The sequence below is a fragment of the Vibrio sp. 2-2(8) genome, assembly GCF_963888495.1.
GTDB classification, from domain to species: Bacteria; Pseudomonadota; Gammaproteobacteria; order Enterobacterales; family Vibrionaceae; genus Vibrio; species Vibrio anguillarum.
Genome location: NZ_CAWPJM010000033.1, coordinates 57,672 through 115,342, shown reverse-complemented (window position 1 = coordinate 115,342; position 57,671 = coordinate 57,672). Strand labels below are relative to the sequence as shown.

Below are 57,671 nucleotides of genomic sequence, written 5' to 3'. Positions count from 1 at the left end.
TATGTTTGGCTTGCGTTTCAGCTTCAGTTGGCGTGGAGCCGTGTTGGCGTGTGTCATCATCGCACTGCCCTTGATGGTTCGTGCGATTCGTTTAAGCCTTGAAAGCGTCGATCCTAAGTTAGAGCAAGCAGCTCGAACCTTAGGCGCTTCACCACTCAAAGTTTTTTTGACCATTACATTACCCTTAACGATACCCGGGCTGATCACTGGCGCGATGCTCTCTTTTGCTCGCAGCCTAGGTGAGTTTGGAGCCACCATTAGCTTTGTGTCCAATATTCCCGGTGAAACACAAACGCTTCCTCTTGCGATGTATAACTTTTTAGAAACACCAGGAGCCGAAATGGAAGCGATGCGTTTGTGTATTATCTCCATCGCGATTGCATTGGCTTCGTTATTCATTTCTGAAGTGATTAGCCGCCGAATGACTCGGCGCTTAGGGACTCAATGATGAGTGGGTTAAAGATTCAATTTGAAAAACAGTTAGGTGATATCAAGCTTAATGCGGATTTGGTTTTACCAAGCCGTGGTATTTGTGCGGTTTTCGGGCGTTCAGGGTCGGGGAAAACCTCCTTCATCAATATTATCAGTGGATTGGTGAAGCCTGAACTTGGTGAAATCGAGATCAATGGCCGCATCCTATTTAGTCAACAAAAAAAGATTAACTTGCCTGTTGAAAAGCGCAATGTTGGTTACGTTTTTCAAGATGCTCGACTGTTTCCACATTACACCGTTCATGGCAATTTAAACTACGGTGTCAAAAAAAAGGATGCCGACCACTTCGCCGCTATCGTAAAATTATTGGCTTTAGCGCCATTACTTACACGTTATCCGCATGATTTATCGGGTGGGGAGAAACAGCGAGTAGCGATTGGCCGAGCCTTACTATCCAAGCCAGATATTTTATTGATGGATGAGCCGTTGGCATCGCTCGATATGCCGCGCAAACGTGAAGTGATGCCTTTTTTGGAAGAGCTGGCTCATAGCGTACATATTCCAATTCTCTATGTGACGCACAGCATGAATGAAATTTTGCGTCTGGCTAATCATTTAGTTGTGTTAGAACAGGGCGCTGTGCTGATAAGCGGTGAGCTAGAGCAAGTGTGGTCTTCAAATTATATGCGTCCTTGGCAATCATTTGCCGACCAAAGTAGTCTGTTTTCTGCCCACATCTGCCAGCACAACAAAGATTATGCGCTCACACAGGTCTCGCTTGCAGATGATGTCAAACTTTGGGTGCAATATGTGGAAGGCGAGGTAGGCTCTGCACTGCGATTACAGATCCGTGCAAATGATGTTTCGGTGGCGCTTGATAAGCCAAACCGGACGTCAATTCGTAATATTCTGCCTGCGCAGATTTGTCAGATTGAAAAGCAGCCTCAAGGTACTGATAAACAGAGTGTGGGGATAAAACTTAAGTTAGGCGAAGGGTGTTACCTGTGGGCTACGGTAACCAAATGGGCGGCCGATGAGCTACAACTGGATGTTGGTGATTCGCTGTATGTGCAAATTAAAGGCGTGAGCGTGTCGCAGCGTGATATCGTCTTAACGCATTAATATTTTTCATTATTAATGTATTGATTCAATAACCTAAGCCTCTCTTATCCCGAGTTCAGGTTCAATAGAAAAAGCCGTCATATAAAATTGACGGCTTTATGCTCAATGATGTGCGTTTTATTTTGCAAACACGTCTTTAAAATCGCGTTTTAGAATTGGGTCGCGGCGTGCTTTTTTGATCTGTTTAACCATATCTTTCACACAGTTATGCAGCACTTGATCAAGAAGCTCTGCTCGGTACTCTTCTTTATCTTGGTCTGTCATCTCTTTCGGTAAATTCAATGTTGGAAACTCCTCCATGACATTGACACCAGCAAAAGCTTGGCTGACAGAGATCAACGCATGAAACTGTTCAAAATTATCCAACACATTTTGCGCACTGGCTGGTAGAGAGTTCCAAGACTCGCGTACCGCTTCTTCAGAGACTTCATGTATAGACACGACCATGTAGTACATCTCTTGTGGCACTTGATCAAATTCAATTACTTGGCGCAATTCTGGCGAGATGGCGTCTAAGTCCACTACAGGTTGTTCGGTTTGCTTTACTTCAGACATGAAGATATCTCTTTAGGGGAAAAGCTACATGCTAAAAATTTATAGCGAAAAGTCAATATTGTGCGCAAAATTAAACAAAGAAAGTGAATAAATCTATGTTATACGTAAGCATATGATTGAAATTTAAAGGGGTTACAGATGGTAAGTTCGGGCTCTTCTATGAGGATCTTACTGGTCGATGACGTACAACTGGATCGAATGCAACTCACCATTCGTCTTAAACAGCTCGGTCATCACGTGGAGGCGGTTGCCAGTGGACAAGCGGCATTGGATAGCTATTGCCAATTTGATCCAGAACTGATTCTGATGGATATTTCGATGCCCGGCATGAATGGTTTTGAATTGTCGAAAAAAATACGTCAGCAATACCATGAATGGGTGCCTATTATCTTTTTAAGTGGGCATGATGAACCGTCGATGATCGCGCAAGCGATAGAGGCAGGCGGTGATGATTACTTAACCAAGCCAGTCGATAAACTGGTACTCAACTCCAAATTATTAGCCATGCAGCGTATTGCAAGTATGCGTCGAGAGCTTAAACGCGCAACGGTTAAACTTGAAGAGCTAAATGGTGTTTTGCAGCAGCAAGCAAATGAAGATGGCTTAACGCAAGTCTTTAATCGTCGATTTATAGATGACAAGCTTAAAGAGATGATCAGTTGGCATGGGCGGCACAAATTTCCAATGAGCCTCATTTTAATCGATGTGGACTATTTCAAACGATTTAACGATAACTACGGCCATATAGAAGGAGATAACTGCTTGATTACCATTGCGCAAACGGTGAATCAGTTATTTGTGCGTACTGGTGAGTATGTAGGGCGATATGGCGGTGAAGAGTTTTTAGTGCTGCTGGGCAATGCCAATTATGAACAAGCACTGATTGCCGCTGAGCGAATCCAACAATCAATGATTAAAGCACATTATCCTCATCAATACAGCGAAATTGCCGATCATGTCACCTTATCTCAAGGTGTCATCTCGTTAACGCCGAATGGCACTGAGTCTATCGCTAATATTTACAATCTGGCCGACGAAGCCTTGTACCAAGCAAAGCATCAAGGTAGAAATTGCTTTATTTCTTACGATGTTACCAATGCAGCATTAAGCTAATACACACACTGCACTCGCTCTTTTTTGTTAGCACATAAGCAATATGGTCTACACTAGTACTAACGCTTTGGATTAGAAGTCAGGATGCATATATCAACTTTTTTGGCTTATGGGTGCACTTTATGGACGGATTGCAGTATTTTTCACCAGATAGGGTGGCGGACATGGTGGGTGAAGAGAATGTGAATGAGATGCTGTGCGGCTATCGAACAAGCCTATTGGAAGCTTTGAATAAACTTAGCAATGCGTTTTGTGGCAACCAAGTTGAGGTGATTCATCACATTTCACACACCATGAAATCTTCATCTCGGTTTGTTGGAGCGGATGTATTAGCATTTGAATTCCAGAAACTTGAAGCCGCAACTGATAATCTAACCAATGTTACTCAAGACACCGAGTTTTCAATCAGTTCGATCAATGATCAAAGTAAGTTGTTGTTGGACGAAATCAACCAATATATGAATAAATAAAACAATGAAGCTAAGTGAGAATCAAATGGAAAAAGTACATTTGAAGGTCATGTGCATAGATGATGATGTTTTTATGCTTAAAGCCATTGCTCGTTTGATCAGGCGTATTCGTCCAGAATGGGAAATTATACTCGTTTCAGAGCCACTAAATTGGTTGTCAGAATGGAATAAGTATAATTGCCAACCACCAGCCATTATCATTTCAGATTTACTCATGCCGCATAAATGTGGCGATGAGCTGTTAGAAGAGGTAAAGCAGACTTACCCGCAAGTAGTGAGAGCTCTTTTAACTGGTAATACGCAGGAGAATTTGCCTCAAAAAGCGCATGCGTATTCCCACTTCGTTCTGCCTAAGCCATTCACACAAGAGGATTTTGAACGCTTATTTGAATGTACCGAACGTCTTTATCAAATGCCGTTTAACAATGAGTGCCGAACTAAACTCGGAAGTTTGAAAGATCTTCCGGTATTACCCAATTCGATACACCGTTTACAACAAACTATTGCCTCTCCTACTTGTGATCTTCAATCAATCGCAGACACCATTAGCCATGAGCCTGTATTAGTCGCACGAGTGTTTCAAATTGCCAATTCTTCTTACTTGGGTTTTCGTCGAACCACAGATTCATTATCGGAAGCTGTTGGACGTTTAGGCGCGACTTTAGTGGAGAGTATCGCCATATCGTTATTGAGCCATCACGCTAACAGCTTAGTTTCAAAAAAGGCCCACCAAGATATTTCAGAACAGGCGCTGAGGGTGAGCTATATATCCCGTTTACTGGCTAAAAACTTGGGGTACTCCTTACAAGATAAAGATCGGGTGTTTGTCTCAAGCTTGCTTACCGCAATCGGAAAATTGATTTTGATGGAGGAAGGCGCTGATATCCATAATGTTGATTCTTTCTTAGAGCTTCAACAAGAATATGCTGATTACTACATAGTAACGGCATACATGCTGATGATATGGGGATACGGTTCAGAGATTGGAGAGATCGTTCTTAATCAAAGTAAGAGTGATTTTTTTTCAGATGACAAATCTGTTGTACTTGGCAGTATTGTGGGGCTTGCAAATCGTATAGAAGCATGTAAGGAAAATGAGAGCTACCAAACACTGATTGACGGTGTACCGAGTTCCATTGCAAGCGTATTAGTTGAGCTAAAACCCATATTTATTGAGTAATTATATAATTACTTTTTTTGGTTAGAGGGAGCGAGCATGGCAATTAAAATTACAATAGCAGACGATTCAAAGATGTCGAGAAAAGCGGTAATGAGGGCGATTCCTGAAGAGTGGGATGTAGAAATCAGCGAAGCCCAAAATGGCAAAGAAGCCCTAGTCAATTACCAAAATGGGTGCGCTGAAGTGATGTTTTTAGATTTGACCATGCCAGAAATGGATGGCTTCCAAGTCCTAGAATATCTGCACAGCGTTGATGCTAAAAGCATTGTCATTGTCATTAGTGCCGATATTCAACCTTTTGCTCAGCAGCGCGTAAGAGAACTCGGTGCAGTCACCTTTTTGCAAAAACCACTTGACCCAGCACAGCTAAAACAAACATTGCACGAGGTAGGACTATTATGACAATGGCACTTTCAGAAGACCATAAAGACGCCCTGCAAGAATTTATGAATATCTCAATGGGCAGAGCAGCAAATAAACTGGCTACCTTGCTTAATTTGCACGTCACTATATCTGTACCCAGTATTGGAGTGGCAACGGATGAGGATTTAGCGCAACTGCAATCTTATGAAACCGATTATTACTACACTCGGCAGTCTTTTTTTGGTGGCATGGATGGTGAGTTAGTGACCTTAATGAGCAGAAAAGGCTGTGAACAGATAGTGAGCGATCTAAAGCAATCAACAGGTGATGCTCAAGATGTCGTGAGCCTAGAGGAGAGTATTTTAGATATCTCGAATATTTTATCTGGTGCAAGTCTAAAGGGTCTATGTCAGCAAATAGACATAAAAACTAAAATTCAGTCTCCAGTGCTGTTTTATCCGTCAACACAGCCGCTTCCCATTTCTCAGTGGAAGCTATCTTTAATTATGGAAATCTCTTTTTTAGTCGAAAAAGCGTCATTCTCTGCTAAAACCATCATCTGTTTTGCAGACAACGAATTGGACAAGGTACTCATTCACCTCGATGAGTTGATGTAGGAGTTTGGAATGGGAAAAAGCCGCTTACTGCTTTCTGATCTGCTGGATCAACTCTCTTTTGCGTTGTGCATAGTACGGCAGGATTACATTATCGTGAAAGCTAATGACTATTTCCAATCCCGAGTCATTTTTGATGGTGATGTGATGCAAGGAAAGAACATACTTGAACTATTTCCTCATTCCGCAGACTACCTTAAACGAAAAATTGATACGGCATTGGTGATTGAAACTTCAAGCTTTAGTAGTTGGGAGCAGAAGCCTCACCTATTGCCCTTTAAAAGTTCCCGCCCTGTATCGGGTGAAGAAGAACAGATGTATCAAGATTTGGAGATCATCCCTATTCATAGTGAAGATGGGACTATCGAGCATGTCTGTATATGTGTCTATGACGTAACAATTCAAGCTAGTCAGCAGCAGGAACTTAAGCGCATTTCGCATCAATTAGAGCAAGAACATCAAGCGCAAAAAGTATTGATTAAAAAACTCGAAGATGCACAAGGACAACTACTGCAATCAGAGAAAATGGCCTCTATTGGGCAGCTTTCAGCAGGCATCGCCCATGAGATCAATAATCCAGTGGGGTTTATCACATCCAATATTCAAACACTGAGTGACTATTTTCAAACGCTAGCCGCCGTTTTAGAAGGGATAAAACAGCAGGTTTCACAAGCAAATGATACCGCTCTAGCGGCAAAGTGTGAGTCATTACTACAAGAGAAACAGATTGATTTTATTTTAGAAGATACGGCAGATTTGATTTCAGAATCACTAGAAGGTTCATCTCGAGTAATGGCCATTGTGAAAAATTTGAAAGAGTTTTCACACGTTGATGGTTCTGAATGGAGCTATGCAAATTTGGAAAACTGTATCGAATCAACGCTGAAAATCATCAATAACGAAATCAAATACAACATTACTTTAGAGAAGATATATCAAGAAAACGTGCCTGACGTGTATTGCCAGCCAATGCAGATTAACCAAGTTCTTCTTAATATTCTTGTCAATGCAAGTCAGGCGATTGTCGGAGAAGGCACCATCACCATCTCATTAGCTAAGTTAAATGAGAAACAGGTTGAAATTCGCATTAAAGATACGGGAAGCGGTATTCCTGATGCGATTAAAGATCGCATCTTTGAACCCTTCTTTACCACCAAAGCGGTTGGGTCCGGCACAGGATTAGGTTTATCAGTTTCGTACGGGATCATCAATGGTCATAAAGGCACCATTGCAGTTCATAGCGAAGTGAATAAAGGTACTGAATTCATCATTACGTTGCCGATAGACGCAATCGAATTGGCTACACTAGCAATAGAGTGAAAATTATCGTTATTTGATTAGGGAGTATGCATGTGAGTAAAACCCAGCAACAGGAAGAGAATAGACGCTTTCAAGAAGAACACAGCTTGGACTCAACATTTCACTACGTCGTACTTTCTTTGCTAGGAGTTATGTTTTCAAATCAATCACAAGAAGACAAGTTAGATCAGTTTATTACTCATGTTCAGCCTTTATTCCCTAATACACATATCGTGCTATTTTCTTACAATTCTGAGCAGAGGCTCAAGATACTGCGTTCTAGTTTTCCAATCACCGATACAATTAAGTTAAGCACATACCCGGTCTTAGCCGATACGGAGTTTAGTTACTTCCCTGATTTAGCCAATGAGGCGGGGAAATTCTCAGATTATCACAATGACTTTCCTACTTGGAAAAGTGGCGTTACCTTTTCCGTCTCCTCACTGACGCGGCGCTATAGCCTGTTTCTTGCGCGAACAACGCTGAATGCTTTTGACTTAAGTGAATTAGAAAAAATCCAAGAAGGCATGTTACTGGTCGAGATGGCCTTAAAATTACTGTCGTCTATGCGGGAGAGTAGTAGTGATCTTCAACGAAATGAGCAAGATGTAAAAAGGGTTTCTTTAGGTAAATTGGCCGCCGGTGTTGCGCATGAAATCAATAATCCACTCGGTTTTGTGATGAGTAATTTCAACACGTTAAGTTCCTATCTTGCCCAAGTGAAGGCACACCCAGAGATCCAGCAGATCAACGACCGTCAGTTGGCAGAAATACTTGATGATAGCGAGTCTATCATTGTGGAAAGTTTAGAGGGGCTTTCGCGTATTAAGAACATTGTAGCGAGCTTGAATGTGTATTATCACGAGTCCAAATTATCAGTTGGAATGGTCGATTTAAGAGACGTGGTTAGCTCTGCAACTAATATGGTGTTGGGTGAAATGAAGCTGAATGCACGCTTAAATTATGAACCTCCTCAAATACCATTTTATGTTCTAGGGCAAACCCATAAGCTCCAACAAGTACTGATTAATTTGTTAGTCAATGCGTTACAGTCATTCTCTCATACTGATGGTGAAGTCACTGTCGCCTTGTATATGGAAAACAGCTTATTAATCGAGAATAAATCTAGTGTCTGTCTATCGGTATGCGATAACGGTAAAGGCATTTGTCCGGAAGATTTAGTGTACGTTTTTGATCCTTTTTTTACCACCAAGCGTATCGGTGATGGCGCAGGACTTGGATTATCTGTTGCGAAAGAAATCATAGAAGAGCACCTCGGAAAAATTGAAATTCAGTCGACGATAGGTCAAGGAACCTGCGTCTATATTCGTTTACCGCTTTATGTTGCACCTCATCATTCGATGAAAGGATTGGGGTAATTGTATGTTTCGATATAAAGAAATTCTGCTTGTAGATGATGAGCCAGCGGTACTTAAAGCTTTAACTCGTGAATTCAAACCGCATTTTTCTGTGGTTCATTGTGCGAGTAGCGGCCTTGAGGCTCTGACTATTTTAGAGCGGCACCCTATCGAAATTGTGATTTCTGATTATCGAATGCCTAATATGGATGGGACAGAGCTGGTCGTCAATATTCGCAATAAGTATCCTCATGTTGTAACCATTATTCTATCTGGTCAAGCTGACATCAAAGGTTTGTCTCGTGCTTTGAACGAAGGGAAATTGCATCGTTTTCTCCAAAAACCATGGGATAGAGAGGAGCTGATTGAAACCATACGTTTGAGTTTATTGGAGCGTGAAGCATTGCTAGGTAGTGATGTGCTGACGAACTTAAAAAACCGGCGTACGTTAGATGAACAGATTATCGAATTGAAAAAACATGGTGACTCCTCATACGCTTTGGTCATGGTGAATATTGCTAATCTAGACGAAATTAACCATCAATACGGCGGAGCGCTTGGTAATCAATTTATTAAAACGCTGGCGTGGCATCTGAGTGATGGTAATACAGAGCCGGAAACCATATATCGCTACAAAGATAAGCTGTTTATGTGCATTCCATACAGCCCCAAAGGTTATCAAGTTGTGATGCGCCTATGTTCGCGACTCTCTCAGCCTGTTGAAGTCGACACACATCTTATTAAAACCAGATACACGGTTTTGCTCTGTGATGTCAAATCGTTGCATCAAGTCGATGATATATCTATTGCTGACCTTAATGAACGCTCGCGAGTGCGTTTGCATCATCAACTGCCGATTTACTGGCTCGATAATGATCCTCAATCCCGAGAGTTATTGGCGCTATTTTCTGTATTAAACGATATCGATAGACGCTATTTCTGCGCGTTTTATCAGCCGCAACTGTCGACGGTAACTGGTGATGTTTGTGGATTTGAAGCATTAGCTAGGCGCAAAACAGTTGAGAATGAGTGGCAATATCCAGCCAGCTTCTTACCCATAATTGAACAGTATGGTTTAACTACAGTGTTGACCGAAAAAATATTAGAAGACGTACTGATGTTCATCAAACAACATCAGAAACTAATTAAAGATCGAAATATCAGTGTTAATGTGCCTGGGAACATGTTGATAAATGGGCAATTTTACGAATTATTGACTAAGCTAACTACAAAGCTCAGTTGCGGTTTGAATAACTTGTCAATAGAGATAACGGAGCATGACTTTATTGAGGATTTTATTCAGGCGAAACAAGAACTCAGTAAACTGAAAGGGTTAGGATTGAGCTGTGCACTGGATGATTTTGGAACTGGATATGCGGGCTATGAATATCTGTGCGAAATGCCTTTCGATGTACTTAAAATTGATGGACGATTTGTTCAAGCAATTGGCAAATCAGCGTCCAATGAAGTTATTCTGAGGGCAATGATAGACAGTGCTGAATCACTTGAAATGGGAGTGATCGCCGAATGGGTTGATACTCAGGAGCAAGCGGATAAATTGAAAACCTTGGGCTGTTCCATTATCCAGGGGCATTTGGTGAGTCAGGCATTATCATCAGACGACGTGGTCAGTTATTTGTCTAGAATGGAGGAGGAACGATGGAAAATGTCGCACAAAAAATAGCGATTGGTGGTGATAGACTTAGCCTTCTGCTGCTAGATGATGAGAGCGAAATTCTAAAATCATTAACGAGGGTTTTGCGTACAGATTATGACATAGTTTCTTTTAATAGCGGAAAGGAAGCCTTGGAATATTTAGAGCAACATGAGGTCTCTATTATTATCTCTGATATGCGGATGCCAGAGATGGATGGTGCCGATTTTCTCGCAAAATCAAAAGAATTATATCCTGAGACGATTCGTATCCTGCTTACTGGATATAGTGATATTCAGTCAACCGTCAGGGCAGTAAATTCCGGCGGAATTCATACCTATATTGGCAAACCATGGGATAACGAAAACCTAAAATTGATCGTTTCAAAAGCAGCGGAGTTTTATCGTCTGACAAAAGAGCGAGAACATTTGGCTATCGAGTTAGAAAAACGCAATAGCGAGCTCGAAGTGGTGAATCTAGCCTTGGAAGACAATAATCGTAAGCTGGCTGAATTTAATCAAGATTTAGAGCAGAAGGTAAAAGAGAGAACGTTAGAGCTGCAATCATCTAATAAAAAGTTAGAACATTTATTGATAAGTCGTAACAAGACGTTTAAAGACATATTGGGTATGGTTACTGCAATCATTCAATATCGAACGGGACACCCAGCCGATCACGCAGAGCGTATTGCCAACCAAGCGAAGGTAGTAGCGCAGCGGTTAAAACTACCTGAAAGCCAAGTAAGTCATGTCTATTTGTGTGGTTTGATGCACCAAATAGGATTAATCGGTGCGAAAGATAAAGAACTTGAAAAGTTGATTGTTGATCCAGAAACCTCCATTCCTCAGAGTCCTAATGCCAACTCTGTATTAGGTGCCGAGATTTTAGGCCGAATTAAGCGCTTTGAACCACTAGTTGAGATCATTCGCCACCAAGATGAGTTGTATGACGGTACTGGTAAGCCAGGCCATTTACATGGTGAAGAAATACCTTTGTGTTCACGTATTATTAAAGTGGTTAAAGATTATGACTACTATATTGCATCACCAAATAATCCACGTCGTATGCATACCAAAAGTGCGCAGAGTTATATAAAAGAGCAGGCTGGAACCTTATATGACCCCACAGTCGTGGATGCTTTTTTAATGGTAGTAACTTCGTTAAAACACTTGGAGGATGGCCTAGAATTGTGCATTGGTTTGAGTGAAGTGAAACCGGGGATGAAAATTAAGCGTGATTTGTACTTACCCAATGGAAACTTAATGTTGACCGCTGGCAATCAAATTAACTCAGCTTTGTTGGCGAAATTAAAAGAGCTTGAAGAACAGACTAATATGCCAATCGCGGTTTACATTGGTTAATTTAAAAAGAGTGCCGCATCAGCAGCACTCAATTGAATCTTTTATTGTTTTGCAAACAGATAAGTACGGAACCCACCAATCAAGTTACGTGCTTTAAAGCCATTATTGGCCAGTTGGCGGTAGGCTACATTACCGCGCAACCCGACTTGGCAATAAATGATGATCTCTTTGTCTTTGGGCAGTTCATCCATACGTTGACGAAGTTGGTCAACCGGAATATTGATGTCGCCTTTGAGATGATTACCATTTTCACGTTCACTTGGATTACGTACATCCAAAATAATATGCGTGTCATTTAGCGAATCGATTTGATCAAAATGAATGGCTTTTGCATCGCCTTTCATTATATTTGTCGCGACAAAAGCTGCTTGGTTAATCACATCTTTCGCGCTGCCGTATGGTGGCGCGTAAGTCAGCTCTAAGTGTTGTAGTTGTTCTACTGTCATACCTGCACGTTGAGCGACAGCCATCACGTCGATACGCTTGTCGATGCCATCTTTACCAACCGCTTGTGCCCCGAAGATTTTGCCTGATTTTGGATCGAACAGCATTTTGAACGACACCACTTCAGCGCCCGGATAGTAGCTCGCATGGCTGGCTGTGTGAACGTACACTTTTTCGTAATCAACGCCGTCACGTTTTAGTTGCTTCTCATTTTTGCCTGTGGATGCCACGGCTAAGTCGAATATTTTACAGATTGCGGTTCCTTGTGTTCCTTGATAAGTTTCGTTACGACCAAGCATATTATCAGCTGCCATGCGACCTTGGCGATTAGCAGGGCCTGCGAGTGGAACCAGCGTTTGTTTGCCTGTAACAAAATCCTTTTCTTCGATCGCATCGCCGACGGCGTAAATCGTTGGATCGCTGGTCTGCATCTGTTCGTTCACCCAAATGCCACCAAGTTCACCGAGTTGTAAGCCCGCTTCAGCAGCCAGTTTGGTTTCTGGACGCACACCAATCGCCATAATCAGGATGTCAGTGGTGAGTATTTCACCATTGCTGAGCACAAGATTCAGTTCACCTTCGATGTGTTTGTGCTCCAGAGTTTCACCCGATTCTGTGCTAGGTAACGTCGCCGCTGGTTTATATTCGACCGATTTTAAAGCAACACCTAAACGTAAATCGATGCCTTTAGCGCGAATCTCCGCATGAGCAAAGCCCGCCATTTCACTATCGACAGGTGTCATTACCTGATCAGCCATTTCGATCAGCGTGGTTTTGATACCGAGGTGATGGAACGCTTCCATCATTTCCAAACCGATAAAACCACCGCCGACGACAGTTGCATGCTCAGGTTTATTCATTTGCAGCGTCTGGATGATTTTATCCATATCTGGAATGTTGCGCAGCGAATGGGTCAGTGGGTTTTGAATCCCAGGAATCGACGGGACAATAGGACCCGCTCCAGGGGAAAGCAGCAAAAAATCATAGCTTTCTTGGTACTCTGACTGATCGAGCAGATTGCGTACAGTGATGGTTTTCGCTGCACGATTAATGCGCAGCACTTCATTCATAGTGCGCACATCTACATTAAAACGCGCTAAAAAGCTTTCCGGTGTTTGTAGCAGCAAATTGCTGCGCTCTTTGATGTCACCGCCGATGTGATATGGCAAGCCACAGTTAGCAAATGAAACGAAGGGGCCCCGCTCAAACATAATGATTTCAGCTTCTTCGCTGAGTCGACGAGCACGAGCCGCTGCGGATGCACCACCCGCGACACCACCAATAATCACAATCTTAGTCATAAATTACTCCAGTAAAATTAAACAAAAGCGGCATGGTAAGGTAAGTAAATCCTCAGTGCAGGCCAAGCTTTTTCAAGAAAAAGGCCGCTGGACAAATCCCGGTGAAAGCGCTTTGAATTAAGTTCACTCCAACAAATGCCGTTAGCCAAATAAAGTTTGAATGGACAAACACAGTTAAAACGATCGACAGCAGTACCATGCTACCCGCCAATATTCTTACCCCATTTTCAATCGTCATGTTGTTACCCTCCGTTGTAAATTAAAGTCACTATAAATTTATTAATTAGCAATGTCTAATGTTAATTTGTCTAATTTTGAATAAGCTAAATAAGCGTTGACTAAATCTCATTCATTAGTATTATCTAATTAAATGCAATGCGAAGGGGGAATGATGGAGATCACATCAGTCAATGTGGAGCAAATGAAAACAAATGCGATAGAGGTTTCAGAGTTGCTTAAAACGATGGCCCACCCTGAGCGTTTGATGGTGCTTTGCCAGTTAATTAATGGTGAGGTGGGCGTTGGAGAATTGCAGCAAAGCTCGATGTTAAGTCAATCAGCCTTTTCGCAACATTTAACCGTGCTTCGTAAGCAAAATATGATCAAAGCAAGAAAGGAGTCGCAGCAAGTCTTCTATTCGCTATCGGATCCGCGGGTTGTACAGCTTATTCAAAGTTTGCAGACCGTTTTTTGTAATTAGTTCATTTGTCATAGGTTAAAAGGATAAATAATGTTGTTTTCTATTCCTTGGGAATCGTTGTTAGGTGGTGTTTTACTAGGGATATCAACTTCACTCATGTTGCTGTTTAACGGCAAAATTGCTGGGATAAGTGGGGTATTAACGGGATTGATGACGCCTAAAACGCGTGATTTTGCATGGCGTTTGTTATTTGCACTTGGCATGGTAACCGGTGGTGCTATTGCCGTTTGGTTTTTAAATGCACAAGTGCCGCAAACTTTTAACTTTAATAACGGTGTTTTGGCGCTTGCTGGCCTATTAGTTGGGGTAGGCACTCGATTAGGAAATGGTTGCACCAGTGGCCATGGTATCTGTGGTGTTGGCCGACTATCCACTCGCTCTATTGCGGCGACAGGTACCTTCATGGGCGTTGCTGCCATTACTGTGTTTGTACGCCTTCATCTTCTATAAGTGAGTCAAAATGAATCAGATGTTGTTTAGATTAACCTCGTTAGTGGCAGGTATTTTGTTTGGTGCGGGTATGGTTATCTCAGGAATGGCCAATCCAGCCAAAGTCGTAGGTTTTTTGGATGTGGCTGGTGCTTGGGATCCAAGCTTAATGTTTGTGATGGGAGGTGCATTGGCCGTTTTTATGCCGACCTATTTCATCGTTATTAAAGCAAGACAGCAGCCTATAAACGCAGAAAAATTCTGTTTAGCGACGACTCGCAGTGTTGATACCCGGCTTATCTCTGGTGCTGCGATTTTTGGGTTAGGTTGGGGATTAGTGGGCATCTGTCCAGGGCCAGCACTATCAAGCCTTGCACTGGGTAATATTGAGGTATGGCTATTCTTTATCTCAATGATGGTTGGGCTTGGTGCAACTAATTTGTTGATCTGCATTAAGAATAATAAACAACAGCAAACGCAAACGGTTTAATCTAACTAGAATTCAATAAGCAAGTGGAATCGTAACGATCAACATGAGGGATGGGTATGAAAAGGCGAATTTGGATTGCGTGTATTGCCTTAATCACGAGCGGCTATTGGGCCGTTGGCTATGCTGATGATCGTTATATCGTGACCTATGAGCAGATACCACAGCAGATTGCATTTGAAGGTGTTGTCCAGCCAGTTAACAAAGGGACAGTTGCGGCTCAAACCTCTGGTCGAGTCGTTGGTGTGTATGTCGACGTTAACGATTTTGTTAAAAAGGGCGACGTGCTATTAGAAATCAGCGCTATTCAGCAATCGGCTTCTTTAGACGCATCTCAAGCTCAGTTAACCAGTGCAGAGGCTCGAAATCGTGAAGCTCAAGCTCAACTAAAGCGTTATCGACTGCTGTTTCCTAAAGGTGCGATTTCACAAGACCAAATGGATGGCGCTGAAGCTCAAGCTCGAAGTGCTGCTGCGGCCGTCAAGGCGGCAAAAGCCGCGGTCGTGCAGGCGAAGGAGTCACTTGGATACACCAATATTACCGCCCCTTATGATGGTGTCGTGACGGAGCGACATGTAGAGCTGGGTGAAACGGTGGCTCCGGGTACTGCGCTGCTCAGTGGTTTCTCATTCAATGAGTTGCGTGTTGAAACGGCCATTCCGCAGCGCTATCAGCCTGCAGTCACCAATGTTGCTCAATTCCAAGTCATTATGCCTACGGGCGATAAAATAACCCCAATCGATTACAGCTTATTCAGTTATGCCGACCCTCAATCACATACATTCAAAATCCGTCTTGAACTGCCTCGTGTAGATCAAGCTAACAAGCTCGGGCAAGTGATGCCAGGAATGTGGGTCAAGACAGAGTTTAATTATGGTCAACGTGAGGTGATGCTCATTCCTGTTGCCGCTGTGATTCGCCGAGCAGAACTGAGTGCCGTATATCGCATCGTTGATGATAAACGACTGCTAAATCCAGTGCGATTAGGGCAAACCTATGGTGAATATGTGGAAGTATTATCTGGCTTGGAACAAGGCGATACGGTTGCAAGCCGTGTATTTACACAAGTAGGTGAGTGATATGGATAATCGTTTAGGCGTCTCAGGACGTATTGCCAAAGCTTTTCAGACTTCAGCGATGACGCCGTTGCTCGCGATTGTTGGGTTACTGATGGGCATTTTTGCGGTAATGGTTACTCCTAAAGAAGAAGAGCCGCAAATCGATGTGACCTTTGCCGATGTGTATATTCCTTTTCCCGGAGCTTCTCCGGCGGAAGTGGAAAGTTTAGTGACGAACCCAGCAGAGCAGATCATCTCTGAAATTGAGGGAATTGATAAAATTTACTCTTTTTCACAACCCGATGGTGCGATGATTGTGGCTATCTTTGATGTCGGCGTTCCTAGAAACGACGCCGTAGTTCGTATTTATAATAAACTCTATTCCAATAAAGATTGGATGCCAAAAGGCGTTGGGGTGGGCGAGCCGATCATTAAACCTAAAGGCATTGAAGATGTGCCTATCGTCAGCATTACGTTATCCGATAAAACGGGCACTTTGGACAACCAGCAGTTAACGCAAGTGGCCCATGGTTTAGAAACAGAGCTCAAACGCATTGATGGTACACGAGATATTTATACGATAGGTCACCACCCTACTATTGTTGATGTACGTTTAGACCCCGTTAAAATGAACAGCTTTGGCATCACGTTAGATCAACTGAATCAGCATCTTCCTGCGGCGAACCACAGCTCTCCAATGTTGAAACTGACGCATGAAAATCAGCAGTTTCCCATCCAAATTGGTCAGTTTTTAACAAAAGTTGAAGAAGTAAAGCAATTGGTGATTGGGCTGTATAACAAGACACCAGTATATTTAGCGGATGTCGCTACGGTTCAATTGGGTGTTGATACATCAACCCAACAAGTTTGGACCAGTGATAAGCAAGGTATTTATCCAGCAGTTACCTTAGCCATCGCTAAAAAAGGAGGTGAAAACGCCGTTCGTGTGGCTGAGATGGTTGAAGCTCGAGTTGCAGAACTTGAAAATCAGTTAATTCCACACGGAATCAGTGTTGAAATCACGCGTGACTACGGGAAAACCGCCGCCGATAAAAGCAATACATTGATCGGTAAATTGATTTTTGCAACCACTGCAGTCGTTATTTTGGTGGTTATTGCGATGGGATGGCGTGAGGCTATCGTGGTCGGTATGGCTATTATTGTCACCTTGATGATGACACTGTTTGCATCATGGGCATGGGGTTTTACACTCAACCGGGTCTCGCTTTTTGCGTTAATTTTCTCTATTGGCATTTTAGTGGACGATGCCATTGTTGTTGTGGAAAATATTCACCGTCATATGGCGTTAGGTAAGCGCAAACTGGCGGATCTCATTCCTACGGCGGTTGATGAAGTGGGTGGACCCACAATCCTTGCCACCTTAACCGTGATTGCCGCACTGTTGCCAATGGCCTTTGTCTCTGGGCTTATGGGCCCGTATATGAGCCCAATTCCCATCAATGCTTCGATGGGAATGCTGATTTCATTGGCGGTTGCATTTGTCTTTTCACCTTGGTTAGCGGCCAAGTTTCTTAAGCCTTCATCGCATCAAGCACAATCTCAATCAACTCAAGGCATCTTTCACCGAATCATGAATCCTTTCGTGGTCTCGGCTGCACAAAGACGTAACCGCTTTTTCTTGATGTTTGCGGTATTTGCGCTTATTGCTGGCTCCCTATTACTGCCAATCACAAAGGCCGTGGTTTTAAAAATGCTGCCTTTCGATAATAAATCAGAGTTTCAAGTGGTATTGGATATGCCTGAAGGGGCGTCGCTTGAGAAAACGCAACGCGTTTTATTTGAACTTGGCGCGGTGTTAAATAGCGTGCCTGAAGTCAGTGGGTATCAGATTTACGCAGGTACAGCCGCACCGATCAACTTCAATGGCCTTGTGCGTCATTATTTTATGCGCAATCAAGCCAACCAAGGCGATATTCAGGTGAACCTGTTAGGGCGAAAAGAGCGCGATAAAGATAGTCATACGATTGCAAGTGAGGTACGCCCCAAGCTTAATGAGGTTGCCAGCCGATTTGGCGGTAAAGTCAAAGTCGTTGAAGTTCCACCGGGGCCACCCGTTTGGTCACCTATTTTAGCGGAAGTTTATGGTCCGACACATGACATTCGGGCACAAGCGGCAAGGATGCTACGCGGGATCTTCCACGAAACAGCGGATATTGTCGATATCGATATGTATCTACCGGAAGTGCATCAAAAATGGCAAGTAGTGATTGATCGCAGCAAAGCGTCACACTATCAAGTACCTTATGCTTCGATAGTCGATGCTTTGGCGACGGCCGTCGGTGGAAAGCCGATCACCTATTTGCACAGTGAGCACAGCAAGTACCCAATCCCCATTCAAGTGCAAGCTAGTGAAAACGCCAAAGTCCGATTAGATCAAGTGTTGAACATGAAAGTAGCGAGCACTGCGGGCAGTGCATACCCATTGTCTGATTTAGTCACTATTCGCCAAACTCAAATGGATGACTACATTGTGCATAAAAACCTGTTACCAATGGTGATGGTGGTGGCGGATATGACGGGTGAAACAGACAGCCCCTTATACGGTATGTTTGAAATGGCGTTCAACATCAATGCACTTGGTCTACCTGTGGAACAGTATTATATCCACCAACCTACAGGGTTAAATGGTGTCGAAATCTTCTGGGATGGTGAATGGACGATCACTTATGAAACATTCCGCGACATGGGCATTGCCTACGCAGTTGGGATGATCCTTATTTACTTACTGGTTGTCGCGCAGTTTAAGTCCTACCTTATTCCGTTGATCATTATGGCTCCAATTCCACTGACGATTATTGGCGTCATGCCCGGACATGCGTTACTTGGTGCTCAGTTCACCGCCACGTCGATGATTGGGATGATAGCACTCGCGGGGATTATTGTGCGTAACTCCATCTTGCTGGTTGATTTCATTAATCAGCAGGTTGAAGAAGGTGTGGCATTTTCCGAAGCGGTTATTCAGTCTGCGGCTGTTCGTGCTAAACCCATCATGCTTACCGCTTTAGCGGCCATGATCGGGGCGGTATTTATTTTAGATGATCCCATTTTTAATGGCTTAGCCATTAGCCTGATTTTCGGCATCTTTGTTTCTACCGTCTTAACTTTATTGGTTATTCCTGTTTTGTATTATACGGTTATGCGTCATTGATCTTTCTGTTCTAACAATTCCCTTGCTCTAACTATAAAAAGGGCGCTGAGTAGTCAGCGCCCTTTTTATCAGCTTTAAAATGTCAGCAGGCAATGGATATTAAAAATGCAGTTTTAAATAGGTAGATTACGGATAAATTCGCTATGATTATAACTAAAGGTGTTTCATAACAAGAAAAGCGGTGCAAGCTTAATCGTGTTTGAGTCAACTAAACTCCCCAGTTAGGAAAACATGAAACTGAAATCTGCGTTATTGATGATATTTTCTCGAGTGATGGCTGTATTCGCGCTGCAGCTTCCAGTCATCGCTTCTACGGCAGAAGTCGGTGAACCGCTCTCCAGCGAGCATGATCTTTCTCAACCTCTGCTTATTACAAGCTCAGCCAAGTGGAAACCGTATTCGTATATTAATAAGCAAGGAGAGCCTGCCGGGATCTTAGTCGATTATTGGAAAGTCGTTGCTGAGCAAAGCGGGTTCGATGTTGAATTTAAACTAGTAAGCTGGAACGAATCACTAGAGCTGGTTAAACATGGGCAAGCCGACGTTCATGCGGGTCTAATTCAATCACCTGAGCGAGATCTGTTCCTCGATTTTGGACCTGAAATTATGGCGATCGAGACGCACGTATTCTTAGATCAACACTTACTCGGTACGGATTTTGACAAAATATTTTCAGGTGAAATCGATATTAAGGTTGGCGTTGTATTGGGTGGCTATGAGGCGTATTACGCAGCTCAATATTTACCTAAATTAAACTTGGTCTACTTTGCCACGAATGAAGATATGTTGTATGCCGCTTCCAGTGCAAAATTAGAAGGGTTTATTAGCGATTATCAAGTCGCTAATCTCTTTATGTTTACAGAAAATAGCCCGAAAAAATATGTGCCAGTTAAGTTTCTCTATTCTGAGCCGTTGCGCTTTGGGGTGAAAGAGGGCAATGACGTTCTTTGGCAGAAGCTCGCAAATGCGACAGATAAGGTATCTGATGCCTCTAAAATGCAGTTATTTAGTCGCTGGATCTACATGGAAACGGTTTACCCAAAATATTTTATCCCGATCATTATTAGCGTAGCTCTGATGGTTCTCTGTATTTACATCTTGATGTTAAGACGCGCAGTCATACATAAAACCATCGATTTAGAGAGAGCAAATCACTTGCTAGAGAAATTGGCGCAAACTGATGAGCTAACAAAAATCAGTAATCGCCGACACTTCCAATCAAAGATAGCAGAATTGCAAGGAACTCCCGTCCCCTTCACCTTATTGGTATTTGACATTGATAACTTTAAGCTAATCAATGATCAGTTTGGCCATGAAGTGGGTGATCAAGCCATTATTCATGTGGTTAGACATGTACAGAGAAAGTTATCCAATAATGACTTTATTGCTCGTTTAGGTGGAGAAGAGTTCGCCATTATTCTTACTCTCTATACCTTTGAAGAGGTCAAATTGAAAGCTCAATATATCTGTCAATCTGTCTATGAAAATCCAATGCGAGTAGCCAATGATACCATCACGCTCAGTATCAGTTTGGGTGGCGCCTATTACGATCTTGTTCCTGATAAAGTCTCACTTACTGTTGCGGACAGTTTAATGTACCAAGCCAAGTCGGCGGGTAAAAATCGTGCTGTAGTTGTTAAAGTCGATCAATGTGCGGATTGAACATTCCTATTAACTTCATTTCGGCCATCTATTATCACTTGGCTCGCCCGAGGACAGTGTTTCAAGAAAAGCCATTCCAAGAAAAGTATGGATGATATTTTTTGGCAACGAAATGACCTCGATTAATCATGAAATAGTGTGTTGGAATTCGACATTCCATGTCGCTAATGTGAGACTTTGTGCCCAAGTCGCGAAAGAGGGAATAAAGAGTATTGCTGCCGCTAATTGACATACACATTTTGATTTTAACATCGCAATACCTCACTGATCGAATCCGAAGGCTTAGCCTATCAGGCTCGGTGAAATTTCAAGAGGAAAAATCAAAAATTTGCAATTTTCATCGTTTCTTTTCTAAGTGAGATCTACTACTCCAAGATCGCATTGATCTTGTTCAATGCTCGATTTTTATTGATCCAAATCAATACCCTGAGTTGGGAGTTTTCGTTAAATGCACCACAATATATTGTGTCAGTCGGATAATAAACTGCTCTATATAGTGTGTTTGTGGATAACTCTGTGAGTATGCTAGGGGTAAGGAGAAATGGTGAAACCTATCGTAATCAAACGTGACGGATCGAGAGCCCCGTTCAACCGTGATCGCATTCAATCTGCCGTGGAAAGTGCAGCTGAACATATTGATAAAGAGATCGCTATTTACGCACTCAATGTGGCGTTGGCGGTAGAACTGAAGCTCAAAGATTACGATGAAGTCCATATCGCCGAGATTCAAACCTTAGTAGAGAACGAGCTAATGCAAGGGCCCTATAAAGCATTAGCTCGTTCATACATCGAGTACCGACACGATCGTGATATCGCGCGTGAAAAGCAAAGTGCCTTGACGCAAGAGATTGAAGGCCTTATCGAAGAAAGTAATGCCGATCTGCTCAATGAAAATGCGAATAAAGACGGCAAAGTTATCCCAACGCAGCGTGACTTACTGGCTGGTATTGTGGCGAAACACTACGCTAAAACCCGCATTTTACCGCGTGATATTGTGCAAGCGCATGAAGAGGGTGATATCCACTATCATGACTTGGATTACGCTCCCTTTTTCCCAATGTTTAACTGCATGCTGATTGATTTAAAAGGCATGCTCACTCATGGCTTTAAGATGGGTAATGCCGAAATTGATACGCCAAAATCAATTTCAACCGCCACCGCAGTGACCGCACAAATTATCGCTCAGGTTGCGAGCCATATTTACGGTGGCACCACCATCAACCGTATCGATGAAGTGCTTGAACCCTATGTGACAGCCAGTTACGACAAACATTTAGAAATAGCAAAAGAGTGGGATATTCATCATCCCGAAGCCTTTGCTATGTCCCGTACAGAAAAAGAGTGCTACGACGCATTCCAGTCACTTGAATATGAAGTCAACACTTTGCATACCGCGAATGGGCAAACTCCGTTTGTCACTTTCGGCTTTGGTCTAGGGACCAGTTGGGCCTCTAAATTGATTCAACAGTCGATTTTGAAAAATCGCATTGCTGGCTTAGGCAAAAATCGTAAAACGGCTGTATTCCCTAAGTTGGTATTTGCCATCAAAGATGGCTTAAATCATAAAGCGGAAGATCCAAATTATGACATCAAACAACTCGCATTAGAGTGTGCGACCAAACGCATGTACCCGGATATTCTCAACTACGACAAAGTAGTTGAAGTGACTGGTTCATTCAAAACCCCAATGGGTTGCCGCAGCTTCTTAAATACCTATGAAGAAGGTGGTGAGCTGATTCACGAAGGGCGGAATAATTTGGGGGTAGTCAGTCTCAATTTACCTCGTATCGCGCTGAAAGCGGGCCGAAATATTGAACAGTTCTACACATTACTCGATAAAAAATTAAAACTGGCTCGCCGTGCTTTAGAAACTCGCATCAGCCGCCTTGAAAAAGTCAAAGCACGCGTCGCACCTATTTTGTATATGGAAGGGGCATGTGGTGTTCGTTTAAAAGCCGATGATTCTATTGCCGATATATTCAAAAATGGCCGAGCATCTATCTCTTTGGGCTACATCGGTGTGCACGAAACCATTACTGCACTCTATGGCAGTGATACACATGTTTATGATGATAGTGAACTGCGAGATCGCGCGTTAGATATTATTAAATACCTGAAAGGGGCCGTTAACCAATGGGCGGAAGAAACCGGTTACGCATTCAGTTTGTACGGTACGCCAAGTGAGAATCTCTGCAGCCGTTTCTGCCGTATCGACACCAAAGAATTTGGTGTGATTGAAGGCGTAACGGATAAAGGTTATTACACCAATAGCTTCCATTTGGATGTGCAAAAGAAAGTTAATCCATACGATAAAATTGATTTTGAGATGCCATATCCAGAGGTTTCAAGTGGTGGCTTTATCTGTTATGGAGAGTTTCCGAATATGCAGAAAAACGTAGAAGCGCTTGAAAACGTTTGGGATTACAGTTACAGCCGTGTTCCTTATTATGGGACCAATACGCCAATTGATGAGTGCTATGAATGCGGTTTTACTGGCGAATTTGAGTGTACGAGTAAAGGGTTTACCTGTCCTAAATGTGGTAATCACGACTCATCCAAAGTCTCCGTAACCCGCCGCGTGTGTGGCTACCTTGGTAGCCCAGATGCTCGTCCGTTTAACTTCGGTAAACAAGAAGAAGTTAAACGTCGCGTTAAACACTTGTAAGTGATAGTGAGTAACCTGTTGGCATGAATTATCACCAATATCATCCGATTGATGTTGTGAATGGCCCGGGGACGCGTTGTACGCTGTTCGTCTCCGGCTGTGAACATCAGTGCAAAGGATGTTACAACAAAGGGACTTGGTCGCTGCATTCTGGCCACACTTACAATGAGCAACTAGAGCAGCAGATCATCACCGATTTGAACGACACGCGCATCAAGCGCCGAGGATTATCCTTGTCGGGTGGCGATCCCTTACACCCGCAAAACCTTGCTTCTATTTTGCAGTTGGTTAAACGAGTAAAGACTGAATGTGTGGGGAAAGATATCTGGTTATGGACGGGATATACCCTAACCGAACTCAGTGATGCTCAAAGACAAGTCATTGAATATGTTGATGTCTTGATTGATGGAAAATTTGAACAGGATAAAGCCGATCCAAGCTTAGAATGGCGAGGCAGTGCCAATCAAATAATCCATCAATTTAAACTGTAAAAATTATGTATCTAGTGCTAACTTGAAGGTCATTACTTGAATTTCAAAGGGTTGTGACCTTCATGTTTTCACATTTACCAACACCAACACTCGATCCAATACTTTCATTATCGGTTGCATACCGCAACGATCCTCGCAGCGAAAAAGTTGACCTAGGCATTGGCGTTTATCGTAATAGCGAAGGAGAGACGCCGATTATGCGCGCTATTGCCAAAGCGCAAGAGCACGTGATTGCCACACAAACCACTAAATCGTATGTTGGACTTGCTGGGTGTGAAGAGTTTAACCAAAGCATGGTGAACTTATTATTGTCTGGCACTTCAGTGCTTGATCGTGTGGCTGCGATTCAAACGCCCGGAGCAAGCGGTGCGCTGCGTATGCTCGGTGACTTAATGCACGTAGCACAACCAGAAACGACGGTGTGGATTACTGACCCAAGTTACGTCAATCATAAACCTGTGATGGAAGCGGCGGGTTTAAAAGTGAAATATTATTCTTACTTCTGTCGCGAGACTAAGCAAGTCGATACGGCACGGATGCTTGATGATTTATCGCAAGCAGGGCCAAAAGATGTGGTGCTTATCCATGGTTGCTGCCATAACCCAACTGGCGCGGATATTGATTTCGCCGCATGGCAAGCGATCACCAGTCTTGCGCAGAAAAATGGCTTCATCCCTTTTGTTGATGTTGCCTACCAAGGGTTTGGTGAAGGTCTTGAAGAGGATGTGAAAGGGCTGCGTTTTATGGCAAACAACGTCGAAGAGATGTTGATCACCACCTCTTGTTCAAAGAACTTTGGTCTCTACCGAGAACGAACTGGTGCCGCGATTGTTGTCGGTAAAAACGCACAAGATGTAGCGAATGCAAAAGGTAAATTACTAACGTTAGCCCGTTCGACCTACACTATGCCGCCCGATCATGGTGCTGCACTGGTGAAAACTATTTTACAAAATCAAGCATTAACCGCGATTTGGAAGCAAGAGTTAAGTGAAATGCAACAGCGTTTGTTAAACCTGCGTCAAACCTTGTGTAATTATTTGAGAAATCAGCACAATACTTCACAATTCGATTTTATCGAAAGTCACAAAGGGATGTTTACTGTGCTAGGCTTTACTCCAGAACAGATGGCTCAGCTACGTGATCAATATGGAATCTATGGGGTAGGTGATGGCCGAATTAACATTGCAGGCTTATCAGAACAACATATTCCGTATGTTGCTCAAGCCATAGTGAATGTCTCTTAAATATTTATCAGTTTGATTAGGTGGGTCAATGAAACAACACTTGAAACTTATTGCTCTTTTAATGTTGAGTACTGGTTTGATGGCATGTAGTACGCTAAACCAAACCTCAACACAACCAGAGCAAAAGCCAAAAGTTGAAGAGCCAAAACAACAAAATACTGAGGCACAAAAACCGGTTGAAAAACCCTCGAAAGAGCCAGTGGTGGTGAAGGCCAAAAAAACCTCTACCTCTGATGGTAAGCTTATTTTGGGCGAAAAAGAGTGGGTTTATGTGCCGAGTTTGAACGAAAGCTTCAAAGCGCGTATCGATACCGGGGCGGCCACCTCTTCAATTAGTGCCGTGGATGTTGTTGCTTTTGAACGCGATGGAAATGATTGGGTCAAGTTCAGGATTGAACACGATGACATCAAAAGTGATGAGATAAGTTTACCTGTTGAACGCTGGGTCAGAATTCGGCAATCCAGTGCAGAGGGTACACAAAGACGTGCGGTCGTTGTCGCTTGGATTGAAATTGGTGATCTCAAAGAGAGAACCGAATTTACGCTTGCCGATCGTACACATCTGACTTACCCACTGTTACTTGGTCGTAGTTTCTTTAAAGATGTAGCGCTTGTTGATGTGAGCCGAAAGTACGTGCAGGATAAACGTAAATAGATATACCTTACTTCTTAGCTCAACCTAGCAGCCAGCACTTGTTGCTGGCTTTTTCTTACCTCCAATTCCCTAGTTGTAACAGCAGTCTTCATTCCTCATTACTTTATTCGATATTTGCTCAATAAAATGATGCGCTGTGTTGAATAATGTTTGAAAACCATTATGTTAAGTTTGTTAAAAAGACGATGGCGTCTAAAATGAAAACATACCACCTGCATTGGTAAACCTAAAAGGTGTTAACTCAGGATCTGATATACAAAACACTGCTTAAACCCACGCCGAGCAGTGATATGACTGCTAATAAGGAAATTGTCTATGTCTGAGCATCAACAAGCTGAAAGTAAATTTAGATTAGTGACACGCAGCGATTTTGATGGGCTGGTTTGTGCCGTGTTGCTCAAAAAACTCAACCTAATTGACGAGATCGTGTTTGTTCACCCAAAGGATATGCAAGATGGGAAGGTGACGACAACTGAGCGTGACATTGTCACTAACCTGCCTTACGTCGCTAATGCTCACTTAATTTTTGATCATCACTTATCGGAAACTATTCGCAATCAAGGTGAAAGGCCGAATCATATTATTGATCCAAACGCGCCATCTGCCGCGCATGTAGTATGGCAATATTATGGCGGACTAGATACGTTTCCCACTCAGTGGCAAGAGATGCTGATTGCTGTCGACAAAGGTGACTCCGCGCAGTTTACTCGGGATGAAGTGCTTGATTCTGCGGGATGGAATTTACTGAATTTCCTGATGGATGCAAGAACAGGTTTAGGGCGCTTCCATGAATTTCGTATCTCCAATTATCAGTTAATGATGGATCTTATCGACTACTGTGCGAACCACTCCATTGCTGAGATTCTTGCTCTGCCGGACGTTCAAGAGCGCGTTACTTTGTACCGTGAGCATGAAATTCTATCTAAACAGCAGATTCAACGTTGTGCCAAAGTCTATAAAAACCTTGTCATTCTTGATTTGACGGGCGAAGAAATTATTTACGCGGGTAATCGGTTTATCATTTATGCCTTATTTCCCCAGTGTAATATCTCGATTCACAAAATGTGGGGCTTTCAGAAGCAAAATATCGTGTTTGCTATGGGGAAATCTATTTTTGATCGTGGCTCTAAAACCAATGTGGGCGGATTAATGCTCAAATATGGTGGTGGAGGCCATCAAGCGGCTGGAACGTGCCAAATTGCTCTTGAAATGGCCGAGCAGGTAGAAAAAGAGCTGATCAGCCAAATTACCACAGATGGTTAAAGCCGATGAAGCCCTGCATGGCAGGGCTTTTTATCTCATCGCGGCGTTTTCTATACGTTTCGTTCCTAAAACCACAAAGTTACCAATTCTTATTGCGACGCACCACTTACCAGCAATGCCAAGTTGTTTCGTTATAATTGCAGCTTGGGGTTTCGTAAATCTTATTTTTCTCTATACTTACCCAAGTGACTGAATTATTAATAGTTTACACCGATGGAATGTCGCGAAGTTATCAATGGAAGGATTCTAGTATGAGAAAAATTAAGCCTACGCTGTTAGGTGTGACTGTGCTGCTGATGAGTGCTTTGGCGACTGCGGATGTTGTAGAAACCACAACATTATCCGGCGTTGGGCAAGCCAAATATCCCGCCAATTTTTCTCATTTCGATTATGTTAATCCAAGCGCACCTAAGTACGGAAAAGTAACTTATGGCGAGGTAGGTACTTACGACAATTTTAACCGCTTTGCTTCCCGAGGCGCTCCGGCGGCAGGCAGTGGTGAGCTTTATGATTCACTGATGTTTGCGCCCAGCGACGAAATTGATACCTATTATCCATTGATTGCTTCTAAAGTTCGTTATTCTGATGACTATTCGTGGCTAGAACTAGATATCAACCCGAACGCACGTTTTCAAGACGGTAAACCGATCACCGCGCAAGATGTTGAGTTTACGTTCAACAAGTTCATGACAGAAGGAGTGCCTCAATATCGACTGTTTTACAAAGCGGTTAAATCGGTAACGGCGATCCATCCTTTAACGGTTCGTATTGAGATGTCAGAACCTAATAGAGAAAAGCTTTTTAGTTTGGCTCAATCAACTCAAGTGTTGCCTAAGCACTATTGGCAGGATAAAAACTTAGCAGAACCATTAAATGAACCGCCAGTCGGCAGCGGTCCTTACAAAGTCGTACGTTATCAAACTGGGCAGAGTGTCACTTATGAGTTGCAGAAAGATTATTGGGCTGCCAACTTACCAGTCAACATTGGGCGGCATAATTTCAAGCAGATCCAATACGACTATTACCGCGACGATACCGTAATGCTTGAGGCATTTAAAGCTGGGGAATTTGATATTCGCCAAGAGAGTTCGGCGAAGTTTTGGGCCAGCTCATACACTGGATTGAACTTTGATAAAGGATTCATCAAGAAAGAAGCTATCGCGCATAATAGCCCAGCTTCAACCCAAGGTTTTGTATTTAATATTCAACGAGAAGTGTTTAGTGATCCGAAAGTGCGCGAGGCTTTGACCTATGCGATGGATTTTGAATGGATGAACAAAAATATGTTCTACGATCAATATTCACGAACGCGTAGCTATTTTCAAAACACAGAGTATGAAGCGAAAGGTCTTCCCTCTACTGATGAACTTACTATTCTTACACCACTAAAAGATAAGATCCCAGAACGTGTTTTTACCCAAGAATACCAACCACCAGTGACGGATGGGTCTGGTCGTATTCGTCAACAACTACGAGTCGCTTTTCAATTGCTCAAAGAGGCGGGGTGGGAGCTGAAAGATAAAGTGATGACCCATAAAGAAACGGGTAAAGCGTTTGAGTTTGAGTTATTGATCTACAGTCCGACCACGGAACGCATTGCTATTCCTTTGCAAAAAAATCTAAAACAGCTTGGTATCGAGATGAAGATTCGCTTAGTGGATACCACACAATATCTTAAGCGTTTGCGCGATAGAGATTTTGACATGCTTTCGTCGGCCTATGCGGCGAATCCTTACCCGAGTCCTAACTTGTTGATTATCTGGAATTCAAACTACATCGATTCCACTTACAATCGTGCTGGAGTGGCAGACCCAGTTGTCGACTTCCTCACTGAACAAATTGCCGCCAATCAAGAGCATCCAGAAAAATTATTGCCTTTAGGCCGAGCATTAGATCGCGTTCTACAATGGAATTTTTATCTGATCCCACAGTGGTATCTGAGCCAATATCGTATCGCAACTTGGGACAAATTCGAGCGTCCTAGCGTGATGCCAAAATATGATATTGGTCTTGATACTTGGTGGATTTCGGAGCAGAAAGCGCAATTGCTACCAGAAAAACGCCGTTAAGAGGATGCAATGACTGCTTATATTTTCCGCCGATTGCTGCTCGTTGTGCCCACGCTGTGGGCGATTATTACCATTAATTTTTTTATCATCCAAATTGCCCCCGGAGGCCCAGTTGAGCAAGCGATTGCACAAATGGAAGGGCATGGTGACGGAATTATGGAGCGATTTACTGGAGGCGGCCAAGAGGTGGATATGTCGCTGTCGGTTAACACTGGAGGATATAAAGGTTCTCGAGGTTTAGACCCCGAGGTAGTCGAAGCGATAAAAAAACAGTTTGGTTTCGATAAGCCACTTCATGTTCGCTATTTTGAAATGTTGAAAAATTATGCGACCTTTAATTTTGGTGACAGCTTATTCAAAGGGGGCAATGTTATTGATTTGATCACTGAGCGTTTACCCGTTTCGATCTCTTTAGGGCTGTGGAGTACGCTGATCATCTACCTTATTTCCATTCCTCTCGGAATTTTAAAAGCCATTCACCATGGTTCAAGGTTTGATGTATGGTCAAGCGCAGTGGTTATCATCGGTTACGCTATTCCCGGCTTCTTGTTTGCGATTATTTTGATCATTATTTTTGCCAGTGGAAATTATTTCAGTTGGTTCCCACTGCGTGGTTTAGTATCAAATAATTTTGCTGATCTGACTTGGTATCAACAAATTGGCGACTATTTTTGGCATTTGGCTTTGCCCATCTTTGCAATGGTGATCGGTGGGTTTGCCACTTTGAGTATGCTAACGAAAAACTCATTTCTTGATGAGATCAACAAACAGTATGTGGTGACGGCTCGAGCAAAAGGACTGGATGAAGGACGTATTCTTTATCAGCACGTTTTTCGTAATGCGATGCTGATTATTATTGCCGGTTTTCCGAGTGCTTTTATCAGCATATTTTTCACCGGTTCGATGCTGATTGAAGTGATGTTTTCACTGGAAGGTATAGGGCTACTTGGTTTTGAATCGACCATTCAACGGGATTATCCTGTAGTGTTTAGTTCTTTATACATCATGACGTTACTTGGATTAGTCCTCAGCATCATTTCCGATTTGACCTATATTTGGGTTGATCCTCGAATCGACTTTGAGGCTCGTTCATGATGGTAAAAAAAAGGCTGTCCAACCCATTAAACGTATTGCGCTGGCACGGTTTTAAGTCCAATCGGCGCGGTTTTTATTCACTATGGTTGTTTACGCTTTTATTTGTGGTGAGCCTATTTGCTGAGCTGATTGCAAATGATAAACCCCTTTTGGTTGAGTACGATCAGCAGTGGTTTTTCCCCACCTTTCAACAATATGCAGAAACTCGTTTTGGTGGTGAGTTTGAAACCGAAGCGGATTATACCGATCCTTACGTCATCGATCTGATTGAACAAAAAGGCTTTATTGTTTGGCCATTGATCCCATTTAGTTACGACACCATCAACTTTAATATCAATAATGCAGTGCCGTCAGCGCCAGATTCAGTGAACTGGCTTGGTACTGATGATAAAGGGCGCGATGTGCTGGCTCGTATTATTTACGGGTTTCGTATTTCGGTTTTGTTTGGCTTTGTATTAACACTCGTCTCGTCAGTGATAGGCGTTATCGTTGGTGCCATTCAAGGTTATTATGGCGGTTGGCTTGATTTACTTGGGCAACGTTTTATTGAAGTTTGGTCAGGGATGCCAACGCTTTTTCTGCTGATCATTTTATCGAGTTTCGTCGAACCGAATTTTTGGTGGTTGCTTGGTATTATGGTGCTTTTTAGTTGGATGAGTTTAGTGGGCGTGGTGAGAGCGGAGTTTTTACGCTGTCGTAATTTTGATTATGTGCGGGCTGCGCAAGCGATGGGGGTGAGTGATCGCCGCATTATGCTTCGCCACATGCTACCTAACGCGATGGTGGCTTCTTTAACCATGATGCCCTTTATTCTTTCAGGCTCAGTTACGACTTTAACATCCTTAGATTTTCTCGGTTTTGGCTTGCCAGTCGGCTCGCCCTCTTTGGGCGAATTATTGGCGCAAGGGAAAGCCAATTTACAAGCTCCATGGTTAGGTATTTCAGCATTTGTGGTGCTCTCGTTAATGCTGACATTATTGGTCTTTATCGGCGAAGCAGTACGCGATGCCTTTGACCCGCATTCGACAGGGAGAAGATGATGAGTAAAACCGTACTCTCTATCCAAAATCTTTCGGTCGGGTTTGGTCAAAAAGACAATGTTGAAGCTGTGATTAAAGCAGTGTCACTTTCTCTCTCCGCAGGAGAAACCTTAGCGCTGGTGGGGGAAAGTGGTTCTGGTAAATCAGTGACGGCGAATGCAATTTTGAAGTTGTTACCGAAAAGTGCTGCCCACTATTTGCAAGGGGAGATCTTTTTTGATGGTATCAACACGTTGAACTGTAGCGAGAGGCAATTAAGAGGTATACGAGGCGGGCGGATTGGTATGATTTTCCAAGAGCCAATGGTCTCACTCAATCCTCTGCACAAAATTGGTAAACAGTTGATCGAAGTTGTGGAGATTCATCGAGGACTAAGAGGCAGCAAAGCACGTCAGTTGGCCACTGCATGGTTAGAAAAAGTGGGTATTCGATCGCCAGAAATTAAGATTAATGCTTATCCACATGAACTTTCTGGGGGAGAACGCCAGCGAGTCATGATTGCGATGGCTTTGATCAATGAGCCTGAATTACTGATTGCTGATGAGCCAACCACTGCGCTTGATGTTTCTGTGCAGGCGCAAATATTAGATCTACTTAAAAACCTGCAACAAGAACTGGGTATGGCCATGTTGTTCATTACTCATGATCTCAGTATTGTTAAGCGTATCGCTGATCGCGTTGCAGTGATGCAAAATGGGCAAGTGATCGAGGTGAATGATGCCAAAACGCTGTTCTCATCACCCTCTCACTCTTATACCAAAAAATTGATTGAATCCGATCCTCGAGGTTTGCCCGTTGACGTAAACCCTGACAACTCAATTCTAGTGCAGCTTCAGCATCTCAAAGTCTGGTTTCCCATCACTGGCGGCTTATTCAAGCGCACGGTCTCGCATATTAAAGCTGTCACCGACATGCAGTTTAAGCTTAAAAGAGGACATTCATTAGGAATTGTTGGCGAGAGCGGTTCGGGTAAATCGACCACTGGTATGGCGATACTAAAATTAGTCCATTCGGAAGGCTCGATTTGTTACGACAATAATGAGCTGCAAGGGTTAGATAGGAAAGCTATGTTACCTTATCGCAGCAAGATGCAAGTCGTTTTTCAAGATCCATTTTCAGCACTGAATCCGAGAATGTCGGTGGCGCAGATTATTGGTGAAGGGTTAGAGGTTCATAGCCGTTATGATCGACAAACTGTTGAACGAATGATTTGTGATGTGATGCGAGAAGTTGAACTCGACCCAGCCACTCGCTACCGTTATCCCAATGAGTTTTCAGGTGGGCAACGACAACGTATCGCGATTGCTCGGGCATTGGTGCTTAAACCTGAGTTCATTTTACTTGATGAACCAACTTCTTCTTTAGATCGTACGATTCAAGCGCAAGTGTTGGATTTGCTTAAATCGCTGCAACAAAAATATGGATTAACGTACTTGTTCATTAGCCATGATTTACATGTGGTGAAATCATTATGCCATTACACTATGGTGATGAAACAGGGTGAAGTCGTTGAGCAAGGGGAAACGCAACAGCTGTTTCTCAATCCTCAGCACCCTTATACCCAAGAGCTTATTTCCTTTTCTTATTAAACATCACGCTATGTCATACAGTTAAATAACGTGATGTTGTCGCTAGGAAAACAGTGAGTGAATATTGAAAGTAGCGGTAAAGTTGGGGCGCTATCGCGAATGTAAAGAATATCGCGATTAAATGGCCATCTTAATGGCTGGTACTATCGCTTCCGGCATGGCTAAAAAATAGCCTTGAAACATATCAATATCGAGTTTTTGCATTGCTTCGAGTTGCGCTTGGGTTTCGATGCCTTCTACAACGGTATTGGAACCATTCTGTTTCGCAAGGGTAATGCCATCCATAAGTGGGTCACAATCACCTTGCATATATTTGAGTAATAAGCTTCGATCAAATTTGATGATATCAGGCGTCACCAAATTAACCCGTTGTGGTGTTGAGGCTTGAGTACCAAAATCATCAATGGCAATTTTAAAACCATTTGCAGCCAGACTTTGCGTTGCGCATTGCAGCTTGCTTTCATTTTCTGAATCGATTTCAATCAATTCCATGACCAGTTGATTATGTTCTATATGCAGTTCTTTGAGGCGATCGCATAGCAATGCTTTGTTGATGTCGCTGATGGCAAACAATTCACCCGCGACAGGCAGTAAATTTAGAAATAATTGGCATTGACGATATTCGGAAAGGGCATAGTTTCGGATGTGGATAACTCGGCTGAGTCTTTCTACGTTAAGTTTGTCGATGGGATTAATAGTGTCGGAATGGAAAAAACAATCGGGGCGAATGGTCGTGCTGCCATTGGCGGTTATTCTCACTAGGGCTTCAACGCCCACAATACGGTTATCCCGCGAGAATATCGGCTGGAAAACGCTTCGCAGCACAAGATGTTGGTAATGAGCAATAAACTGGCCATCGGAATCCAGAGACATGCATTTTGAAAACTGAGTTTTGTTAGTTAAAAGCATACAATTTTCGACATCCTAATCATTAATTTTTGCTTGAAGCATCCGAGCGCCAATATGCCATGCCATATTATTGACCCACCTTGACCTTTGTCAATTGTACCTTTGGCTAAGATGAAAATTTGTGGGTTGTCAAAACAGCGTCACAAATATTGAATTATTTAGTGAATGTGATGCGGCAGGCTCAATTGATTGAGAGTGTGCTAAATCAGAAGACAGCCCAATGAAGAGGGTAATATAAAATCTAGAATTTGGAAGAAAATGAGGGCGGTTTGTTTACGTTACGCCCATTGTAATACGGCATATAATTGAACGTATTTTCGGACTAGTTGCTGGTTTTTAGAGCGTTTTAAAGGATGGCTAAATTTAATATAACAAGGGCTAATTTGAAAACGGTTCTCTAAAGATTGAGTTAGCAATGAGTCACTTTCATACAGCGTGATACCTTGTGCGAGGTATTGATCTATTTCATCGGGTAATTGCCCTGTCCACCAATGAAGTAACTCGCGACTTTTTTGGCTACGACTGATCCAGTGATCGGTCAGTAATAACAGTAAATCATTCGGTTGAATCGCGTAAGCGTACTCATATTTCCACTGCGCAATGTCTTGCATCAACTTTTCTCGACAGGTTTTACCAGCACTGACCATATGGTGAGTCAGGATCCATACTGTTCCTGCATCACTGCTCACTCGGTAGTGGTGTGGCATGTCTCGCTGAGGGATTGATTCAATAACAGAATAGTGGCATGGGTGCCCAAATTCACTGAGTGTACGAGCCAACCTGCGAGCAAAAGCTAGTCCTAAGTGATGTTCACTCATTCCTTGGTTGTGTATGGTGGGGTAGTGCTTTTCACAAAGTTTTAGACAGTCAGCTTGAAATTCGTTGACGCTTTGCGTGAGTATGTCCAGTAGCAACTCGTTGTTCTCCTTTAATAAAGCCAAGCAAGATTACCACAGTTATCAACAAGCACGAGCAGCAAATGGCGAGTTCTTGATCTTTCACACTATTCTTCTAATACGAGCATTCTACAGGTGTTAAACCCTTATGATTTGAAGCTACCGTTGTTTCAAGTTGTTTGAGCCTAAGTCGTGGTTATCTATATCCACAATAAGTTCCTTCAGTTTTTTCGAATAACTCAATCAGTACTAAAGTATGTCCACAATGTAAAGTATGGTAAATACTGTGTTAATAATTTAGGCTAGAATATAGATTCAATTCACTTTGTTGCTGTTTCACTTGCTGGTTTAGAAAATTTATGACAACTGAAGTTAAAAATTACAACTTAGTCACGCGTCTTATCCATTGGTTATCCGCACTCGTTATCATCGGTATGTTTGGTGCTGGGATCTGGATGGTTGAGTTAACCTATTACAGTCAATGGTATAACACCGCGCCACATTGGCATAAATCTGTCGGTTTGTTGCTGCTCGCGGTCACCCTGTTCCGCATACTATGGAAGTTGGTGAGTGTCTCTCCTGCCATTGGTGGCGGCCACTATGAGCGCATTGCGGCTAAAGCGGCGCACGGATTAATGTATTTATTATTGATGACGCTGTTTGTATCAGGCTATTTGATCTCAACAGAAGATGGCCGAGGGATTGATGTTTTCAATTGGTTTACTGTACCAAGTATGGGCTTGTTGTTTGAAGGACAAGCCGATCTCTCTGGTACGGTTCACTTTTACGCAGCTTGGACGCTGATTATTTTAGCAGGCGTGCACGCTGTTGCCGCACTCAAGCACCATTTTATTGATAAAGACGATACGCTACGAAAAATGATAGGAGCTTCTAAATGAAGAAAACGTTACTTGCTACTGGATTGGCTTTCGCAACACTCATGCCGCTAGGTGCAAACGCTGCTGACTATGTTATAGATACCAAAGGTGCGCATGCTTCAATTAACTTTAAAGTCAGCCATCTTGGTTATAGCTTTACCAAGGGCCGCTTTAACAAGTTTGATGGTGAGTTTTCCTACGATCCTAACGACCTTGCAAGCTCAAAAGTGAAAGTTAATGTGGATACTCGCAGCTTGGACAGTAACCATGCTGAACGTGATAAACATATTCGTAGTGCTGATTTCATTGATGCATCAAAATATTCACAAGCCACGTTTACCAGTACTCAAGTGGTTGATAAAGGGAATGGTAAACTAGAAGTGCTCGGTGATCTTACTCTGCATGGTCAAACCAAACCCATTACTATTGATGCAGAATTTATTGGTGCAGGTAAAGACCCATGGGGTGGCCAACGCGCTGGTTTTTCGGGGACAACACGTATCGAACTCGCGGATTTCAATATTGCAGTAATGGGCGCTTCAAGCTATGTCGATATGGAACTCTATGTTGAAGGAATACAAAAGTAATCCACATCTTGTTATGCTTTAAGCAAACATGAATAAAAGGGTCTAACTCTAGACCCTTTTCACTAACTCTCGCTATATTTTATCTCTATACATTGGCTAACTGACGGATTTCTGAGTCTGGAATTCGGCGACCGCGTTGTCCATGTCGTTTGCTTGTTTGGAAACGATATCGACTTCAATCAAACACTGTTTGGCTGAGTGCATATTATTATCAGAGATAGAGTTAAGTTCGGTGATCGATTCACTGACTTGGTTCATCACAATGCCTTGTTCTTCAATTGCAGAGGCGATTCGCTCAGAGTTACTTTGTATCATTTCCATGTCAGAGAGAATCTGACGTAAACTATTATCCAGTTCTCCTGAAGCCGTTAGCGTCGCATGGCCTTGAGTATTGCATTGTGCAATATCAGTGACAACGGTGCTCATTTGGCTTTGAATTGCAGAAACGACATTGGTGATCTCTTCCGTTGACTGATGCGTGCGGCTGGCAAGTGCGCGGACTTCATCGGCGACCACAGCAAAGCCTCTTCCTTGTTCTCCGGCGCGAGCGGCTTCAATCGCGGCATTTAATGCCAGTAAATTGGTCTGCTCTGCGATACCTTGAATGATGTTAACAGCACCGCCAATTTGTTCGACATGCTTGTTCAATGAGGCGATGGAGATTTGACTTTTTTCCAATGTTCGTGAGAGTTCATCGACATTTTTTACCGTTGATTCCACCACCAAACGCCCTTGCTGAGCATTGTGCGCGGCTTTGTGTACACCTTCTACCGCTACACTGGTACTTTCTGAAATTTCGCTGATGGTGGACACCATTTCTTGAACGGCCGTTGCCATTGTCGTGGTGTGGTCAGCCTGAACGTGAAACTGTTCAATCACATCTTCTAATTCGTTATGCATACTTGATGTACTGTTCGATAGCTGGTGAGACTTTGTTTGAGAGCCAGCGATAAGAGTTTCGAACTTATCGAGTAAGGTATTAAAATAAGTTGCGATCGATACCAACTCGTTGCGGCCAGTCAGCTCAACACGCAAACTGATGTTGTTGCTGTTTGAAATCATTTGCATTACTGACAACAACTTACTCACTTGCACGTTAATGGAGCGCGCTATTTGGAGAATAAATCCAAGGATTAGCACGATCACTAACGCACTGAGCCCTTGTTTCACATAGTTAAGTTCTTGCTCAATACTTGTAATCTCTTTATTTAACACTTCAGAAAAGGTAACAAACTGTTGTTCAACATTATGAGAAAGGTTACGTACTTCACCAAGTAGCCCTTGATTATATTTCAAACCAATCACTTTTTTCTGATCGACAAGCTGTTGGGCGGCCTGTGCTAATGCCGGAAAACGGTTAGTCACTGTGCTGTTTTGCAGCTCTCCAACCTGCACGCTTTGATCAAACGCCATCAGCTCTAAAAGTAATGCATCATCAGCATTAGGTTTTATGGTTTCCAATGCTTGTAAATAAGTGGCTAAAAGGCCGGATTTTTCATTTAATCCGTATAGGCTATAAGCCTGCACCAATTTTTCAAAACCTTGTTTATAAGCCAAAAGATCTTGTCGGAGTTGGCTACTAGAGGGGAGATCTCGATCTAACAGGATGAGGGAAAGTTGCTGTTCCAGATCTAAAAAAAGAGTGCTGTTTTTTTTAAAGGTTTCAAGGTATTTCACGTCGCTTCGCAGAAGAAAATCTTTCTCATTACGCCGCAAATTGAGCAGTCTAATTTCAAGTTTATCGACTAAGTTAATGGCTTGATTGAGCGTTTCGGTGGTTTGGGAAAAATGTGTGGTAGTGGCTAACATTACCAGAACCCCGATAACCGCAATAGCACCCAGTGAATATAATTTTTGTTTGATACTCATGAGATTATACACCTAAGTAAAATGACAATAATTGATGAAAATGTAATTATTAGTATGTTTAATTAGAATGTTAGGATTAAATGAAGCGTATATCAATGAACGCAAAAATATAAATTACATTCATTATCGTGACACAATATTGGAACTTTTATTTTGTTGATTCCCATAGAATTTGTTAGAGGCGCTCTGTAAACATGATTGAATTAGAAAATTACCAAGGACTTATTTTTGATATGGATGGTACGTTGCTTGACACCATGCCAGCGCATTTAGAGGCTTGGTCAAAAACAGCGCAACATTTTCGTTTCCCATTCTCAGAACAGTGGTTGCACAGTTTAGGTGGCATGCCTAGCGCTAAAATCGTTTCACAAATCAATAAGCTGCACGATCTCAAATTGGTGCCAGAGCTGGTCGCTCAATTTAAAATGGCGGCATTTTCTTCTATCGAAAATAGTGGCGAGGTAATTTCTTGTACTCATGAAGTTGTTGAGCAGTTTTATGGTAAAAAGAAGCTTGCGGTTGGGACTGGAAGCCAAAGGCAAAGTGCACTCGCATTGCTTAAAAAGTCTGGGCTATTAAATCGCTTTGATGCTGTAGTAACGGCGTCTGATGTTGAAAACCATAAGCCGAATCCAGATACATTTTTGCGTGCAGCCTTTTTATTAGATCTCGAACCTAAGCATTGTGTGGTATTTGAAGATACTCATTTGGGTAAACAAGCCGCTCACGCTGGAGGAATGGATTGTGTGATGGTAGAGGAAGGAAAACTGGTGTTTTATCCGGTCCCTTCTCAAGAATAGAGCCGCGTAATGCGGCTCAACACCGCTTTACTGGATTTCAATTAATTCCACATCAAAAATCAGTACGGATGCAGGTGGGATAGGGCCGCTGCCACTTTTGCCATAACCTAAATTACTGGGTATGAACAGGCGCATTTTTTGTCCTTCCACCATCAGTTGTAGACCTTCCTGCCAGCCTTGAATCACCTGCTTCAAACCAAACACAATCGGGTCGTTACGTTCAACTGAGCTATCAAACACCGAACCGTCAAGTAAAGTACCGTGATAATGCACTTTTACACGACTGTTGGCTTTCGGATGAACGGTGCCAGTACCTTGTTGGAGTACGAGATATTGTAGGCCACTTTCGGTTGTTATCACGCCATCTTGCTGAGTATTTTCAGCCAAAAACGCTTGGCCTTTAGCAAAATTTTCATCGGCAATTTTGTGGTTATTCCACGTACGATAGATGAAAAAGCCAGCCAGTAAAAAAATAATAATTGGAAATACAAATTTAGACATATTTTTAAAGCCTTGTGGATTAGGGGTGAGTCAATAAATATGAGATGGTATTCGCGATATCTGCTGCATCTTTATGACCGGAGGTGATGACTAAATATTTGCCTTTCACAATAAAGGTTGGAACGGCATTGATCTGGCCTTTTACTGAAATATCATCAGCGAGCTGAATCTCTTGGAATAACTGTTTTTGCTGCTCATCATCTAACGAATACGGGCTGATTAGCCCTCGTTGGCTGAAGGCCAAATCAATCGCTTCTTTACGCTCACTTAACGTTACTTCTTCGTCCATTTGCACGACCGAAAATAGCTGTTCCATCATGGCATGATCGGGAATTGCTCCCAGTTGCATCACGGCTGAATAGTAAATCATGGCTCCAATCTGTGCGCCTTCGTTAAAGGTGACATGCAGTTTACCAAATGTTTCGCCTGTTATTTTCTCTAGCTCTGGGATGACCTTTTCCATTGAACGACAGTGTCCGCAAGTCAGCGAAAACACTTCCGTGACGGCTGGCAGGCGGTATGTTGCAAGACTTACGGGAAGCTCATCATATTGTTTCCCTTTTTGTGGCGTAGTGTTGTCACCGCAGCCTGCTAGAATCAGTAGTGTTGTGATGAGAGCCAACCAATAGCGTGTGTTTTTTTTCATAACGAGTATTGAGTTAAAAAAGAATACTCGAATTCTAACGGCTTACCGTGACAAGGAAAACAGAAACAACCACGAAATTGCTACCAAATATATATAAAGTTTTACAGTCTTGGCCGATACAGTTTAGGTAGTAAGAGAATGGAGTGATGCTTGAATGAAGTATTTAGCCTTACCGTTATTGATGTTGTTAACGGGGTGTGGAACATTAGCCACCGCAGATCGAATGTTTAGCGACAATCTATTGGATGCAGCGCCAAAAGGTGATTTTGACGTGCTCTACCCTGAATGGGGCTATGCGCCGAAGATTGCTTCAACAGGTGTTCAAGGCCCGATGGGACAGCAGCGCGTGAGTAGCTATGATTCTTTGCAAAGTTTTTTATTGAAGAATGGCGTTGATTACGAGGTTCTCCCGGGTAACCACATTATGGTTAAATTGAAAGATACGGTGAAATTTGAAACGGGCTCGTCCACCGTCTCCTCTGGCTCTGGTGACTGGCTTACTATGATGGGACGTTATTTAGCCTCAGAACCCGGTATTGATATTGTGATTGATGGCCATACGGACAGTAGTGGAGCGCCCACTTTTAATGATGGTTTGTCTGAACGTCGAGCGAAAGCGGTAAAGAACACTTTAGTGAAAAGTAATGTGGCGATGGACTCTATTTTTACCCGTGGATATGGTGAATACGTTCCGGCTTGTACGAATAAAACCAATGCAGGTAAAGCATGTAACCGTCGTGTGGAAGTGTTATTTATTGTTTCCAATAATTAAGTTATGCCTTTTGGTGGCGTGCCTTTTAAGTGATGTATTTCTTTTCACACGCGACAAGATCAAAAAAGCCCAGCGAATGACTCGCTGGGCTTTTGCATTAAAAATAAGAAGGCTTAAGCAAGCAGCTCTTGTGCTTGTTTCACCACGTTTTCAGTTGTAAAGCCGAACATTTTAAACAGTTGATCCGCCGGTGCTGACTCACCAAAGGTAGTCATACCGATGATCTTGCCGCCAAAACCAACGTACTTGTACCAGAAGTCGGCGATACCTGCTTCAATTGCAATACGCTTAGTCACGGCTGCTGGTAGTACGGCTTCGCGGTAGGCTGCGTCTTGTTTATCAAACGCATCGGTCGATGGCATCGAAACTACGCGCACTTTCTTACCTTCGGCTGTAAGTTGCTCTGCGGCTTTTACCGCCAGTTCAACTTCAGAGCCAGTGGCAATCAGGATAAGCTCAGGCTGACCCGCGCACTCTTTTAGGATGTAACCACCTTTCGCGATATCCGCAACTTGCGTTTCACTGCGTGGTTGCTGCGCTAGGTTTTGACGAGAGAAAATCAGCGCTGATGGGCCATCTTTACGCTCAATCGCCAACTTCCATGCGACGGCTGATTCCACTTGGTCACACGGACGCCATGTGCTCATGTTTGGTGTCAAACGCAGTGAAGCCACTTGCTCAACCGGTTGATGGGTTGGGCCATCTTCACCCAAGCCAATCGAGTCATGAGTGTAGACTTGGATGTTCTGAATCTTCATCAGCGCGGCCATTCGCATTGCATTACGGGCGTATTCCATAAACATCAGGAAGGTTGCGCCGTAAGGAACGAAGCCACCGTGCAGCGCGATACCATTCATGATGGCAGTCATACCGAATTCACGCACACCATAGTGAATGTAGTTACCCGAGAAATCTTCCGCCGTGAGCGATTGAGAGCCCGACCACATGGTGAGGTTAGACGGTGCCAAGTCTGCCGAGCCGCCCATAAATTCTGGCAGCATTTTACCAAACGCTTCCAGCGCATTTTGTGACGCTTTACGTGACGCAATATTGGCTGGGTTAGCTTGAAGGTCAGCGATAATTTGACTCGCTTTCGCTTCCCATTCTGCTGGCAACTCGCCATTTACGCGGCGTTTGAACTCAGCGGCTTCGGCTGGGTAAGCGGCGGCGTAGGCTTCAAACTTGGCGTTCCAATCGGTTTCTTTCGCTTGGCCAGCTTCTTTGGCATCCCACTGCGCGTAAATATCGCTAGGGATGTGGAAAGGTGCATGCGGCCAACCCAGGAATTCACGCGCTGCTTTGATTTCTTCAGCGCCTAAAGGGGCACCGTGACAGTCGTGTGAGCCCGCTTTATTTGGCGAACCAAAACCGATGATGGTTTTGGTGCAAATCAAGGTTGGACGAGGGTCTGCTTTCGCAGCCTCAATCGCGGCATTAATCGCTTCAGCGTTATGGCCATCAACCGCAGCAATAACATGCCAGCCGTACGCTTCAAAACGTTTTGGCGTGTCATCAGAGAACCAGCCTTCCACATGACCATCGATAGAGATGCCGTTGTCATCCCAAAACGCAATCAGTTTGCCAAGGCCCAGTGTGCCCGCCAGAGAACACGCCTCGTGCGAGATGCCTTCCATCAAACAACCATCACCCATGAACACATAAGTGAAGTGGTCAACGATGTCGTGACCCGGTTTGTTGAACTGCGCCGCCAGTGCTTTTTCAGCCATCGCCATGCCGACCGCATTGGTAATACCTTGGCCTAGTGGGCCCGTGGTGGTTTCAATGCCCGGCGCGTAACCGTATTCTGGGTGACCCGGTGTTTTTGAGTGTAATTGACGGAAGTTTTTCAAATCATCAATCGACAGCGCGTAACCGCTCAGGTGCAATAAAGAGTAAATCAGCATTGAGCCGTGGCCGTTTGACAGCACAAAACGGTCGCGGTCAGCCCATTGTGGGTTTTGTGGGTTATGGTTTAAGTGGCTACGCCAAAGCACTTCAGCGATATCCGCCATACCCATCGGTGCACCAGGGTGACCAGAGTTAGCTTGTTGAACACCGTCCATACTAAGAGCACGGATGGCATTGGCTAATTGTTTACGTTCCATAATAATTACCGACAAATAATAGAGTTAGAAAGGAAAGGGGAACGTTAATCGTTCCCCAAATTTTAATTCGTAAGTGGATTACAACTTGGCTGCAATCATGACTTCAAGTTTGCCTTGGTCAATGGCAAAGTTACGGATGCCTTCCGCTAATTTTTCTACGGCCATTGGGTCTTGGTTATGTTCCCATAGGAACTCTGCATGGGTCATTGCTGCAGGGCGTTCTTTGTTACCTTGAGAGTCAACCAGTCTTTCAACCACTTCACCTTCAGCTGCTTCGAGTTCTGCCAGTAAAGAAGGGGCAATAGTCAAACGATCACAGCCTGCTAGCTCTAAAATTTCACCGATATTACGGAAGCTTGCGCCCATCACGACTGTCTTGTAGCCATGTTCTTTGTAGTAATTGTAAATAGCAGTCACGGACAATACACCAGGATCTTCTTGCGGTGCAAAATCACGGCCTTCTTTGGCTTTATACCAATCCATAATGCGGCCGACGAATGGAGAAATCAGGAATACGCCTGCTTCTGCACACGCGCGTGCTTGAGCAAAGGAGAATAATAGAGTCAGGTTACAGTTGATGCCTTCTTTTTCAAGGATCTCTGCTGCGCGAATACCTTCCCAAGTTGAAGCCAGCTTGATCAAAATACGGTCGTTAGTAATGCCAGCATCGTTGTACATTTTGATCAGTTGGCGCGCTTTTGTCACGCTACCTTCCATATCATAAGAGAGGCGAGCATCGACCTCGGTAGAAATACGGCCCGGAATCGTTTTTAGGATCTCTTTACCGATATTGACAGCAAGCATGTCACAAGTATCTTGAACTTGTTGAGCCTTGTCTGAGCTCTGTGTTTTTGCGTATGCGATAGAAGCATCAATCAGTGGCGCGTATTCTGCAATTTGAGCCGCTTTAAGAATGAGAGATGGGTTAGTGGTCGCATCTTCTGGTTGGTATTTTTTGATTGCGTCAATTTCACCAGTGTCAGCAACAACAGTCGTCATTTTACGAAGTTGCTCTAATTTATTGCTCATATCGATCATCCTATTTCTTTGGGCCAAGCCAGATTTTGAGTTTGCTGGGCATTTGCAAGCGGGTTAGCAATCACATAATCATGTCTTACACATGCCAGAAAAGCTAACTCAATTATTTCCAGCGACCGAACATTTGCGTTGAACATTTGCTCGATCGTTGAGTAAATGATGTAGCCATATTTATCTTATCCACTGGGAAAGTCAATCGCTGTTCTGAGGTTATAGTGATATCAATCAACTATTTTTTTGTGAATTAATCTAAGCACTGGTAAATAAACGTTTGCTTAGATTTATCAAGGGTTGAAAGCGAACGTTACTGTGCATTGATTAGAGTGAGAAAATGTAATTTCTGTGAGCAAATGTTGCAAAGTAAATGAGGCTTAACCTATGCTAGGTCAATGAGCAAATGCTCAATTGTCGTTATTCTGCGCACAATATTGACCATGAGATCCCGTATGACCACTCCCAATCAAGACATTTCTATCGAAAATACTGACTTATTAACTGAAATTTCAGTGGCTTATTACCAAGATGGTGCAACTCAAGAAGAAATTTCGAAAAAGTTTTCTCTTTCACGAGCCAAAGTAGGACGAATGCTTAAACAGGCACGCGATGAAGGGATTGTCGAAATTACGGTGAAATATCACCCTGTTTTTAGTGCCAAAATTGAGCAGCGACTGATTGAACGCTTTGGCGTAAAACGTGCGCTGGTTGCACTTGACCAACCTAGCGAAGAGTTGCAGCGCCAACAAGTGGCGGGGTTGGTTTCCAATTACCTGACCAGTACGCTAAAAAACGGCATGGTTGTGACCGTTGGTCAAGGCCGAAATGTATCGGCCGTTGCGCATCATATTGGCGTGATCACACCACGAGAGTGTAAGTTTGTCTGTAGTATTGGTGGCATTCACCCAAGAGGTGGGATGTTTAATGCGGATCATATCTGTCGGCAACTGGCCAAAAAATACGGTGGAAGCTCTGAAACGCTTTATGCGCCTGCCTATGCTGAAAATCGCGAACAAAAATTGGCGTTTATGCAAAATGCAACCGTCAAACAAACCTTAGATTTAGCACGTAAGGCAGACATTGCGTTAGTGGGTATCGGGGATATGAGTGAAAACAGCTATATGGTCGATCTCGGTTGGTTTACCGCCGATGAAGTGGTGCAGTCGCGTTTACAGCAAGGTGTAGTGGGGGATTTCGCTGGTTATGATTTTTTTGATATCCACGGTAAAGCTGCCAATACGGTGATGAGCGATCGTGTTATTGGGTTAGGGATTGACGAATTTCGACCGATTGCCGAGGTGATCGCTATCGCGGCTGAAAACAGCAAACCTTTAGCGCTGCTTGGGGCGCTACGCACCGGTGCAATTGATGTGATTGCCACCAGCGTAAGCAACGCGTTAACGGTATTGAATTTAGATGAGCAGATACAAACCGTCATTGGTTAGTGGATTCAGGTTAGTGAATTTAGGCTCATAAATTAATCTGCAATAACTGTAACGTGATTTTAAGATCTGAGTTTGGCTCGCATTGGCTGATTATTTTTAAACTTAAAATATATTTCTCTGCTGTATTGACGCAAACCCAAGGAGAAACTTATGAACAAGTTGATGATCGCCCTTCTCGTTGTTGCGTCATTTAACGCCGCTGCAGAGACAACCAAACCCGTCGTGGCGGGCTACTTTGCTGATTGGCAATATGAAAATGAGCAAAACCCCTACACAGTTAAAGATATTCCAGCAGAGAACTTGACTCATGTTATTTACGCCTTTTTGAGTATGTGTGGCCCCCATTCTGGAGCCAGTGAAACCGTACAAAAGCAAATCGCTAAGCAATGTGAAGGAAAAGCACCATTTAGTGCGATTGTTGTTGATACTAAATCCGCACTAGAAAAAGAGTTTGGCGCAGTCGATGTACCAGTTCCTTACAAAGGTCACTTCGCTCAACTTGCACAAATGAAGAAAGACTATCCGACGCTTAAGATTCTGCCTTCATTTGGCGGCTGGACAATGTCTGAACCGTTCCACGCAATGATAAAAGATCCTGCTACGATCAAGCATTTTTCCAAAACAGCGGTTGAACTCATAGAGCAGTACGCCTTTTTTGACGGTATCGATATCGATTGGGAATATCCGGGTGGTGGCGGTTTAACTACTTCGCCTTGGAATCCGGATACGAAATTAACCGACGAACAAAAAGAAGCAGAAAAACAGGCCTATACCGAGCTGATGAAAACATTACGTGCTGATTTGGATGCGTTGAGTAAAAAGACGGCTCGCCACTATGAACTTTCTACTGCTGTTGGTGTTGGAGCGAAAGCGGCTCAGATAGATTGGCCCGCCGTATCCCCTTATTTAACCAATATGTTTGCGATGACTTATGATTTTCTGGGTGGTTGGGGAACGCAAACGGGCCATTTAACCAATTTACATGCGACGGATCGCAGTTGGTGGGGAATGGGAGCCGATGTGTTTATCAATCAAATGATCGAATTGGGTATACCAAGCGAGAAATTGGTTATCGGCGCGGCGTTTTATGGACGTGGTTGGCAAGGCACTCAAGATTATGAGGGTGGTTTGCCTACGGCTGATCTTGTGTCTGAGCAGGGAGCGCCGTTTGGGACCGGTGAAAATGGCTATTTCATGTTCTGGGATTTGATGAAAAATTATCGCGCGGCACAAGGGTATCAATATGGTTACGATCAAGAATCGCAAGCACCATATTTATGGAATGCAGAAAAGAAAGTATTTATCTCGTATGAAGATGAACGTTCAGTGCGCGCCAAAGCCAAATGGGCAAAATCAGCGAAGCTAGGGGGAATTTTCACATGGGAACTTTCAGGTGATCCTTCAAATGAATTGATCAAAGCAATGGCTGATGAGTTGAAATAACACGCTTTGTAAAACATGATCAAATCCCCACAATGATGGGGATTTGATTCAGAGACTAAAGCTCAATAGGCAGCTCAGTGCGTTGCCCCCATTCTGTCCACGAACCATCGTAAACGCACAGTTTTTCGTAGCCGCAAATTTGCGCAGCCAGCAGCACAATGCAGGCGGTTACGCCTGAGCCACAACTGAAAATGTATTGCTCTTTTCCAGCAGTCAGCGTTGCTTGCATAATAGGTTGTAGATCTTGCGGTGATTTAAGCTTATGCCCATTCATCAACTCTGTAAAAGGTAAGCAAATAGAGTGAGGAATATGGCCGCTGCGCACGCCTTCTCTTGGTTCTTTTATTTGACCCAAAAAACGAGCTTGTGAACGGGCATCAACAGTTAAGCTCTCTGGGTTCTCTATTTGTGCAAGCACATAGTCTGCGTTCACAAAATAGCGAGGATCGAGCGTGCCATGGAAGTTTCCGTGTTTAAAGGCATGTGTGTACTCTTTTACAACGGGTAAACCTTGGCGTTTCCATTCGGTTAATCCACCATCAAGAACGTATACCGACGCATGTCCCATCGCTTTGAGCATCCACCATGCCCTCGGTGATGCAAACGTCCCGCTATTGTCATAGACAACGACGATCGAAGCGTGGTTTAAACCGATCGATTGTGCTAATTGGTTAAAGCGATCTTCACTAGGCATCATATGAGGTAGTGGCGATTGTAGGTCACAAAATTCACCATCATAATCAAAGCGCCGAGCGCCGGGAATGTTATGCAGAGTATCTTTCTCAGTTTCACTGGGAATTTGGAATTCAATACTGCAATCAAGAATAACGGTGCGCGGGTCGCCTAACTTTTGTGCTAGCCATTGGGGGGAGACGAGTGGTGACATGAGTTTAACTCTCCTATTGTGTGGGCTGACGCGGTGGACGAACGAGAAAGACAGTATTGAGTCTTTGTCTTTCATTTACTGGCAAGTCTGGCAGTGAGCGAGTTTGCTTAAGTTCATTTCTCTCCACGTCATTGAAAGGGCGTCCAACATCAAAATTTTGCCTTGTTTTACCTGCCCATATTGGGCGATCACTTTGATCGCTTCCATCGCTTGTACCGCGCCAATAATCCCGACGACAGGAGCCATTACGCCCGCTTCGACGCAAGTGAGTACGTTACTACCAAAAAGAGCGCTTAAACATTGGTAACAGGGCTCGTCTGGGTGCTGATACATAAACACGCTGACTTGCCCTTCCATACGAATCGCCGCACCAGATACCAGTGGTGTTTTAGTTTGAAAGCAGAGTTTATTCAATTGGTTACGAGTATCAAGGTTATCTGATGCATCCAGCACCAAAGAATGCTGTTCAATTAATGCTTTCAATTGTGCATCTTCAAGGCGTTGATCAACGGTATTTACCGTTAAATACGGGTTAAGCATACGCAGTGACTCTGCCGCTGAGTCTACTTTTTTACGTCCAATATCGGCATCACTATGCAGCACTTGGCGCTGTAAATTAGAGAGCTCAACCACATCATCATCGATGAGCGTGAGTGAACCAACACCTGCCGTGGCAAGGTATTGGCTTGCAGCGCAGCCCAATCCTCCTGCGCCAAGAATTAAAATAGAGCTTTGTTTAAGTGCTTCTTGTCCTTCAAAATCAAACTGTTTGAGAATGATTTGTCGGTTGTAACGAAGTAGCTCTTGATCAGATAGGATCTCCATAGTGATCCTTAATACAAGCTGGGATTAAAAAGTTGGATATTGACGGTTTCGCCCACTTCCACTCGGCCACGATCTTGTTCTAACACCACAAAACAGTTGGCGAGACTCATCGAACGAAATGCCCCCGAACTTTGGTTTCCGGTAGTTTCAACAACAAACTGGCCATTTTCAATTGTGTAAATACCGCGTTGGTAGTCAGTACGGCCCGGTGATTTTTTAAAGGCATTTTTAGTGATGGCTGGAATGGACTCCGGTGCTTTCCAGTGAGTGTGTCCAGCCAATTTAGCCAGCATAGGTTGCACCAAGACGTATAGGGTTAATACGGCTGAAACGGGGTTGCCAGGTAAGCCACAGAACCAAGCATGATCTAATGTTCCAAATGCAAACGGTTTGCCCGGTTTTATTGCCAGTTTCCAAAAACCGATTTCTCCGAGTTCTTGCAAAATATCTTTGGTATAGTCAGCTTCGCCTACACTTACGCCGCCAGAAGTAATAACCACATCGGCCAAATGTTGAGCTTTATCAAAGGTAGCTTTTAAAGTGGCAGGGCAATCAGCAATGATCCCAAGATCAATCGCTTCACAACCAAAATTCTCAATTAATGGTTTAATGCCATAACGATTGCTGTCATAGATTTGCCCCTCAGCAAGAGGTTCACCGAGTGGTTTTAGCTCATCTCCAGTTGAGAAAAAGGCCACTTTGGGTTTACGAAAAACGGTCACATGGCTGATGCCGAGTGTGGCAATCATTGGGATATCACGCGAAGTCAAGCGAGCCCCTTTATGTAGCACTACATCGCCTTGTTTGATGTCATCACCTGTGGGGCGAATATTTTGCTGAGGCTTTGCATTCGACTGTAGAAAGCAGATGCCATTTTCGTTTTCGGTCGTTTGCTCTTGCATGATCACCGCGTCGCAACCAGCTGGAATTTTCGCGCCAGTCATAATTCTCACGCAACTGTTGGCTGGCCACGGCCCTTCAAATGGAAGACCGGCAAAAGATTTACCAGCCAGCGGCAGGGTGGTTGACTGTTGCAGATCAGCTAATCGAATAGCGTATCCATCCATCGCTGAGTTATCGAAAGGCGGCACAAAAATGGGTGAGAGTAACTCTTCGGCCAACACATAGCCTAATGCGTCGGCTAGCGGTAGTTTCAGCGTCGTTTGGATGGGTTTGATATTCGCTAGCATTGTCTCTAACGCTTGTTCGATAGGCATTAAGCCCGGTGAATCACAACAGCCCATGATCGGTTCCTATAGCTTTTTTCTTTGCGAGGACTTTATCATACATTGCTTACAGGCAATAATGACCATCCTTAAAATATGGATGTAATTATTCAAAATTCCGAGTATCCTTGTCTGCCATCCGAAAGGGGTAAAAAGTAAGAGGAATCGGAATGCTAGGTCTTAGCGAATCAGCAAAGTTGGTCAAAGATGCGCTAGAGAGCCGAGGTTTGGAAACGCCTATGCGTCCAAATGAGGTTACTCGTGAAGAAAAGAAAGAAAAAATCGAACACCATATGCGTGAGATCCTCACACTACTCGGTCTTGACCTGACCGACGACAGTTTAGAAGAGACGCCCCATCGAATTGCGAAAATGTATGTGGATGAAGTGTTTTCTGGCCTCGATTATCAAAACTTCCCCAAAATTACTGTGATCGAAAACAAGATGAACGTCAGTGAAATGGTGCGCGTAAAAGAGATTACCGTGACCAGCACCTGTGAGCATCATCTAGTGACTATCGATGGTAAAGCCGCGGTGGCGTATATCCCAAGAGGCAAGATAATTGGTCTTTCTAAGATTAACCGTATTGTACGTTTTTTTGCTCAGCGCCCCCAAGTTCAAGAGCGAATGACACAGCAGATTCTGGTGGCTTTGCAAACCTTACTCGGTTCAGACGATGTCGCAGTCACCATTGATGCCACTCATTACTGCGTTAAATCACGTGGTGTTATGGATGCGACCAGTGAAACGACCACCACAGCATTAGGCGGTATTTTTAAATCTAACCCTGCCACCCGCGCCGAATTTTTCCATGGTTTACATTAATCGAATCTCAGTTGAGTCCATCGATTAACGTTGATCAACTAAAAAAGCCCTCGCAAGTGAAGCCGAGGGCTTTTTCGTTTTACCACGCACGCCTTATTGAAACAGAACCAAGTACTCGCCATAGCCCTCAGCTTGCATCGCCTCTTTTGGTACAAATCGCATCGCGGCGGAGTTCATGCAGTAGCGTAAGCCGGTTGGTGCTGGTCCATCCTCAAAGACATGACCTAGGTGAGAATCTGCAAAACGGCTGCGCACTTCGGTTCTGGTATAAAAAAGCCGAGAATCGCTTTTGGTCGCAATATACGCTTCATTAATTGGCCGAGTAAAACTGGGCCAGCCTGTACCAGAACGGTATTTGTCGGTAGAAGAGAATAATGGCTCTCCGCTGACTACATCGACATAAATACCATCGGCTTTGTTATCCCAATACTCATTGTTAAATGCGCGTTCAGTACCTTCTTCTTGCGTCACGTAATATTGCAAATCAGTCAATTTGGCGCGTATTTCTTTATTCGAAGGTTTATTGTATGCCTTAACGTTGTTTTGCATTTTTTGCGCTTCGATCAATTGACGTAAGGTTTTTGGGTGCTCATTACGATCTTTGCCGAAGATGGTATCAAGATATTGGTCACGTCCGGAAGCATGACGATAGTAGGTGTAACGTACTTTGCTCTTTTTATAAAAATCTTGGTGGTACTCTTCAGCAGGCCAAAATTGGCTGTATTGAATCAGCTCTGTTTTGAGCGGCTTTTTGAAGATCCCTAGCGCATCGATTTCTTGCATAAAACGCTGCGCGGTCTGCTTCTGTTCACTGTTGTGATAAAAAATGGCAGGCCGATACTGTGGGCCTCTATCAACAAACGAGCCTTGATCATCCGTTGGATCAATGTGTCGGAAAAAATGATCCAATACATTTTCGTAGCTGACAACTTGCGGATCAAAGGTCACTTGAATCACTTCAATGTGGCCCGATTTTCCTGATGAGACTTGTTTATAGGTAGGGTTTTCAAGGCTGCCACCCGCATAACCAGAGACAACGCTAATGACACCGTTGAGTTTTTCAAGATCAGATTCTGTACACCAAAAACAGCCCCCAGCTAATGTCGCGATTTGCTGATTACCAATGCTGGGCATGGTTTTAGGCTGAGTTTCTGCTTGGCTAAATAGCGAAAACAGAATAGGCACAATAAGCGCTATTGAGAATATAAAGGGAGTAAAACGTTTCATAACCGACCTTACTTATTTTTTATTGATACTGGTAAAGAACGGTGAAAAGCGCAAAAAATTACAGAGAAAGAAAACAAATAGCGTGAAGAAAGCCTTTCTGAGCCCGAAGATTTGCGCTCAGAAAGGTTAATTTCGAACAATAATATCAGGTTAGGCCGATAATATTTCCTTTAGAATCAATGTCTAAATACATGAAGGCGGGTTTTTCAGGAAGGCCCGGCATGGTCATCACGTTGCCGCATAGCGCATAGATAAAGCCAGCACCCGCACAGAGCTTTAATTCGCGAATCGGTACATCAAAACCTTTTGGTGCGCCTTTAATCGCAGCGTTGGTTGAAATTGAAAGCGGCGTCTTCGCCAAACAGACAGCAAGTTTACCGTAACCTTGCTCTTGCATGTTGTGCATTTGACGTCGTGCTTTATCACTAAAAGTGACGCTTGCCGCGCCATAGCCCTTTTTCGCTACGGCGTTGATCTTATCTTCGATCGTCTGCTGTGCTTGGTATAACGGTGTGAACGTACTCACTTTTTGACACTGCTTAATGACTTTGGAAGCAAGCTCAGTCGTCCCTTCGCCTCCAAGAGCAAAACCTTCACTCAGTGCAACCTCTACCTGGTAGGGTAGTGCGTGAATCATCATTGCGAGCTGCTCAAGCTCTTCTTGGCTGTCTTGTGGAAAGCGGTTAATGGCAACCACGGCGGGTATTCCATACTTACTCACATTTTCAATATGCCATTTGAGATTTTCAAAACCGGACACCAACGCGGCATGGTCTGGCTGAAATAGAGTGTCGGGAACTGGCTGGCCGGGATGCAATTCATACAGACCAGAGTTCGCTTTTAAGCCGCGAAGTGTGGTGACGATAACGGCGCAATCTGGCGCTTTCCCAGATGTCGCGGCTTTAATATTGCACGCCTTTTCAAATCCCATATCAGAGCCAAAGCCGCCTTCTGTTACAGTAAATTCGGCTAACCTTGTGGCGATGTCATCAGCGATAATAGAAGAGTTACCGTGCGCGATATTGGCAAAAGGCCCGGCGTGAATCAGTGTCGGTACGCCTTCTAACGTTTGCATTAATGTAGGTTCAATCGCCTCTTTCATACTGACAGCCATCGCCCCAGCGACTTGTAAATCTTCGGTGGTAATCGGTGTACCATGGTGACTATAGGCGACGACAATCCGCCCAATCCGTTGACGCAGATCGTTTAAGTTTTTGGCTAATGCAAGAATCGCCATCAGCTCAGAAGCCGCTGAAATATCAAAACCATCTTCACGCTCAAAGCCATTGATTGATTTATCCGTTTCATTTCGGCCAACGGTAACCATGCGCAATGCGCGATCGTTGTGATCCATCACTCGCTTCCAAACCACATTATTTGGGTCGATACGCAGTGCTTTCATTGCGGTGCGCTGCTCGAAATCGTCATAACCAAGGCGCTGTTCGTGATAGATCCGGGCATCTATCGCCGCTGCCGCTAGGTTATGCGCGGCTGTGACGGCGTGGATATCACCAGTGAGATGCAAATTGAGCTCTTCCATTGGTGCCACTTGTGAATAACCGCCGCCAGCGGCTCCGCCCTTAACACCAAAGATTGGTCCCATTGAGGGTTGACGAATACATGCCATCACCGAATGACCCAATTTTGCCATTCCTTGTGATAGTCCTATGGTCGTGACGGTTTTTCCTTCCCCTAATGGCGTTGGGGTAATAGCAGTCACAAGGATTAACTTTCCAACCGTTTGTGTTTGCAAACGTTCAAGGCAACTTAATGAAATTTTGGCCTTAAAGCGGCCTTGGCTGTGGAATTCGCTGGCGGTGAATCCTGCTTTGTTAGCGATAGCCTCTATGGAGGTTAATGAAGTGGCGCGGCAAATTTCAATATCAGGCAGCATAAAACCCTCATTATTTAGTATTGTACGGGTTGGGAAAACGTTTGCGTCGCGATAATAACGTCAAAAAATGGGTTGTAAAGTTATTTAATGAGTGGATTATAAACTAATGTCTGAGCTTTTAGCTCGATTCTTCGTTCTCTTTTGTGTCATTGTCGTTGGGCTCTTTATGGTGATCATCTTCAAGTTGATCACTATCTTGTTGATCATAATGCTTGACGACAAAGGGGGTTAACATAACGGAAGAGGGAAGAAAACGTTTCATATGGATTTCCTTGTTTGTTAGTAACTGAACATATGGTATTGAAACTCGGCTTACACTGCTTTAGCTCTGACGGCCTTTACTCTATAATGCGGCGTTTTTACTAGGCCAACCTTACCTCACTGCGGATATTTTATGATTTCAAAAAACCAACTGAAACTACTTCGTGCTTTAGGCCAAAAGAAACAGCGCAAGGCTCATGGCCTGTTTTTAGTGCAAGGCGAAAAGAACGTGTTGGAATTGATTAACAGCCAACTGACGGTGAAGCAGGTTTTTGCCACTGCGGAGTTTATCGCACAAAACCGCGTTGAGCTTAGTGTTTTTGAATGCATTGAGGCCACATTAGATGACTTAACCAAAGCCAGCACCTTGGTGAGCAATAATGCGGCAATCGCCGTCGTTGAGATCCCCGAAGTGACGGTGCCTGAAGCGAAAGGATTGATGATCGCTCTCGATGGTGTTTCTGACCCCGGTAATTTAGGGACGATTATTCGTGTTGCTGATTGGTATGGCATTAAACACATTGTCGCTAGCCACGATTGCGCCGATCCATACAATCCCAAGACCATCAGTGCCACCATGGGTAGCTTTGGGCGTGTTACGGTGAGCCAAGTGGATTTGAGTGCTTATTTACAGAGTTCAAATCTACCTGTTTATGGGGCTTTTTTAGAAGGTGAGAGCGTACATCATACGAAATTTGCAGCAGAAGGGATTTTATTGATGGGCAGTGAATCGCATGGTATTCGTGCCGAAGCGGCTCAATATGTCACCGACAAAATCACCATTCCCGCCTTCGGGGGAGCAGAGTCACTTAACGTAGCAATGGCTACGGGTATTATTTTGGATAACCTGCGCCGCCAACATCACTAGATCAAACCAAGATCACTCGGTCAATAAGTAAAGCTTAAAAGTTGTTGCTTTGGATTGTCGTCAAAAAGCGTGATAACGGATGCCGTGTTTGCGCTTTTTTTATAACGCTAGTTATAAAAAGAAAAGACTACTTCTCTAACATCCCCAGTTTGTTTGGCACGCCATTCCATTTTTCAGCATCATCCATGGCTGGTTTGACTTCGGTTTGCACCGGCCATATATCGGCAAGCTCAGCATTGAGTTCGATGTAAATCTTCTGATCTTCTGGGAGTTCATCTTCTTGAAAGATAGCTTGAGCTGCACATTCAGGAACACATAAACCGCAATCAATGCATTCAATGGGGTTGATCACCATAAAATTGGGGCCTTCGTGAAAGGCATCTGCAGGGCATACCGCGACACAGTCAGTAAATTTACATTGGATGCAATTATCCGTTACGACAAACGCCATGATGATCAGCTCTTAGTTAGTCAAAAATGAAGAATGGGGATAATACGCATCCCAAGTTAAATTTCAACATCCAACGCTATGAATATCTAGCGTAACGTGTGATGAATTCGGGATTTAGTATGACAGATAACGCTATTTCCCGTAAAATGCGCGCCATTGTGAGCGGGCCGCTTGCGGCTTTGGCTAAGACACCGACTAAAACGAGACACCGACATGATACGTTTAACCGAAATTAAACTTCCTTTGGACCACGAGGAAGGGGCAATTTTTGCTGCTATTACTGAAAAACTTGGTATTGCTGATGAACAAGTTCTTTCATTCAATATGTTTAAACGTGGCTACGATGCTCGTAAGAAAACGAAAATCATGCTGATTTACACGCTAGATGTGAGCGTGGAGAATGAAACAGAGTTGCTTGCTCAGTTTGCTGATGATCCGCATGTGAAAGTGACGCCGGATATGGAGTACAAATTCGTTGCTCAAGCGCCAGCGAATCTTACTGAGCGCCCAGTGGTGATAGGCTTTGGCCCTTGTGGTCTATTCGCAGGACTGATTCTTGCTCAAATGGGGTTTAACCCAATCATTGTCGAGCGTGGTAAAGAAGTGCGCGAACGCACCAAAGATACCTTTGGTTTTTGGCGTAAACGTACATTGAATACTGAATCTAACGTGCAGTTTGGCGAAGGTGGAGCGGGAACTTTTTCTGATGGAAAACTCTATAGCCAAGTGAAAGATCCTAACTTCTATGGTCGTAAGGTCACTACAGAATTTGTCGCTGCGGGCGCACCTGCTGAAATCATGTACGTGAGCAAACCGCACATTGGTACGTTCAAATTGGTGACCATGATTGAAAAAATGCGTGCCAAAATCATCGAATTAGGCGGTGAAATTCGTTTTAGTACTCGTGTTGATGACATTCACATCGAAGAAGGGCAAATTACCGGGCTTACGCTGTCAAATGGTGAAAAAATTAAAACACGTCATGTTGTCCTTGCGGTCGGTCATAGCGCACGTGATACCTTTGAAATGTTGCATGAACGTGGCGTTTATATGGAAGCCAAACCCTTTTCAGTAGGGTTCCGTATTGAACATAAACAATCAATGATTGATGAAGCGCGTTTTGGTTCGAATGCGGGTAACCCCATTCTTGGCGCGGCGGACTACAAATTGGTTCACCACTGTAAGAATGGCCGCACTGTTTATAGCTTCTGCATGTGCCCCGGTGGCACGGTAGTGGCGGCTACTTCTGAAGAGGGGCGCGTTGTGACCAATGGCATGAGCCAATATTCTCGCGCAGAACGTAATGCTAACAGTGCGATTGTGGTGGGTATTGATCCTGAACGTGATTATCCCGGTGATCCGCTGGCGGGCGTGCGCTTCCAACGTGAGCTTGAATCAAGAGCTTATCAACTTGGCGGCGAAAACTACGATGCGCCAGCACAAAAAATTGGTGACTTTTTACAAGGTCGTGATCCGAGTGCGTTAGGTGATGTCGAACCCTCTTTTACACCCGGCATCAAGTTGACAGATATTTCAAAAGCGTTGCCTGATTTTGCTATTGAAGCCATTCGTGAAGCGATCCCAGCGTTTGATAAGCAGATCAAAGGATTTGCCTCTGAGGATGGTTTATTAACTGGAGTCGAAACTCGCACGTCATCACCCATTTGCATTAAACGGGGTAAAGATTTCCAAAGCATCAACCTGAAAGGCTTTTATCCGGCAGGTGAAGGTGCAGGTTATGCGGGCGGGATTTTATCAGCAGGCATTGATGGTATTAAAGCGGCCGAAGCATTGGCGCTTTCTATGGTTAACGAAGCTGAAAAAGCATCATAATTTACAATATTAAGCATAAGAAAAGGCTCATTGGAGCCTTTTTTATTACAGGGACGATTAGATTCGTTATCACATTGAATTTTAAAAGTTTCTTCTGATAGAGATTATCATTTAACTAAAAACAATCTAAACTAGCCCGAACATTATGAGGAGAGATCATGAAGTACGACTGGATTTTATTTGACGCTGACGAGACCTTGTTTCATTTTGATGCTTTCAAAGGTATGCAACTGATGTTTGAGCGCAAAGGAGTGTTGTTTACTGAACAAGATTTTGCGCAGTACCAAGAAGTTAATAAACCACTGTGGGTCGATTACCAAAATGGTGATATCACGGCGGCGCAGTTGAAGCATACTCGTTTTGCAGAGTGGGCAGAAAAGCTCGCGACGACGACCACGGAATTAAACAGCGCATTTCTTGAAGCCATGGCAGATATCTGCACTCCACTACCAGGAGCAAAAGAGTTATTGGATGCTCTTACAGGTCGAGCGAAACTTGGCATCATTACTAATGGTTTTACCGAACTTCAAGCGATTCGTTTGCAAAGAACGGGGATGAGTGAATACTTTGACCAGGTGATTATTTCAGAAGAGGTTGGTGTAGCGAAACCC

The 57,671-nt window shown here is 43.7% G+C and carries 53 protein-coding genes (2 of these 53 cut by a window edge); 36 read left to right on the top strand and 17 right to left on the bottom strand.

Features of this window, described 5'->3' with window-relative positions:
* Together modB and modC are read left to right on the top strand one after the other, a co-directional pair.
* Positions 1 to 448: the 3' portion of a molybdate ABC transporter permease subunit gene (gene modB, locus AACV12_RS09775; protein WP_017046414.1), read on the top strand. 242 nt of this gene lie to the left of the window's left edge; the window shows 448 of its 690 coding nt (coding positions 243–690); the start codon falls outside the window, past its left edge; the stop codon is at positions 446 to 448.
* Complete coding sequence (gene modC / locus AACV12_RS09770) at positions 448 to 1,554, top strand: molybdenum ABC transporter ATP-binding protein ModC (protein WP_170900346.1); 1,107 nt, start codon at positions 448 to 450, stop codon at positions 1,552 to 1,554. The genes modB and modC overlap by 1 nt, the downstream gene beginning before the upstream one ends.
* 117 nt (positions 1,555 to 1,671) lie before the next feature.
* Here the strand turns inward: modC and AACV12_RS09765 are convergent, their stop codons facing one another.
* Positions 1,672 to 2,109 (bottom strand): DUF3069 domain-containing protein, encoded by a 438-nt coding sequence (locus tag AACV12_RS09765; RefSeq protein WP_017046416.1) that lies wholly within the window; start codon positions 2,107 to 2,109, stop codon positions 1,672 to 1,674.
* Positions 2,110 to 2,247: 138 nt separating this feature from the next.
* Between AACV12_RS09765 and AACV12_RS09760 the strand changes: the two genes are divergently transcribed.
* From AACV12_RS09760 to AACV12_RS09720, 9 genes are all read left to right on the top strand, one after another.
* The gene (locus AACV12_RS09760) at positions 2,248 to 3,222 is read left to right on the top strand and encodes a diguanylate cyclase domain-containing protein (protein WP_170900256.1); all 975 of its coding nucleotides are present in this window, start codon (positions 2,248 to 2,250) and stop codon (positions 3,220 to 3,222) included.
* Between the two features lie 164 nt (positions 3,223 to 3,386).
* Positions 3,387 to 3,692: an Hpt domain-containing protein gene (locus AACV12_RS09755; RefSeq protein WP_017048759.1), complete on the top strand. Its 306-nt coding sequence runs from the start codon at positions 3,387 to 3,389 to the stop codon at positions 3,690 to 3,692.
* 4 nt (positions 3,693 to 3,696) lie between these two features.
* Positions 3,697 to 4,872, top strand: coding sequence for an HDOD domain-containing protein (locus AACV12_RS09750; RefSeq protein WP_170900255.1), 1,176 nt, complete (start codon positions 3,697 to 3,699; stop codon positions 4,870 to 4,872).
* A gap of 36 nt (positions 4,873 to 4,908) precedes the next feature.
* The gene (locus AACV12_RS09745; protein ID WP_013867878.1) at positions 4,909 to 5,274 is read left to right on the top strand and encodes a response regulator; all 366 of its coding nucleotides are present in this window, start codon (positions 4,909 to 4,911) and stop codon (positions 5,272 to 5,274) included.
* Entirely contained in the window at positions 5,271 to 5,852 is a 582-nt protein-coding gene (locus AACV12_RS09740) for a chemotaxis protein CheC (protein ID WP_013867877.1), read from the top strand. The genes AACV12_RS09745 and AACV12_RS09740 overlap by 4 nt, the downstream gene beginning before the upstream one ends.
* A 9-nt stretch (positions 5,853 to 5,861) precedes the next feature.
* Positions 5,862 to 7,169, top strand: a complete 1,308-nt coding sequence (locus AACV12_RS09735; protein ID WP_017047214.1) for a sensor histidine kinase — start codon at positions 5,862 to 5,864, stop codon at positions 7,167 to 7,169.
* A gap of 26 nt (positions 7,170 to 7,195) precedes the next feature.
* Entirely contained in the window at positions 7,196 to 8,527 is a 1,332-nt protein-coding gene (locus AACV12_RS09730; protein WP_170900254.1) for a sensor histidine kinase, read from the top strand.
* A gap of 4 nt (positions 8,528 to 8,531) precedes the next feature.
* A complete protein-coding gene (locus AACV12_RS09725) occupies positions 8,532 to 10,190 on the top strand; it encodes an EAL domain-containing protein (RefSeq protein ID WP_017047212.1) in 1,659 nt (552 codons plus the stop codon).
* Positions 10,166 to 11,521 carry an HD domain-containing phosphohydrolase gene (locus AACV12_RS09720; RefSeq protein ID WP_013867873.1) on the top strand — a complete coding sequence of 452 codons (1,356 nt, stop codon included), beginning with the start codon at positions 10,166 to 10,168 and terminating at the stop codon, positions 11,519 to 11,521. Before AACV12_RS09725 ends, AACV12_RS09720 begins: the two co-directional genes overlap by 25 nt.
* Positions 11,522 to 11,562: 41 nt before the next feature.
* Here the strand turns inward: AACV12_RS09720 and AACV12_RS09715 are convergent, their stop codons facing one another.
* Positions 11,563 to 13,266 (bottom strand): FAD-dependent oxidoreductase, encoded by a 1,704-nt coding sequence (locus AACV12_RS09715; RefSeq protein WP_170900253.1) that lies wholly within the window; start codon positions 13,264 to 13,266, stop codon positions 11,563 to 11,565.
* 52 nt (positions 13,267 to 13,318) lie between these two features.
* A complete protein-coding gene (locus tag AACV12_RS09710; RefSeq protein ID WP_094130154.1) occupies positions 13,319 to 13,504 on the bottom strand; it encodes a YgaP family membrane protein in 186 nt (61 codons plus the stop codon).
* A gap of 132 nt (positions 13,505 to 13,636) precedes the next feature.
* On the opposite strand from AACV12_RS09710, the gene AACV12_RS09705 reads away from it, so the two are divergent.
* The 15 genes from AACV12_RS09705 to AACV12_RS09635 all read left to right on the top strand — a co-directional run bounded on the left by AACV12_RS09705 (position 13,637) and on the right by AACV12_RS09635 (position 32,882).
* Entirely contained in the window at positions 13,637 to 13,966 is a 330-nt protein-coding gene (locus AACV12_RS09705) for an ArsR/SmtB family transcription factor (protein ID WP_013867870.1), read from the top strand.
* 30 nt (positions 13,967 to 13,996) lie between these two features.
* Positions 13,997 to 14,416 carry a YeeE/YedE family protein gene (locus AACV12_RS09700; RefSeq protein WP_013867869.1) on the top strand — a complete coding sequence of 140 codons (420 nt, stop codon included), beginning with the start codon at positions 13,997 to 13,999 and terminating at the stop codon, positions 14,414 to 14,416.
* 10 nt (positions 14,417 to 14,426) lie between these two features.
* The gene (locus AACV12_RS09695; protein WP_047689716.1) at positions 14,427 to 14,885 is read left to right on the top strand and encodes a YeeE/YedE family protein; all 459 of its coding nucleotides are present in this window, start codon (positions 14,427 to 14,429) and stop codon (positions 14,883 to 14,885) included.
* A gap of 56 nt (positions 14,886 to 14,941) precedes the next feature.
* Complete coding sequence (locus AACV12_RS09690; protein WP_445286164.1) at positions 14,942 to 15,961, top strand: efflux RND transporter periplasmic adaptor subunit; 1,020 nt, start codon at positions 14,942 to 14,944, stop codon at positions 15,959 to 15,961.
* A gap of 1 nt (position 15,962) precedes the next feature.
* Positions 15,963 to 19,109, top strand: coding sequence for an efflux RND transporter permease subunit (locus AACV12_RS09685; RefSeq protein ID WP_170900251.1), 3,147 nt, complete (start codon positions 15,963 to 15,965; stop codon positions 19,107 to 19,109).
* A gap of 231 nt (positions 19,110 to 19,340) precedes the next feature.
* Entirely contained in the window at positions 19,341 to 20,771 is a 1,431-nt protein-coding gene (locus AACV12_RS09680) for a transporter substrate-binding domain-containing diguanylate cyclase (RefSeq protein WP_170900250.1), read from the top strand.
* Positions 20,772 to 21,315: 544 nt separating this feature from the next.
* Complete coding sequence (gene nrdD / locus AACV12_RS09675; RefSeq protein WP_026027863.1) at positions 21,316 to 23,436, top strand: anaerobic ribonucleoside-triphosphate reductase; 2,121 nt, start codon at positions 21,316 to 21,318, stop codon at positions 23,434 to 23,436.
* A gap of 23 nt (positions 23,437 to 23,459) precedes the next feature.
* The gene (gene nrdG / locus AACV12_RS09670; RefSeq protein ID WP_170900249.1) at positions 23,460 to 23,927 is read left to right on the top strand and encodes an anaerobic ribonucleoside-triphosphate reductase-activating protein; all 468 of its coding nucleotides are present in this window, start codon (positions 23,460 to 23,462) and stop codon (positions 23,925 to 23,927) included.
* A 62-nt stretch (positions 23,928 to 23,989) separates the two neighbouring features.
* Positions 23,990 to 25,171 carry an amino acid aminotransferase gene (locus tag AACV12_RS09665; protein ID WP_170900248.1) on the top strand — a complete coding sequence of 394 codons (1,182 nt, stop codon included), beginning with the start codon at positions 23,990 to 23,992 and terminating at the stop codon, positions 25,169 to 25,171.
* A 28-nt stretch (positions 25,172 to 25,199) separates the two neighbouring features.
* Complete coding sequence (locus AACV12_RS09660) at positions 25,200 to 25,826, top strand: ATP-dependent zinc protease family protein (RefSeq protein WP_170900247.1); 627 nt, start codon at positions 25,200 to 25,202, stop codon at positions 25,824 to 25,826.
* A 315-nt stretch (positions 25,827 to 26,141) separates the two neighbouring features.
* Positions 26,142 to 27,089: an exopolyphosphatase gene (locus tag AACV12_RS09655; protein WP_170900246.1), complete on the top strand. Its 948-nt coding sequence runs from the start codon at positions 26,142 to 26,144 to the stop codon at positions 27,087 to 27,089.
* Between the two features lie 251 nt (positions 27,090 to 27,340).
* Complete coding sequence (locus AACV12_RS09650) at positions 27,341 to 29,158, top strand: extracellular solute-binding protein (protein WP_170900245.1); 1,818 nt, start codon at positions 27,341 to 27,343, stop codon at positions 29,156 to 29,158.
* A 9-nt stretch (positions 29,159 to 29,167) separates the two neighbouring features.
* Positions 29,168 to 30,253 carry a microcin C ABC transporter permease YejB gene (locus AACV12_RS09645; protein WP_017046432.1) on the top strand — a complete coding sequence of 362 codons (1,086 nt, stop codon included), beginning with the start codon at positions 29,168 to 29,170 and terminating at the stop codon, positions 30,251 to 30,253.
* Positions 30,250 to 31,293, top strand: coding sequence for an ABC transporter permease (locus tag AACV12_RS09640; protein WP_170900244.1), 1,044 nt, complete (start codon positions 30,250 to 30,252; stop codon positions 31,291 to 31,293). Before AACV12_RS09645 ends, AACV12_RS09640 begins: the two co-directional genes overlap by 4 nt.
* On the top strand, positions 31,290 to 32,882 hold the full coding sequence (locus AACV12_RS09635; protein ID WP_170900243.1) for an ABC transporter ATP-binding protein: 1,593 nt from the start codon (positions 31,290 to 31,292) through the stop codon (positions 32,880 to 32,882). The genes AACV12_RS09640 and AACV12_RS09635 overlap by 4 nt, the downstream gene beginning before the upstream one ends.
* A gap of 117 nt (positions 32,883 to 32,999) precedes the next feature.
* On the opposite strand, the gene AACV12_RS09630 is transcribed toward AACV12_RS09635, so the two are convergent.
* Positions 33,000 to 33,791: an EAL domain-containing protein gene (locus tag AACV12_RS09630; RefSeq protein ID WP_013867855.1), complete on the bottom strand. Its 792-nt coding sequence runs from the start codon at positions 33,789 to 33,791 to the stop codon at positions 33,000 to 33,002.
* A gap of 278 nt (positions 33,792 to 34,069) precedes the next feature.
* Positions 34,070 to 34,705 carry a hypothetical protein gene (locus AACV12_RS09625; protein WP_026027861.1) on the bottom strand — a complete coding sequence of 212 codons (636 nt, stop codon included), beginning with the start codon at positions 34,703 to 34,705 and terminating at the stop codon, positions 34,070 to 34,072.
* A 341-nt stretch (positions 34,706 to 35,046) separates the two neighbouring features.
* Here AACV12_RS09625 and AACV12_RS09620 point away from each other — a divergent pair, with 341 nt between their 5' ends.
* Both AACV12_RS09620 and AACV12_RS09615 read left to right on the top strand, forming a co-directional pair.
* Positions 35,047 to 35,586, top strand: coding sequence for a cytochrome b (locus AACV12_RS09620; RefSeq protein WP_017047204.1), 540 nt, complete (start codon positions 35,047 to 35,049; stop codon positions 35,584 to 35,586).
* The gene (locus AACV12_RS09615) at positions 35,583 to 36,152 is read left to right on the top strand and encodes a YceI family protein (protein WP_013867851.1); all 570 of its coding nucleotides are present in this window, start codon (positions 35,583 to 35,585) and stop codon (positions 36,150 to 36,152) included. The genes AACV12_RS09620 and AACV12_RS09615 overlap by 4 nt, the downstream gene beginning before the upstream one ends.
* 96 nt (positions 36,153 to 36,248) lie before the next feature.
* On the opposite strand, the gene AACV12_RS09610 is transcribed toward AACV12_RS09615, so the two are convergent.
* The gene (locus AACV12_RS09610; RefSeq protein ID WP_094123417.1) at positions 36,249 to 38,021 is read right to left on the bottom strand and encodes a methyl-accepting chemotaxis protein; all 1,773 of its coding nucleotides are present in this window, start codon (positions 38,019 to 38,021) and stop codon (positions 36,249 to 36,251) included.
* Positions 38,022 to 38,215: 194 nt separating this feature from the next.
* Between AACV12_RS09610 and AACV12_RS09605 the strand changes: the two genes are divergently transcribed.
* On the top strand, positions 38,216 to 38,821 hold the full coding sequence (locus AACV12_RS09605; RefSeq protein WP_047690369.1) for a beta-phosphoglucomutase family hydrolase: 606 nt from the start codon (positions 38,216 to 38,218) through the stop codon (positions 38,819 to 38,821).
* A 27-nt stretch (positions 38,822 to 38,848) separates the two neighbouring features.
* Here AACV12_RS09605 and AACV12_RS09600 read toward each other — a convergent pair whose 3' ends face one another.
* Both AACV12_RS09600 and AACV12_RS09595 read right to left on the bottom strand, forming a co-directional pair.
* On the bottom strand, positions 38,849 to 39,322 hold the full coding sequence (locus tag AACV12_RS09600) for an FKBP-type peptidyl-prolyl cis-trans isomerase (RefSeq protein WP_017046439.1): 474 nt from the start codon (positions 39,320 to 39,322) through the stop codon (positions 38,849 to 38,851).
* Positions 39,323 to 39,341: 19 nt separating this feature from the next.
* Entirely contained in the window at positions 39,342 to 39,968 is a 627-nt protein-coding gene (locus AACV12_RS09595) for a thiol:disulfide interchange protein DsbA/DsbL (protein ID WP_096037097.1), read from the bottom strand.
* Between the two features lie 154 nt (positions 39,969 to 40,122).
* Between AACV12_RS09595 and AACV12_RS09590 the strand changes: the two genes are divergently transcribed.
* Entirely contained in the window at positions 40,123 to 40,740 is a 618-nt protein-coding gene (locus tag AACV12_RS09590) for an OmpA family protein (RefSeq protein ID WP_013867846.1), read from the top strand.
* Between the two features lie 113 nt (positions 40,741 to 40,853).
* Here the strand turns inward: AACV12_RS09590 and tkt are convergent, their stop codons facing one another.
* On the bottom strand, positions 40,854 to 42,848 hold the full coding sequence (gene tkt / locus AACV12_RS09585; protein WP_339377067.1) for a transketolase: 1,995 nt from the start codon (positions 42,846 to 42,848) through the stop codon (positions 40,854 to 40,856).
* A gap of 75 nt (positions 42,849 to 42,923) precedes the next feature.
* Positions 42,924 to 43,874 carry a transaldolase gene (tal, locus tag AACV12_RS09580; protein ID WP_170900241.1) on the bottom strand — a complete coding sequence of 317 codons (951 nt, stop codon included), beginning with the start codon at positions 43,872 to 43,874 and terminating at the stop codon, positions 42,924 to 42,926.
* A gap of 455 nt (positions 43,875 to 44,329) precedes the next feature.
* Between tal and AACV12_RS09575 the strand changes: the two genes are divergently transcribed.
* Both AACV12_RS09575 and AACV12_RS09570 read left to right on the top strand, forming a co-directional pair.
* On the top strand, positions 44,330 to 45,322 hold the full coding sequence (locus AACV12_RS09575; protein WP_013867843.1) for a sugar-binding transcriptional regulator: 993 nt from the start codon (positions 44,330 to 44,332) through the stop codon (positions 45,320 to 45,322).
* A 162-nt stretch (positions 45,323 to 45,484) separates the two neighbouring features.
* A complete protein-coding gene (locus AACV12_RS09570) occupies positions 45,485 to 46,765 on the top strand; it encodes a glycoside hydrolase family 18 protein (protein WP_374956459.1) in 1,281 nt (426 codons plus the stop codon).
* A gap of 55 nt (positions 46,766 to 46,820) precedes the next feature.
* Here the strand turns inward: AACV12_RS09570 and AACV12_RS09565 are convergent, their stop codons facing one another.
* The 3 genes from AACV12_RS09565 to moeA form a co-directional block, all read right to left on the bottom strand.
* Complete coding sequence (locus AACV12_RS09565) at positions 46,821 to 47,651, bottom strand: sulfurtransferase (protein WP_170900240.1); 831 nt, start codon at positions 47,649 to 47,651, stop codon at positions 46,821 to 46,823.
* A gap of 75 nt (positions 47,652 to 47,726) precedes the next feature.
* Complete coding sequence (moeB, locus tag AACV12_RS09560) at positions 47,727 to 48,476, bottom strand: molybdopterin-synthase adenylyltransferase MoeB (RefSeq protein WP_013867840.1); 750 nt, start codon at positions 48,474 to 48,476, stop codon at positions 47,727 to 47,729.
* Between the two features lie 8 nt (positions 48,477 to 48,484).
* Positions 48,485 to 49,720: a molybdopterin molybdotransferase MoeA gene (gene moeA / locus AACV12_RS09555; RefSeq protein WP_170900239.1), complete on the bottom strand. Its 1,236-nt coding sequence runs from the start codon at positions 49,718 to 49,720 to the stop codon at positions 48,485 to 48,487.
* 152 nt (positions 49,721 to 49,872) lie between these two features.
* On the opposite strand from moeA, the gene folE reads away from it, so the two are divergent.
* On the top strand, positions 49,873 to 50,526 hold the full coding sequence (folE, locus tag AACV12_RS09550; protein ID WP_013867838.1) for a GTP cyclohydrolase I FolE: 654 nt from the start codon (positions 49,873 to 49,875) through the stop codon (positions 50,524 to 50,526).
* Between the two features lie 93 nt (positions 50,527 to 50,619).
* Here the strand turns inward: folE and msrB are convergent, their stop codons facing one another.
* The 3 genes from msrB to AACV12_RS09535 all read right to left on the bottom strand — a co-directional run bounded on the left by msrB (position 50,620) and on the right by AACV12_RS09535 (position 53,909).
* Positions 50,620 to 51,753: a peptide-methionine (R)-S-oxide reductase MsrB gene (msrB, locus tag AACV12_RS09545; protein WP_094125479.1), complete on the bottom strand. Its 1,134-nt coding sequence runs from the start codon at positions 51,751 to 51,753 to the stop codon at positions 50,620 to 50,622.
* Positions 51,754 to 51,898: 145 nt separating this feature from the next.
* A complete protein-coding gene (locus AACV12_RS09540) occupies positions 51,899 to 53,647 on the bottom strand; it encodes a formate--tetrahydrofolate ligase (RefSeq protein WP_170900238.1) in 1,749 nt (582 codons plus the stop codon).
* A gap of 118 nt (positions 53,648 to 53,765) precedes the next feature.
* Positions 53,766 to 53,909 carry a hypothetical protein gene (locus AACV12_RS09535; protein ID WP_013867835.1) on the bottom strand — a complete coding sequence of 48 codons (144 nt, stop codon included), beginning with the start codon at positions 53,907 to 53,909 and terminating at the stop codon, positions 53,766 to 53,768.
* Between the two features lie 132 nt (positions 53,910 to 54,041).
* On the opposite strand from AACV12_RS09535, the gene AACV12_RS09530 reads away from it, so the two are divergent.
* Positions 54,042 to 54,776 (top strand): RNA methyltransferase, encoded by a 735-nt coding sequence (locus AACV12_RS09530; RefSeq protein ID WP_047688384.1) that lies wholly within the window; start codon positions 54,042 to 54,044, stop codon positions 54,774 to 54,776.
* A 127-nt stretch (positions 54,777 to 54,903) separates the two neighbouring features.
* Here the strand turns inward: AACV12_RS09530 and fdxA are convergent, their stop codons facing one another.
* A complete protein-coding gene (gene fdxA, locus AACV12_RS09525; RefSeq protein ID WP_010318513.1) occupies positions 54,904 to 55,227 on the bottom strand; it encodes a ferredoxin FdxA in 324 nt (107 codons plus the stop codon).
* A 213-nt stretch (positions 55,228 to 55,440) separates the two neighbouring features.
* Between fdxA and AACV12_RS09520 the strand changes: the two genes are divergently transcribed.
* Entirely contained in the window at positions 55,441 to 57,060 is a 1,620-nt protein-coding gene (locus AACV12_RS09520) for an NAD(P)/FAD-dependent oxidoreductase (protein ID WP_170900237.1), read from the top strand.
* 158 nt (positions 57,061 to 57,218) lie between these two features.
* Positions 57,219 to 57,671, top strand: partial view of a pyrimidine 5'-nucleotidase gene (yjjG, locus tag AACV12_RS09515; protein WP_170900236.1) — the 5' portion only. 222 nt of this gene lie beyond the right edge of the window; the window shows 453 of its 675 coding nt (coding positions 1–453); the start codon lies at positions 57,219 to 57,221; its stop codon lies off the right edge, out of view.

Excerpts from the sequence above, each read along its gene's own strand:
- AACV12_RS09660 (WP_170900247.1), top strand. The coding sequence starts at position 25,200 with ATGAAACAACACTTGAAACTTATTGCTCTTTTAATGTTGAGTACTGGT.
- AACV12_RS09750 (WP_170900255.1), top strand. The coding sequence starts at position 3,697 with ATGAAGCTAAGTGAGAATCAAATGGAAAAAGTACATTTGAAGGTCATG.
- AACV12_RS09700 (WP_013867869.1), top strand. The coding sequence starts at position 13,997 with ATGTTGTTTTCTATTCCTTGGGAATCGTTGTTAGGTGGTGTTTTACTA.
- AACV12_RS09730 (WP_170900254.1), top strand. The coding sequence starts at position 7,196 with ATGCATGTGAGTAAAACCCAGCAACAGGAAGAGAATAGACGCTTTCAA.
- AACV12_RS09590 (WP_013867846.1), top strand. The coding sequence starts at position 40,123 with ATGAAGTATTTAGCCTTACCGTTATTGATGTTGTTAACGGGGTGTGGA.
- AACV12_RS09610 (WP_094123417.1), bottom strand. The coding sequence starts at position 38,021 with ATGAGTATCAAACAAAAATTATATTCACTGGGTGCTATTGCGGTTATC.
- AACV12_RS09740 (WP_013867877.1), top strand. The coding sequence starts at position 5,271 with ATGACAATGGCACTTTCAGAAGACCATAAAGACGCCCTGCAAGAATTT.
- AACV12_RS09620 (WP_017047204.1), top strand. The coding sequence starts at position 35,047 with ATGACAACTGAAGTTAAAAATTACAACTTAGTCACGCGTCTTATCCAT.
- nrdG (WP_170900249.1), top strand. The coding sequence starts at position 23,460 with ATGAATTATCACCAATATCATCCGATTGATGTTGTGAATGGCCCGGGG.
- AACV12_RS09735 (WP_017047214.1), top strand. The coding sequence starts at position 5,862 with ATGGGAAAAAGCCGCTTACTGCTTTCTGATCTGCTGGATCAACTCTCT.
- AACV12_RS09640 (WP_170900244.1), top strand. The coding sequence starts at position 30,250 with ATGATGGTAAAAAAAAGGCTGTCCAACCCATTAAACGTATTGCGCTGG.
- folE (WP_013867838.1), top strand. The coding sequence starts at position 49,873 with ATGCTAGGTCTTAGCGAATCAGCAAAGTTGGTCAAAGATGCGCTAGAG.
- AACV12_RS09595 (WP_096037097.1), bottom strand. The coding sequence starts at position 39,968 with ATGAAAAAAAACACACGCTATTGGTTGGCTCTCATCACAACACTACTG.
- AACV12_RS09615 (WP_013867851.1), top strand. The coding sequence starts at position 35,583 with ATGAAGAAAACGTTACTTGCTACTGGATTGGCTTTCGCAACACTCATG.
- AACV12_RS09765 (WP_017046416.1), bottom strand. The coding sequence starts at position 2,109 with ATGTCTGAAGTAAAGCAAACCGAACAACCTGTAGTGGACTTAGACGCC.
- AACV12_RS09725 (WP_017047212.1), top strand. The coding sequence starts at position 8,532 with ATGTTTCGATATAAAGAAATTCTGCTTGTAGATGATGAGCCAGCGGTA.
- tal (WP_170900241.1), bottom strand. The coding sequence starts at position 43,874 with ATGAGCAATAAATTAGAGCAACTTCGTAAAATGACGACTGTTGTTGCT.
- AACV12_RS09635 (WP_170900243.1), top strand. The coding sequence starts at position 31,290 with ATGATGAGTAAAACCGTACTCTCTATCCAAAATCTTTCGGTCGGGTTT.
- AACV12_RS09685 (WP_170900251.1), top strand. The coding sequence starts at position 15,963 with ATGGATAATCGTTTAGGCGTCTCAGGACGTATTGCCAAAGCTTTTCAG.
- AACV12_RS09645 (WP_017046432.1), top strand. The coding sequence starts at position 29,168 with ATGACTGCTTATATTTTCCGCCGATTGCTGCTCGTTGTGCCCACGCTG.
- modC (WP_170900346.1), top strand. The coding sequence starts at position 448 with ATGAGTGGGTTAAAGATTCAATTTGAAAAACAGTTAGGTGATATCAAG.
- AACV12_RS09720 (WP_013867873.1), top strand. The coding sequence starts at position 10,166 with ATGGAAAATGTCGCACAAAAAATAGCGATTGGTGGTGATAGACTTAGC.
- AACV12_RS09655 (WP_170900246.1), top strand. The coding sequence starts at position 26,142 with ATGTCTGAGCATCAACAAGCTGAAAGTAAATTTAGATTAGTGACACGC.
- AACV12_RS09710 (WP_094130154.1), bottom strand. The coding sequence starts at position 13,504 with ATGACGATTGAAAATGGGGTAAGAATATTGGCGGGTAGCATGGTACTG.
- AACV12_RS09755 (WP_017048759.1), top strand. The coding sequence starts at position 3,387 with ATGGTGGGTGAAGAGAATGTGAATGAGATGCTGTGCGGCTATCGAACA.
- AACV12_RS09745 (WP_013867878.1), top strand. The coding sequence starts at position 4,909 with ATGGCAATTAAAATTACAATAGCAGACGATTCAAAGATGTCGAGAAAA.
- AACV12_RS09605 (WP_047690369.1), top strand. The coding sequence starts at position 38,216 with ATGATTGAATTAGAAAATTACCAAGGACTTATTTTTGATATGGATGGT.
- AACV12_RS09760 (WP_170900256.1), top strand. The coding sequence starts at position 2,248 with ATGGTAAGTTCGGGCTCTTCTATGAGGATCTTACTGGTCGATGACGTA.
- AACV12_RS09575 (WP_013867843.1), top strand. The coding sequence starts at position 44,330 with ATGACCACTCCCAATCAAGACATTTCTATCGAAAATACTGACTTATTA.
- AACV12_RS09705 (WP_013867870.1), top strand. The coding sequence starts at position 13,637 with ATGCAATGCGAAGGGGGAATGATGGAGATCACATCAGTCAATGTGGAG.
- msrB (WP_094125479.1), bottom strand. The coding sequence starts at position 51,753 with ATGAAACGTTTTACTCCCTTTATATTCTCAATAGCGCTTATTGTGCCT.
- AACV12_RS09690 (WP_445286164.1), top strand. The coding sequence starts at position 14,942 with ATGAAAAGGCGAATTTGGATTGCGTGTATTGCCTTAATCACGAGCGGC.
- AACV12_RS09540 (WP_170900238.1), bottom strand. The coding sequence starts at position 53,647 with ATGCTGCCTGATATTGAAATTTGCCGCGCCACTTCATTAACCTCCATA.
- AACV12_RS09600 (WP_017046439.1), bottom strand. The coding sequence starts at position 39,322 with ATGTCTAAATTTGTATTTCCAATTATTATTTTTTTACTGGCTGGCTTT.
- AACV12_RS09565 (WP_170900240.1), bottom strand. The coding sequence starts at position 47,651 with ATGTCACCACTCGTCTCCCCCCAATGGCTAGCACAAAAGTTAGGCGAC.
- AACV12_RS09680 (WP_170900250.1), top strand. The coding sequence starts at position 19,341 with ATGAAACTGAAATCTGCGTTATTGATGATATTTTCTCGAGTGATGGCT.
- AACV12_RS09695 (WP_047689716.1), top strand. The coding sequence starts at position 14,427 with ATGAATCAGATGTTGTTTAGATTAACCTCGTTAGTGGCAGGTATTTTG.
- moeB (WP_013867840.1), bottom strand. The coding sequence starts at position 48,476 with ATGGAGATCCTATCTGATCAAGAGCTACTTCGTTACAACCGACAAATC.
- AACV12_RS09650 (WP_170900245.1), top strand. The coding sequence starts at position 27,341 with ATGAGAAAAATTAAGCCTACGCTGTTAGGTGTGACTGTGCTGCTGATG.
- AACV12_RS09665 (WP_170900248.1), top strand. The coding sequence starts at position 23,990 with ATGTTTTCACATTTACCAACACCAACACTCGATCCAATACTTTCATTA.
- AACV12_RS09535 (WP_013867835.1), bottom strand. The coding sequence starts at position 53,909 with ATGAAACGTTTTCTTCCCTCTTCCGTTATGTTAACCCCCTTTGTCGTC.
- AACV12_RS09715 (WP_170900253.1), bottom strand. The coding sequence starts at position 13,266 with ATGACTAAGATTGTGATTATTGGTGGTGTCGCGGGTGGTGCATCCGCA.
- AACV12_RS09630 (WP_013867855.1), bottom strand. The coding sequence starts at position 33,791 with ATGCTTTTAACTAACAAAACTCAGTTTTCAAAATGCATGTCTCTGGAT.
- fdxA (WP_010318513.1), bottom strand. The coding sequence starts at position 55,227 with ATGGCGTTTGTCGTAACGGATAATTGCATCCAATGTAAATTTACTGAC.
- AACV12_RS09570 (WP_374956459.1), top strand. The coding sequence starts at position 45,485 with ATGATCGCCCTTCTCGTTGTTGCGTCATTTAACGCCGCTGCAGAGACA.
- moeA (WP_170900239.1), bottom strand. The coding sequence starts at position 49,720 with ATGGGCTGTTGTGATTCACCGGGCTTAATGCCTATCGAACAAGCGTTA.
- AACV12_RS09530 (WP_047688384.1), top strand. The coding sequence starts at position 54,042 with ATGATTTCAAAAAACCAACTGAAACTACTTCGTGCTTTAGGCCAAAAG.
- AACV12_RS09520 (WP_170900237.1), top strand. The coding sequence starts at position 55,441 with ATGATACGTTTAACCGAAATTAAACTTCCTTTGGACCACGAGGAAGGG.